This is a genomic window from Saccharothrix sp. 6-C (assembly GCF_016695385.1).
GTDB classification, from domain to species: Bacteria; Actinomycetota; Actinomycetes; order Mycobacteriales; family Pseudonocardiaceae; genus Actinosynnema; species Actinosynnema texasense.
Window position 1 is genome coordinate 1,312,604 of record NZ_CP064192.1, and the last position, 56,445, is coordinate 1,369,048.

The 56,445-nt window shown below is 72.8% G+C and carries 57 protein-coding genes and 1 pseudogene (2 of these 58 only partly in view); 27 read left to right on the top strand and 31 right to left on the bottom strand.

Features of this window, described 5'->3' with window-relative positions; genetic code table 11:
- The 7 genes from IOD16_RS06175 to IOD16_RS06205 form a co-directional block, all read right to left on the bottom strand.
- Positions 1-482, bottom strand: the 5' portion of a protein-coding gene (locus tag IOD16_RS06175) for a DUF692 domain-containing protein (protein ID WP_201439240.1). 316 nt of this gene lie to the left of the window's left edge; only the first 482 of its 798 coding nucleotides appear in the window; its start codon is at positions 480-482; its stop codon lies beyond the left edge, outside the window.
- Positions 483-518: 36 nt separating this feature from the next.
- Positions 519-1,346 carry a TIGR04222 domain-containing membrane protein gene (locus tag IOD16_RS06180; RefSeq protein ID WP_201439241.1) on the bottom strand — a complete coding sequence of 276 codons (828 nt, stop codon included), beginning with the start codon at positions 1,344-1,346 and terminating at the stop codon, positions 519-521.
- Positions 1,288-2,211, bottom strand: coding sequence for a TIGR04222 domain-containing membrane protein (locus IOD16_RS06185; RefSeq protein WP_201439242.1), 924 nt, complete (start codon positions 2,209-2,211; stop codon positions 1,288-1,290). Before IOD16_RS06185 ends, IOD16_RS06180 begins: the two co-directional genes overlap by 59 nt.
- 63 nt (positions 2,212-2,274) lie before the next feature.
- Complete coding sequence (locus IOD16_RS06190; RefSeq protein ID WP_201439243.1) at positions 2,275-3,195, bottom strand: TIGR04222 domain-containing membrane protein; 921 nt, start codon at positions 3,193-3,195, stop codon at positions 2,275-2,277.
- A gap of 233 nt (positions 3,196-3,428) precedes the next feature.
- Positions 3,429-3,866, bottom strand: a complete 438-nt coding sequence (gene msrB / locus IOD16_RS06195; protein ID WP_123743261.1) for a peptide-methionine (R)-S-oxide reductase MsrB — start codon at positions 3,864-3,866, stop codon at positions 3,429-3,431.
- 46 nt (positions 3,867-3,912) lie between these two features.
- The gene (locus IOD16_RS06200; RefSeq protein WP_201439244.1) at positions 3,913-4,227 is read right to left on the bottom strand and encodes a hypothetical protein; all 315 of its coding nucleotides are present in this window, start codon (positions 4,225-4,227) and stop codon (positions 3,913-3,915) included.
- A gap of 39 nt (positions 4,228-4,266) precedes the next feature.
- Positions 4,267-5,211: an asparaginase gene (locus IOD16_RS06205; RefSeq protein ID WP_201439245.1), complete on the bottom strand. Its 945-nt coding sequence runs from the start codon at positions 5,209-5,211 to the stop codon at positions 4,267-4,269.
- Positions 5,212-5,350: 139 nt separating this feature from the next.
- On the opposite strand from IOD16_RS06205, the gene IOD16_RS06210 reads away from it, so the two are divergent.
- Positions 5,351-5,998, top strand: a complete 648-nt coding sequence (locus tag IOD16_RS06210; RefSeq protein WP_201439246.1) for a GntR family transcriptional regulator — start codon at positions 5,351-5,353, stop codon at positions 5,996-5,998.
- Here the strand turns inward: IOD16_RS06210 and IOD16_RS06215 are convergent.
- The 3 genes from IOD16_RS06215 to IOD16_RS06225 all read right to left on the bottom strand — a co-directional run bounded on the left by IOD16_RS06215 (position 5,992) and on the right by IOD16_RS06225 (position 9,336).
- The gene (locus IOD16_RS06215; protein ID WP_201439247.1) at positions 5,992-6,867 is read right to left on the bottom strand and encodes an alpha/beta fold hydrolase; all 876 of its coding nucleotides are present in this window, start codon (positions 6,865-6,867) and stop codon (positions 5,992-5,994) included. The two genes, IOD16_RS06210 and IOD16_RS06215, sit on opposite strands and share 7 nt — an antisense overlap.
- Positions 6,868-6,994: 127 nt before the next feature.
- Positions 6,995-8,164 (bottom strand): acyl-CoA dehydrogenase family protein, encoded by a 1,170-nt coding sequence (locus IOD16_RS06220; protein WP_201439248.1) that lies wholly within the window; start codon positions 8,162-8,164, stop codon positions 6,995-6,997.
- A 20-nt stretch (positions 8,165-8,184) separates the two neighbouring features.
- Positions 8,185-9,336, bottom strand: a complete 1,152-nt coding sequence (locus IOD16_RS06225; RefSeq protein ID WP_201439249.1) for an acyl-CoA dehydrogenase family protein — start codon at positions 9,334-9,336, stop codon at positions 8,185-8,187.
- Positions 9,337-9,413: 77 nt separating this feature from the next.
- On the opposite strand from IOD16_RS06225, the gene IOD16_RS06230 reads away from it, so the two are divergent.
- Both IOD16_RS06230 and ligD read left to right on the top strand, forming a co-directional pair.
- Entirely contained in the window at positions 9,414-10,028 is a 615-nt protein-coding gene (locus tag IOD16_RS06230; protein ID WP_201439250.1) for a TetR family transcriptional regulator, read from the top strand.
- Positions 10,029-10,752: 724 nt separating this feature from the next.
- Entirely contained in the window at positions 10,753-11,748 is a 996-nt protein-coding gene (gene ligD / locus IOD16_RS06235) for a non-homologous end-joining DNA ligase (protein ID WP_201439251.1), read from the top strand.
- Between the two features lie 76 nt (positions 11,749-11,824).
- Here the strand turns inward: ligD and IOD16_RS06240 are convergent, their stop codons facing one another.
- Together IOD16_RS06240 and IOD16_RS06245 are read right to left on the bottom strand one after the other, a co-directional pair.
- Complete coding sequence (locus IOD16_RS06240; protein WP_201439252.1) at positions 11,825-12,571, bottom strand: hypothetical protein; 747 nt, start codon at positions 12,569-12,571, stop codon at positions 11,825-11,827.
- 182 nt (positions 12,572-12,753) lie between these two features.
- Positions 12,754-14,192: pseudogene (locus IOD16_RS06245) on the bottom strand (IS3 family transposase).
- Between the two features lie 251 nt (positions 14,193-14,443).
- Here IOD16_RS06245 and IOD16_RS06255 point away from each other — a divergent pair.
- The 7 genes from IOD16_RS06255 (at position 14,444) to IOD16_RS40880 (ending at position 20,585) form a co-directional block, all read left to right on the top strand.
- Positions 14,444-14,638, top strand: a complete 195-nt coding sequence (locus IOD16_RS06255) for a hypothetical protein (protein WP_201439253.1) — start codon at positions 14,444-14,446, stop codon at positions 14,636-14,638.
- 40 nt (positions 14,639-14,678) lie between these two features.
- The gene (locus IOD16_RS06260) at positions 14,679-14,960 is read left to right on the top strand and encodes a hypothetical protein (protein ID WP_201439254.1); all 282 of its coding nucleotides are present in this window, start codon (positions 14,679-14,681) and stop codon (positions 14,958-14,960) included.
- Positions 14,961-15,057: 97 nt separating this feature from the next.
- Entirely contained in the window at positions 15,058-15,255 is a 198-nt protein-coding gene (locus tag IOD16_RS06265; RefSeq protein ID WP_123743217.1) for a hypothetical protein, read from the top strand.
- A gap of 128 nt (positions 15,256-15,383) precedes the next feature.
- Positions 15,384-18,173 (top strand): glycosyl hydrolase, encoded by a 2,790-nt coding sequence (locus IOD16_RS39955; RefSeq protein ID WP_236594778.1) that lies wholly within the window; start codon positions 15,384-15,386, stop codon positions 18,171-18,173.
- A 40-nt stretch (positions 18,174-18,213) separates the two neighbouring features.
- Positions 18,214-19,161, top strand: a complete 948-nt coding sequence (locus IOD16_RS06275) for a DUF1996 domain-containing protein (RefSeq protein ID WP_123743215.1) — start codon at positions 18,214-18,216, stop codon at positions 19,159-19,161.
- Positions 19,162-19,251: 90 nt separating this feature from the next.
- Positions 19,252-19,857 carry a DUF2238 domain-containing protein gene (locus IOD16_RS06280; RefSeq protein WP_201439255.1) on the top strand — a complete coding sequence of 202 codons (606 nt, stop codon included), beginning with the start codon at positions 19,252-19,254 and terminating at the stop codon, positions 19,855-19,857.
- Positions 19,858-19,904: 47 nt separating this feature from the next.
- Positions 19,905-20,585, top strand: a complete 681-nt coding sequence (locus IOD16_RS40880) for a DUF6319 family protein (protein WP_201439256.1) — start codon at positions 19,905-19,907, stop codon at positions 20,583-20,585.
- Between the two features lie 885 nt (positions 20,586-21,470).
- On the opposite strand, the gene IOD16_RS06290 is transcribed toward IOD16_RS40880, so the two are convergent.
- Positions 21,471-22,982, bottom strand: coding sequence for an alpha/beta fold hydrolase (locus tag IOD16_RS06290; protein WP_236595124.1), 1,512 nt, complete (start codon positions 22,980-22,982; stop codon positions 21,471-21,473).
- 165 nt (positions 22,983-23,147) lie between these two features.
- On the opposite strand from IOD16_RS06290, the gene IOD16_RS06295 reads away from it, so the two are divergent.
- Positions 23,148-24,035: an EamA family transporter gene (locus IOD16_RS06295; protein WP_236595125.1), complete on the top strand. Its 888-nt coding sequence runs from the start codon at positions 23,148-23,150 to the stop codon at positions 24,033-24,035.
- Positions 24,036-24,062: 27 nt separating this feature from the next.
- Here the strand turns inward: IOD16_RS06295 and IOD16_RS06300 are convergent, their stop codons facing one another.
- Genes IOD16_RS06300 through IOD16_RS06340 form a run of 9 tightly spaced genes read right to left on the bottom strand, consistent with a single transcriptional unit; the run spans position 24,063 to position 28,785 of the window.
- Complete coding sequence (locus tag IOD16_RS06300) at positions 24,063-24,533, bottom strand: hypothetical protein (protein ID WP_201439259.1); 471 nt, start codon at positions 24,531-24,533, stop codon at positions 24,063-24,065.
- A gap of 27 nt (positions 24,534-24,560) precedes the next feature.
- Positions 24,561-25,634, bottom strand: coding sequence for an ATP-dependent DNA ligase (locus IOD16_RS06305; RefSeq protein ID WP_201439260.1), 1,074 nt, complete (start codon positions 25,632-25,634; stop codon positions 24,561-24,563).
- On the bottom strand, positions 25,619-26,194 hold the full coding sequence (locus IOD16_RS06310; protein WP_236594779.1) for an alkaline shock response membrane anchor protein AmaP: 576 nt from the start codon (positions 26,192-26,194) through the stop codon (positions 25,619-25,621). The genes IOD16_RS06305 and IOD16_RS06310 overlap by 16 nt, the downstream gene beginning before the upstream one ends.
- On the bottom strand, positions 26,191-26,778 hold the full coding sequence (locus IOD16_RS06315; RefSeq protein ID WP_236594780.1) for a DUF6286 domain-containing protein: 588 nt from the start codon (positions 26,776-26,778) through the stop codon (positions 26,191-26,193). Before IOD16_RS06315 ends, IOD16_RS06310 begins: the two co-directional genes overlap by 4 nt.
- The gene (locus tag IOD16_RS06320) at positions 26,779-27,030 is read right to left on the bottom strand and encodes an Asp23/Gls24 family envelope stress response protein (RefSeq protein WP_328809427.1); all 252 of its coding nucleotides are present in this window, start codon (positions 27,028-27,030) and stop codon (positions 26,779-26,781) included.
- Positions 27,031-27,077: 47 nt separating this feature from the next.
- Positions 27,078-27,254, bottom strand: coding sequence for a hypothetical protein (locus tag IOD16_RS06325; RefSeq protein ID WP_123743207.1), 177 nt, complete (start codon positions 27,252-27,254; stop codon positions 27,078-27,080).
- On the bottom strand, positions 27,254-27,505 hold the full coding sequence (locus IOD16_RS06330) for a hypothetical protein (RefSeq protein WP_236594781.1): 252 nt from the start codon (positions 27,503-27,505) through the stop codon (positions 27,254-27,256). The genes IOD16_RS06325 and IOD16_RS06330 overlap by 1 nt, the downstream gene beginning before the upstream one ends.
- A 5-nt stretch (positions 27,506-27,510) precedes the next feature.
- On the bottom strand, positions 27,511-27,957 hold the full coding sequence (locus tag IOD16_RS06335; protein ID WP_201439263.1) for an Asp23/Gls24 family envelope stress response protein: 447 nt from the start codon (positions 27,955-27,957) through the stop codon (positions 27,511-27,513).
- A 54-nt stretch (positions 27,958-28,011) separates the two neighbouring features.
- The gene (locus IOD16_RS06340; protein WP_201441227.1) at positions 28,012-28,785 is read right to left on the bottom strand and encodes a pyrimidine reductase family protein; all 774 of its coding nucleotides are present in this window, start codon (positions 28,783-28,785) and stop codon (positions 28,012-28,014) included.
- Between the two features lie 39 nt (positions 28,786-28,824).
- Between IOD16_RS06340 and zapE the strand changes: the two genes are divergently transcribed.
- The 5 genes from zapE (at position 28,825) to IOD16_RS06365 (ending at position 32,603) form a co-directional block, all read left to right on the top strand.
- A complete protein-coding gene (zapE, locus tag IOD16_RS06345) occupies positions 28,825-29,835 on the top strand; it encodes a cell division protein ZapE (RefSeq protein ID WP_201439264.1) in 1,011 nt (336 codons plus the stop codon).
- Between the two features lie 67 nt (positions 29,836-29,902).
- The gene (locus IOD16_RS06350) at positions 29,903-30,145 is read left to right on the top strand and encodes a DUF3040 domain-containing protein (RefSeq protein WP_201439265.1); all 243 of its coding nucleotides are present in this window, start codon (positions 29,903-29,905) and stop codon (positions 30,143-30,145) included.
- Between the two features lie 189 nt (positions 30,146-30,334).
- A complete protein-coding gene (locus IOD16_RS06355) occupies positions 30,335-31,972 on the top strand; it encodes an ABC-F family ATP-binding cassette domain-containing protein (protein ID WP_201439266.1) in 1,638 nt (545 codons plus the stop codon).
- Positions 31,973-32,113: 141 nt separating this feature from the next.
- Positions 32,114-32,260, top strand: coding sequence for a hypothetical protein (locus tag IOD16_RS06360; RefSeq protein WP_201439267.1), 147 nt, complete (start codon positions 32,114-32,116; stop codon positions 32,258-32,260).
- Positions 32,261-32,390: 130 nt separating this feature from the next.
- Positions 32,391-32,603: a hypothetical protein gene (locus IOD16_RS06365; RefSeq protein ID WP_201439268.1), complete on the top strand. Its 213-nt coding sequence runs from the start codon at positions 32,391-32,393 to the stop codon at positions 32,601-32,603.
- Here the strand turns inward: IOD16_RS06365 and IOD16_RS06370 are convergent.
- The 4 genes from IOD16_RS06370 to rocD form a co-directional block, all read right to left on the bottom strand.
- Positions 32,600-33,454 carry an NAD(P)H-hydrate dehydratase gene (locus IOD16_RS06370; RefSeq protein WP_201439269.1) on the bottom strand — a complete coding sequence of 285 codons (855 nt, stop codon included), beginning with the start codon at positions 33,452-33,454 and terminating at the stop codon, positions 32,600-32,602. The two genes, IOD16_RS06365 and IOD16_RS06370, sit on opposite strands and share 4 nt — an antisense overlap.
- Positions 33,432-34,136 (bottom strand): histidine phosphatase family protein, encoded by a 705-nt coding sequence (locus IOD16_RS06375; protein WP_236594782.1) that lies wholly within the window; start codon positions 34,134-34,136, stop codon positions 33,432-33,434. Before IOD16_RS06375 ends, IOD16_RS06370 begins: the two co-directional genes overlap by 23 nt.
- 149 nt (positions 34,137-34,285) lie before the next feature.
- On the bottom strand, positions 34,286-35,677 hold the full coding sequence (locus tag IOD16_RS06380; RefSeq protein ID WP_201439271.1) for a DUF2252 domain-containing protein: 1,392 nt from the start codon (positions 35,675-35,677) through the stop codon (positions 34,286-34,288).
- Between the two features lie 73 nt (positions 35,678-35,750).
- A complete protein-coding gene (gene rocD, locus IOD16_RS06385) occupies positions 35,751-36,998 on the bottom strand; it encodes an ornithine--oxo-acid transaminase (RefSeq protein WP_123743198.1) in 1,248 nt (415 codons plus the stop codon).
- A gap of 142 nt (positions 36,999-37,140) precedes the next feature.
- Here rocD and IOD16_RS06390 point away from each other — a divergent pair, with 142 nt between their 5' ends.
- The 6 genes from IOD16_RS06390 (at position 37,141) to IOD16_RS06415 (ending at position 42,659) form a co-directional block, all read left to right on the top strand.
- Positions 37,141-38,010 (top strand): PPK2 family polyphosphate kinase, encoded by an 870-nt coding sequence (locus tag IOD16_RS06390; RefSeq protein WP_201439272.1) that lies wholly within the window; start codon positions 37,141-37,143, stop codon positions 38,008-38,010.
- 142 nt (positions 38,011-38,152) lie between these two features.
- Positions 38,153-39,235 (top strand): lactonase family protein, encoded by a 1,083-nt coding sequence (locus IOD16_RS06395; protein WP_236594783.1) that lies wholly within the window; start codon positions 38,153-38,155, stop codon positions 39,233-39,235.
- Positions 39,236-39,290: 55 nt separating this feature from the next.
- A complete protein-coding gene (locus IOD16_RS06400; protein ID WP_201439273.1) occupies positions 39,291-40,052 on the top strand; it encodes an SGNH/GDSL hydrolase family protein in 762 nt (253 codons plus the stop codon).
- A gap of 246 nt (positions 40,053-40,298) precedes the next feature.
- On the top strand, positions 40,299-41,093 hold the full coding sequence (locus IOD16_RS06405; protein WP_201439274.1) for a HipA family kinase: 795 nt from the start codon (positions 40,299-40,301) through the stop codon (positions 41,091-41,093).
- A complete protein-coding gene (locus IOD16_RS06410) occupies positions 41,077-41,466 on the top strand; it encodes a DUF3037 domain-containing protein (protein ID WP_201439275.1) in 390 nt (129 codons plus the stop codon). The genes IOD16_RS06405 and IOD16_RS06410 overlap by 17 nt, the downstream gene beginning before the upstream one ends.
- Before the next feature lie 71 nt (positions 41,467-41,537).
- Positions 41,538-42,659 (top strand): LCP family protein, encoded by a 1,122-nt coding sequence (locus tag IOD16_RS06415; protein ID WP_201439276.1) that lies wholly within the window; start codon positions 41,538-41,540, stop codon positions 42,657-42,659.
- A gap of 88 nt (positions 42,660-42,747) precedes the next feature.
- Here IOD16_RS06415 and IOD16_RS06420 read toward each other — a convergent pair whose 3' ends face one another.
- Positions 42,748-43,956, bottom strand: a complete 1,209-nt coding sequence (locus IOD16_RS06420; protein WP_236594784.1) for an MFS transporter — start codon at positions 43,954-43,956, stop codon at positions 42,748-42,750.
- A gap of 37 nt (positions 43,957-43,993) precedes the next feature.
- Between IOD16_RS06420 and IOD16_RS06425 the strand changes: the two genes are divergently transcribed.
- The 4 genes from IOD16_RS06425 (at position 43,994) to IOD16_RS06440 (ending at position 49,508) form a co-directional block, all read left to right on the top strand.
- Positions 43,994-44,722, top strand: a complete 729-nt coding sequence (locus tag IOD16_RS06425) for a TetR/AcrR family transcriptional regulator (RefSeq protein WP_201439277.1) — start codon at positions 43,994-43,996, stop codon at positions 44,720-44,722.
- A 766-nt stretch (positions 44,723-45,488) separates the two neighbouring features.
- Positions 45,489-46,256, top strand: a complete 768-nt coding sequence (locus IOD16_RS06430) for a 3-hydroxybutyrate dehydrogenase (protein WP_123743188.1) — start codon at positions 45,489-45,491, stop codon at positions 46,254-46,256.
- 38 nt (positions 46,257-46,294) lie between these two features.
- Positions 46,295-47,656, top strand: a complete 1,362-nt coding sequence (locus tag IOD16_RS06435; protein WP_201439278.1) for an MFS transporter — start codon at positions 46,295-46,297, stop codon at positions 47,654-47,656.
- 4 nt (positions 47,657-47,660) lie between these two features.
- Complete coding sequence (locus tag IOD16_RS06440; protein ID WP_201439279.1) at positions 47,661-49,508, top strand: helix-turn-helix domain-containing protein; 1,848 nt, start codon at positions 47,661-47,663, stop codon at positions 49,506-49,508.
- Between the two features lie 78 nt (positions 49,509-49,586).
- Here the strand turns inward: IOD16_RS06440 and IOD16_RS06445 are convergent, their stop codons facing one another.
- Entirely contained in the window at positions 49,587-50,894 is a 1,308-nt protein-coding gene (locus IOD16_RS06445) for a tannase/feruloyl esterase family alpha/beta hydrolase (protein WP_425471181.1), read from the bottom strand.
- Between the two features lie 395 nt (positions 50,895-51,289).
- Between IOD16_RS06445 and IOD16_RS06450 the strand changes: the two genes are divergently transcribed.
- A complete protein-coding gene (locus tag IOD16_RS06450; RefSeq protein ID WP_201439280.1) occupies positions 51,290-51,556 on the top strand; it encodes a hypothetical protein in 267 nt (88 codons plus the stop codon).
- 45 nt (positions 51,557-51,601) lie between these two features.
- Here IOD16_RS06450 and secA2 read toward each other — a convergent pair whose 3' ends face one another.
- The 3 genes from secA2 to IOD16_RS06465 all read right to left on the bottom strand — a co-directional run.
- The gene (gene secA2, locus IOD16_RS06455; protein ID WP_201439281.1) at positions 51,602-53,920 is read right to left on the bottom strand and encodes an accessory Sec system translocase SecA2; all 2,319 of its coding nucleotides are present in this window, start codon (positions 53,918-53,920) and stop codon (positions 51,602-51,604) included.
- Between the two features lie 193 nt (positions 53,921-54,113).
- Positions 54,114-55,400 (bottom strand): MFS transporter, encoded by a 1,287-nt coding sequence (locus IOD16_RS06460; protein WP_201439282.1) that lies wholly within the window; start codon positions 55,398-55,400, stop codon positions 54,114-54,116.
- Between the two features lie 13 nt (positions 55,401-55,413).
- On the bottom strand, positions 55,414-56,445 hold the 3' portion of the coding sequence (locus IOD16_RS06465) for an acetyl-CoA carboxylase family protein (protein ID WP_201439283.1). It continues 1,950 nt past the right edge of the window; 1,032 of the gene's 2,982 nt are visible here — the last part of the coding sequence; the start codon falls outside the window, past its right edge; the stop codon is at positions 55,414-55,416.

The window sequence follows — 56,445 nt, forward strand, 5'->3', positions numbered from 1 at the left end:
CGGTCGACCAGCTCGGCCAGGAACTGGCCCTCGGTCAGCTCGCCGTCCGGCCAGTCGAGGAGCGCGGCGACGTTCTCCAGGGCGAGGGGGACGGGCAGGTCCTGCTGGGCGGCCCTGACGTTGGCGACGAGCACGTCGAGCGCGTCGCGGGTGCGGGGCAGCGGCATGAGGTGACCGGAGTCGAGGCCGCCCGCGCGCACGAAGCACACGTGGTCGCTGACCAGCGGCGCGTCCAGCGCCTCGGCCAGGGCGCCCAGGTGCGCGACCCGTTGCGGGTCCACGGGTTCCGCGCCACCGAGCGAGAGCGAGACCGCGTGCGGCAGCACGGGGACGCCCCGTTCCCGCAGCAGGAGGACGGACTCGGGCAGGTGCCCGACGTGCAGGTTCTCCGCGACGACCTCCACGAAGTCGACGCCGGGCAGGCGTTCGACGGTGAGGTCGATCTCCGGCCGCCAGCCGATGCCGACACCCAGCTTCTCCACGGGCCACCTGCCTTTCGTCGTCGTCCCCGGCCGGCGTCAGTCGCCGCCGCCACCGCCACCGCAGCCGCCACCGCCGCACGACGAGCCGCCGCTGTCGGAACCGCTGCTGCTACCGCTACCACAGCTGCTGCTGGAGCAGCTGCCGCACCCTCCGCCGCACGACGCCCCACCGCCGCCGTCGGAAGCGCTCCCGCGCGACCGTCGCCGGAGCGTGGCCGCCGCGGCCGGCGACATGCCGAGCACCTCCCACACGTGGTGGCGCTCGACCTTGCCCAACAGCCCGTAGCACGCGACCAGCGCGACCCGGTTCGGCGACACGGCGACCGCCTTGAGCCGCTGCACCGCGCGCCGGCCGGCGGGGGTCAACGGCCGGCCGACCCGGCCCAGCACGAGCGTCAGCACCACCCCGCCGAACACCGCGCCGAGGGCCACCGGGAACGGCAGCTCCAGCACGATCGTCGCGACCACGGCCCCCACCGCCGCCGCGATCAGCAGCTGGCGCGTCCGCCGTGCCACCTGCCGCCGCACGGGCGGTGTGACCAGACCCCGGTCGACCAGGTGCGGCCGCAGCGACTGCGCCTCGGCGCTCTTGGCCGTCGCGGCGATCACGTCGCCCAGCGAGCCGGGCAGCGAGCGCAGCACGCGCGCCTGCACCGGGCTCCCGCCGTGACCGGGCCGGCCCACCGCGCTGACCAGGCCCGCGCGCGAGATCCGCACGGCGCCCGCCTCGACCAGGGACACCACCGCCACCTCGGCCGCCCGGCCCGGTCCGCCGACCAGGAAGCCCTGCTCCTCCCACCCCGGCTCAGGCGTCGAACCCGCCGAACCCGCCGAAGTCGGCGTCCACTGAGTCGCCACCGTCATCGCCCTCCAACCACTGCGCGGCCAACCACCCACCCGCGAACCACCCGCCTGCCACCAGCCACCCGTTGCGCCGCTGCCAGCGTTGCGGTTCGACCACCACGGCGCGCCTGCGCCGGGGGAGTGGTGCCTGAGACGTTTCCGCAGGTGCGATCGGTTCCGCCCGTTCACCGTCGAACACCGCCGTGTCCGCCCGCGCCGCCCCCTTGCGCGGCACGGGCGGCTCGGCGACGCGCGCGGACCGGACCAGGCCGTAGCGGGCGGTCACTTCGGCCGGGTCGACCGGGGCGAGGCCCGCCGTGGCCTCCTCGTACGCCCGCGCGCCCCTCCGCGTGAGGACGGGCGGCGGACCCAGCAGCAGCAGGACCCCGAGCACGCCGGCGACCGACAGCGCGGTGACCGTCACCCACCCGCCCGGACCCGCGAGGACGGCGACCACCACGAGCGCCGCCACCGGCACGACCGCCAGCACCGCCCGCGCCAACCGCCGCCGCGGCGAGACCAGCAGGCCTGCCGCGACCAGGCGTTGCCCGAGCTGCCGGGCGGGACCGCTGGTGGCCGCGCCGACCACGAGCTCGTCCAGGTCGCACGGCCGGGCGAGCCGGGCGAGCACGACCGCCTGCAACGCGGTGGCCGGCTGCTCCTCGCCGGGCACCGCCGCGGCCACCGGACCGGACACCCGCGCCCGGTTCTCGGCCACCAACCCGGCCAACGCCACCTCGACCGCCCGCACCGGGCCGCCACCGAGGTAACCGATCTCCTCGAACGACAGCGGCCGGTCGGGCACGGCGCCGGCGACCCGCTTCACCCGCAGGCCCACCACCACCGCGACGACGAGCGCCGGGCCGTACCACCACAGGAACGTCATGGCCGCCACCCTAGGAGCCGTCGGGCCGCACCCGGCCGTCGTCACGGAAGCGTAAGCACCCCGTCAGCCCCCGCCCCCGCCGCCGCCACCGCAGCCGCCCCCGCCGCCGCCGCAGCTGCTGCCACTGCCGCTGGAACAGCTGCTCCCGCCGCCGCTTCCGCACCCGCTGCCCGACGCGGTGTACGAGCCGGCCGCGTAAGCGCCGCCGGACGCCACCCGGGGGCGGGGACGCGGACGTGCCGCCACGCGCAACGTGATGTTCGGGTGGCCGTCGAAACCGTTGAGGGCGACCACCTCGGCGGCGTTCGCCGAGCCGGTCCGGCGCCACACCCCGGAGATCCCGCGCTCGCGGGCGTTCGCCACCTCGGCCCGGCCCTTCGCGGTGCGCGTCACCTGGGCCGCCTGCAGCAGCCCCCAGATGAGCACGCCCGTCAGCACGAGCTGCAACGTCAGGAACCACACGGGCGCGTTGATCACCTGTCCGTTGATCCAGCGCACGACACCGACGACGAACAACAGCGCCATCGGCGTGACACCCGCCCGCAACCACCGCTTCACCACGTCCGGCGCGACCAGGTAGCCCTGTTCGGCCAGCCGCCGGCCGACCTCGCGGGGCTCGTCCCTCTCCGCCAGCGACGTGATCAGCAGCGTCAACGTCCGGTAGCGGTAGCGCTTCGCGTCGGCGAGCACGGCCCGGTCGACCGGGTGGTCGGCGACGGGCTCGCCGACGACGCGCACGGACCCGCTGCGCGCGGGCACCAGGGCGCCCGAGTCGATGAGCGAGGCGACCGACGTCTCCACGACCCGCCGCGGTCCGCCGGTCAGGTAGGCGATGTCCAACAAGCCGGGCGCGCCCGCGGGGGTGTCTCCCCGCGTCCCCCGCAGGCGCACTCGGACGAAGATCGCGAAGGCCAGCGACGCGGCTAGCGCGATCCAGTACAGCTCAAGGAATTCCGGGCCTGAAAGCCCCCACGGTCGCTCCACGGTCCACCCCCTGTGGCCCTCGGTGGGTCCACGCCCACCAGCTAGGGGGAATCGTGTGCGCCAGGCCACACTTCGGCAAGGGGGCTTGAGCAAGCCTTAGGGTCGGCCGTCCGACGGTGGTCGGTCAGGAGGACGACGCGCCGTCCACGCCGCCGGAGCCTTCGCCGTCAGTGCCCTTGAAGATGCGCATGATTCCTCCTGGAGTGGATCAGTCATCATTCGGCGTAGCGCTTTCAGTCTGCTCGATCACCGGTGGTTTCGACCAGACGCAAACTCACCGAGTTGATGCAGTAGCGCTGATCCGTTGGCGTGGCGTAGCCCTCACCCTCGAACACGTGCCCGAGGTGGCTGTGGCAGGTCGCGCACAACACCTCCGTGCGGACCATGCCGTGCGCGCGGTCCTCGCGCAGGATCACCGAGTCACCGGCCAGCGGCGAGAAGAACGACGGCCAGCCGCAGTGCGAGTCGAACTTGGTGTCGCTGCGGAACAGCTCGGCGCCGCACGCGCGGCACTCGTAGAGGCCCTCGGTCTTGGTGTCCGTGTACTCGCCGACCCAGGCGGGCTCGGTGCCCGCGTCGCGCAGCACCGCGTACTCCTTGGGGGTCAGGATCTCCCGCCACTCCAGCTCGGAGTGGACCACCTTCGGGGTGGCGCCGACGACAGGTTCCATACCTCCACGTTAGACGAGTCCCCGACGGCCGAGCCGCCGGCGCGGGTCAGTAGAAGAACACCCAGACGAGGGTCCCCAGGTAGTACCAGACGCTGATCAGCACCCCCAGCAGGATGAGGCCCACCACGATGACCGCGGTGAGCCTGCGCAGGCCGCCCGCCCGGTTCGCCGAGTCCGCGAAGTTCGCGACGCCCGCGACCGTGCCCTCGATGGTGAAGCTGGGTGGCTGCTGCTGCATCCGACCGAGGTGCTCGGCGAACGCCCTGGTCTCGGGGTCGTCGGGGTCGAGGCCGATCAGCTCGTCGTCGATCGCGCCCTGCGGGCGCTCGTCGGGTGCGTCGGCGGCTCTGGCGCTGGCCATGGCACCCAGCGTAGCCGGCGCTTCAAGCCGCTGGGCGGCTCAGCTCGCCAGGGCGGGCGACGGTCGGACGGCGCCGACCGGGCGGCCGTGACCGAGCACCGGGAACGTCGCCAGCTCGTCCGGCGCGTCCACTCCCAGCTTGCGCAACGCGGCCACCAGGACCACCGCCCTGGCGCGGCTGGACCCGTCCGCGATCTTGCACGCCACGGCCTCGCCGGTCGGCAGGCCGATCGCGTAGACGCCCTCCGCGCCGTCCTTGGCCACCGCGCCCGGGATCGCCCGCATGAGCTTCGTGACGTCGCGGTTCGTGCCGCCGACCCACTCGGGGTGGGCGTTCATCGCCCGCGCGATCCGCTGCTCCGGACCGTCAGGCGCACCGGCCAGCGCGCCGAACGCCCTGGCCAGGCCGGTGAGGCTGATGCCGAGCAGCGGCGCGCCGCAGCCGTCGACGCCTTCCGCGCCGACCCGCTCGCCGGCCAGTTCCTCCAGGGTGTCGCGGATGGCCCGCTGGAGGGGGTGGCCGGGGTCGAGGTAGTCGTGGGTCGACCACCCGTTGACCACGCAGGTGGCCAGCATGGCGGCGTGCTTGCCCGAGCAGTTCATGTACTGCGGCGCCTTGGCTCGGCCCGCCGCCAGGTGCGACCTGAGGGCGTCCTCGCCGATCGGGACGTCCGGCGTGCACTGGAGGTCGGCCTCGGTCAGGCCGTGCGCGCGCAGGACGCGGTGGACGCCGTCGACGTGGAAGTCCTCGCCGGAGTGGCTCGCGCAGGCCAGGGCCAGCAGCTCGCTCTCCAGGTCGAGCCCGTGGCGGAGCATGGCCAGCGCCTGGACCGGCTTGTTGGACGAGCGCGGGTAGGTGGTGTCGTGCGGGCGGCCGAGGGACAGCGCTTCCCGACCCGCGCGGTCGAGGGCGATGACGGAACCGTGGTGCACGGACTCGATGAACTCACCACGCCAGACCTCGGCGACCAGTTCGTGCGTCATGCGTCCTCCCGACCCTTCGCGGCCGTGCGCGCCCGTGTGCGGCCGTGCCCCTGTGCGCGGCGATGCGTGTGGTGCGCCGACACGCTGCCAACTGTCGACAGTTAACATCGCGGGTGACATCTCGCGCTAGGAGACGTTCGTGACACCTCCCCTGCACTTGAGCTTGGCCGGTCAGGCCGTGGACGTGCTCCGCGAGCTGGTGCTGACCGGCGACATCCCGCCCGGCACGCGGGTGAACGAGGTCGAGCTGGCCCAGCGGCTGGGCATCTCCCGGGGGCCGCTGCGCGAGGCGATCCGGCACCTGGCGTCCGAAGGGCTGCTGGTGCTGGCGCCGCACCGGGGCGCTTCCGTGCCGGTCGCCGACAAAGCGGACGTGCAGGCGCTGTTCGAGCTGCGGACGGCGCTGGAGTGCGCGGCGGTTGAGCTGGCGGCGTCCCGGCGGACCGAGGCGGACGTGGTGCGGCTGCGCGCGGTGTGCGAGGAGTCGCGCCGGGCGTACTCGGCGGGCGAGCGCTTCCCGTACCGGCTGGACCTGGCGTTCCACCAGGCGTTGCTGCACGCGGCGCGCAGCCCCCGGATCGCCGAGCAGGTGCGGCTGGTGCAGCAGCGGGTGGTGCTGCTGCGCAGCGGCCTGCGCGACGACCCGCCGCACCAGCACGCGTCGTTGGACGACCACGACGCCCTGGTGGCCGCCATCGCCGCCGCCGACCCGTCCCGCGCGTCCGACGTCATGCGCAAGCACCTGGCCCGCGTCTGCGCCCAGATGCTCACCAGCCTCGCTCAGTAGCCGGCCAGGTGGTCGAGCAGGTGCAGCGTCGTCTGCTCCGCCGCCTCCTCCGGCACGAAGCGGCCCGCGCCCGGCAGCACCTCGAACCAGTACGGCCCGGTGGCCCAGCGCGCCGTGTCCTGCGCCGTGTCGGGTGAGAACACCGCGTCGTCCTCACCCCACAGGTACCGCGTCGGCGTCGACACCGGGCGGTCGCGGTCGGCGTCGGCGGCGGTGAGGTCGTTGGCGCGGTGCCAGTTCAGCGCCGCGGTCAGCGCGCCCGGCTCGGTCAGCTTCCGCACGTACTGCGCCACCCGCTCCGGCGGGATCACCGGCGGCCAGCCGGCCCGCAACCGCGCGGCGTCGTCCGCCAGCAGGGCGCGTTCGGCGACGCCGGGCTCGCGCAGGTGGTCCAGGCGCGCCCACCGGCGACGCTGGTCCGGGTCCGTGCGCAACGCCTCGGCGAGAGCGCCGGGGTGCGGCGCGGACACGACCGTCAACGTGCGCACCCGCAGCGGGAACCGCGCCGCCGCGACCCACGCCGCGAGCCCGCCCAGGTCGTGCCCGACCAGGTCGAACCTCGTCCAGCCCAGCGCGTCCGCGATCTCGACCACGTCCCGCGCCGCGTGCTCCAGCGCGTACGCGCCCGGGTGGCGCGGCCGGACGCCCGGCGAGTAGCCGCGCAGGTCCGGCGCCACCGCCAGGTACCCGTGGGCGCCCAACGCCCGCAGTTGGTGCCGCCACGCGATCCCGCACTCCAGCCCGCCGTGCAGGAGCAACACCTTGCGGCCGGCGGCGGGGCCGGACGCGATGGCGTCGAACGTGCCCGCGGGTGTCGTGACGCGCTGCCGCGTCAGGTCGGATTCGAAGGGCGCCGATCGTGATCGCATGCACTCATCGTGGTCGGGTGGTCGCGCTGAGTCCCTGGTGCGCGCTCCCGGAGCCCTGGTGGGGTCAGCCCTACCTCTGACGGGGTGCCTGGCGGAGCCGGTCGCGCGACCCCGCCAGGGACCCTGGTCAGCCGAGCGTGCCGGTCACCTTCGCGTGGCCCTTGAGCAGGTTGCGGGCGATCGTGCGGCGCTGGATCTCGTCGGTGCCCTCGTAGATGCGCAGCAGCCGCAGCTCCCGGTACCAGCGCTCGATCGGCAGCTCGCGCGTGTAGCCCATGCCGCCGTGGATCTGCAGGACCCGGTCCACGATCTCGTTCGCCTTGATGCCGCCGTACAGCTTCGCCATCGACTGCGCCTGCCGCGAGTCCGCGCCCTGGTCGACCAGCCACGCCGCGTGCAGCACGAGCCAGCGCAGCGCCTCGATCTCCACCGCCGAGTCCGCGAGCATCCACTGGATGGCCTGGTACTCGGCGATCGGCTGACCGAACGTGACCCGGGTCTTGGCCTGCTCGATGGCCATCTCCACCAGCCGCTCGCACGAGCCGAGCGCCCGCGCGGGCAGCAGGTAGCGGCCCTGGCCGATCCACTGCATGGCCAGGTGGAAGCCCTTGCCGACCTCGCCGAGCACGTTCTCCTCGGGCACGCGGACGTTGTCGAACACCAGCGCGGCCGGACCCCACTGGCCCATGGTCGGGATCGGCTCGGACTTCCAGCCCATGTCCCGGTCGACCAGGAAGCACGTGACGCCGCCGTCCGCGCCCTTCTCCTTGTCCGTCACCGCGAACACCATCACGAAGTCGGCTTCGTTGCCCTGCGTGATGAACGTCTTCTCACCGTTGATCACCCACTCGCCGCCCTCCTTGCGGGCGGACGTGCGGATGGCCTTGGCGTCGGAACCCGCGCCGGGCTCGGTGATCGCGAAGCACGACACGCGCTCCCCGGAGATCGTGGGCAGCAGGTAGCGCTGCTTCTGCTCCTCGTTGCCGTGGAACAGGATGTTGTCCGCGTACCCGCCGAACCGGAACGGCACGAACGTGCGGCCCAGCTCGGCCTCCAGCAGCGCCGTCATGAGCGCGCCCAGGCCCATGCCGCCGTACTCCTGCGGCGTGAGCACGCCGAAGAAGCCCGCCTCCTTCGCCTTGTCCTGGAGCTCCTTCAGCTCGTCACGCGTCAGACCGGGCCGGCCCAGGCGTTCGCGGCGCAGCACCTCCGGCTCCAGCGGCGCCACCTCCTTGCGCACGAAGGTCCGCACCCAGTCGCGGATCTCCTTCTGCTCCTCGTCGAGCGTGAAGTCCATGTCGTCCTCCCTCTAACCCTCTACGCGAACGCGTTGATGCCGGTCAGCGCCCGGCCGATGAGCAACTTCTGGATCTGGCTGGTGCCCTCGTAGAGGGTCGTGACGCGGGTGTCCCGCAGGTACTTGCCGACGGGGTACTCGTCGACGTAGCCGTACCCGCCGAAGACCTGGATGGCGTTGTTCGCCACCCGCACGGCCGCTTCGCTGGCGTACAGCTTCGCCATGGACGCCTCCGTGCCGAACGGCTCGCCCCGGTCGGCGAGGTCCGCGCACCGCCACGTGAGCAGGCGGGCGGCCTCGGTCTCCACGGCCATGTCGGCCAGGAGCTCCTGCACGAGCTGGAAACCGGCGATGGGCTTGCCGAACTGCTCGCGCTCCTTGGCGTACCGCACGCTGACCTCCAGCGCGCCCCGTGCGGCGCCCACGCACCCGGCGGCGACGGACATCCGGCCCCGGTCGAGGGCGGCCATGGCCAGCTTGAAGCCACCGCCCTCGTCGCCGAGCCGGTCGGCGTCACCCACCCTGACCTGGTCGAGGGTCAGCTCGGCGGTGGCCTGGCCGCGCATGCCGAGCTTGCCGCGGATCTCGGTGGCGGTGAAGCCGGGGGAGTCGGTCGGCACCAGGAACGCGGTGATCCCCTTGGGCCCGGGACCACCCGTCCGGGCGAAGATGAGGGCCACGTCGGCCCACGTCCCGTTGGTGATGAACACCTTGCGCCCGGTGATCACCCAGTCGTCGCCGTCGCGGACGGCCTTGGTGGCCAGCGACGCCGCGTCGGAGCCGGTGCCGGGCTCGGTCAGGCCGAAGCAGCCCAGCCGGCGGCCCGAGCACAGGCCCGGCAGCCAGCGCTGCTTCTGCGCCTCCGTGCCGTGCTTGGCGAGGGTCTTGCCGACCAGGCCGAGGGAGACGGAGATGATGCCGCGCACCGCCGAGTCGCCGCGGGCGACCTCCTCGAGCACCAGGCAGTACGCCAGGTGGTCGCCGCCCGAGCCGCCGTACGCTTCGTCGATGCCGAGACCGAGGAAGCCGACGTCGCCCAGGGCGGGCACCAGGTCGCGGTCGATGGCCTCGTCCCGGTCCCAGCGCGTGGCGTGCGGGACGATCCGCTCCTCGGTGAACCGGTGCGCCAGGTCCTTGAGCTGCCGGTGTTCGTCGGAGATGCGCAGATCCACCGGGGTGACCTCCTAACCGAACGGTGTTAGGTTATCTAACCTAGGCGCGGAACCCACCACAGGCAAGGGGAGCGGACATGCCGAGGAGCCCGATCCTGAGTGCCTCGCGCATCCGGACCGCCGCGCTGCACATCATCGACCGGGACGGGCTCGACGGCCTGTCGATGCGCAAACTAGCCGCTGAGCTGGGCGTTCAGGCCGCGTCGCTGTACGGGCACGTCAGCACGAAGGACGACCTGCTGCACGAGGTGGCCGCCGGCATCCTCGAAGGGGTCGACGTCTCCGGGTTCGAGGGCGGCGGCTGGCGGCACGGCCTGCGCAGCTGCGCCCGTTCCTACCGGGCGGCACTGGCCGCGCACCCCAACATCGTGCCGTTCCTGGCGTACGGGCCGGCCCACCGCGAGGCGTCGCTGCGCCGGCTGGACGTGGTGCACGGCGGGCTCGTCGCCGCGGGCTGGTCACGGCGCGAGGCGACGATGATCGCCGCGTCGTTGATGTACCTGGTGTTCGGCGCGGCGCTGAGCTCGTTCTCCAGCGGCTTCTCCGACGACCAGACCTTCTACCGCGACCGGTACCCGAACCTGGACAAGGCCCACCTCCTGCCCGCCGTGGCCCGCGAACTGGACCACGACAGCTTCGAACTGGCGCTGGAGGCGTTCGTCACCGGCTTGGCGGCGCGAGCACCCGGCTGATCGCGCGCGCCGGCCTGGCCGAGCCCTCGCACCTGCCCCGCCGACCCTGCGAGCACCCGGCCCGCTCCGCGTCATTGCGGTTGTATTCGCACCATCCCGATTCCCTCGGTGAGTGCCCGTTTGGTCCGTGCCATCCCGTTCGCACCCGCCCCCGCTCGGTTGGATCTGTGAGCGCCCGGTTGGGACCGCGCTTTGGCCCGCTTGTGCCCACGTGCCTGCCCTGTCGATCTCGCGAGCACCCGGCTCGCCCCGCGTCAGTGCGGTAGTGATCGCACCATCCCATTTCCATCGGCGAGCATCCGTTCGATCTGTGCCGTCCCCGTCGTGTCCGCTCCCGCCCGATTCCATCGGCGACCGCCCGGCTGGGTCCGAGTCTTGGCCTGCATGTGCCCGCGTGCCTGCCCTGTCGATCCCGCGAGCGCCCCGGCTCCTTCCGCGCCTTTGGGGTTGTGTTCGCACCATCCCGTTTCCCTGGGCGAGTGCCTGTTTGATCCGTGCCGTCCCGGTTGCGTCCGTCGCCGCCCGGTTAGAGCGACCGCCCGGCAGACCCCGCGACCGCCGGGCTGGGCCTGCGAGCACCTGGCTGATCTTGCGCGCCCTTCCCGGTTGATCCCGCGCCCGGCTCATCTGAGCCACCCGCCACCCGTGGGGCCTCCCGTCCCCGTGAGGCCGGTGCCGGTCGATCTTCGCGCGGGGTTCGTGGCGCGTTGTTAGGCTCGCCCGCGTGGCGACCCAGGCTGTGGAACTGAACGTGGGCGAGCGTGTGGTGCGGGTGTCCAACCCGGGCAAGGTCTACTTCCCCGAGCGTGGGATCACCAAGCTCCAGGTGGTCGAGTACTACCTGGCCGTCGCGGAACCGTTGCTGCGGGTGCTGCGCGACCGGCCGACGACGTTGAAGCGGTACGTCGACGGGGTGACCGGGGAGGCGTTCTACCAGAAGCGGTTGCCCAAGGGCGCGCCCGAGTGGGTCGAGACGGCGCGCATCAAGTTCCCCTCCGGGCGGCCCGCGGACGAGGTGTGCCCGACCGAGCCGGCCGTGCTGGCGTGGGCGGCGAACCTCGGCACGTTCGACTTCCACCCGTGGCCCGTGCGGCGGTCGGACACCGATCGGCCCGACGAGCTGCGCGTCGACCTCGACCCCCAGCCCGGCACCGACTTCCGGGACGCGGTGGCGGTCGCGATGGTGCTGCGGGAGGTGCTGGGCGAACTCGGCCTCACCGGCTACCCGAAGACGTCCGGCGGCCGCGGCGTCCACGTGGCCGTGCGCATCCGGCCCGAGTGGGACTTCGTGGACGTGCGGCACGCCGTGATCGCGTTGGCGCGCGAGGTGGAACGGCGCATGCCCGATCAGGCGACCACGTCCTGGTGGAAGGAAGAACGCGGCGAGAAGGTCTTCCTCGACTTCAACCAAGCCGCCCGCGACCGCACCATCGCCTCCGCCTGGTCGGTCCGCGGCACGCCCCGCGCCACCGTGTCCACCCCCGTCACGTGGGACCGCCTGTCCACTGTGGACCCCGACGACTTCGACGTGCTGACCGTGCCGAAGTACCTCGAGGAGCACGGCGACCCGCACGCGTCCCTGGACGACGAGGCGTTCGGCATCGAGCGCCTGCTGGAGTGGTACGCGGCCGACGACCGGGGCGACATGCCGTATCCCCCGGACTACCCGAAGATGCCCGGCGAACCGCCGCGCGTCCAGCCGTCGCGCAAGCGCAACTAGAACCGGTCGGCCTCACGTCCTGCGTGATCCAGCTCCACGCTCACCGGCCGGCGACCGCGCCCGCCGGGTCGTTGGCCTACGTCGTCACCGGAGTCGTCTCGAAGGCGTTCGGCAGGTGCAGCCAGGCGGTGGACTCGGCGTCCCACCCGGTGAGAGTGGCGGTGCCGTGCGGTGTCGCGACCGGGACGTGCTGGGCCGTGAGCAGGCCGGACACGGTCAGGTGGACGGCGTCGAGATCCTCGGCGGCACGGGTCCAGCACACCTGCGCGCGTCCGTCCGACGAGCGCGGGTAGCGGCCCACCAGTTGTCCGTAGTCGGCGGCCGAGTCGATGGGGAACACCCGGAGGTCCGCCGGGTCGAACGTGACGGTGAACAGCGGTCGGTCGGGGCCGAACTCCGCCGTCTCGCCCCAGTGCCACATGCTGGTGCCCTCGGGGAGGATGGACGAGGTCCACAACGCCCCGACCGGCTTGTCGGGGGCTGTGGTGCTCGCGGGCCCGTCTGCGACCTGGATCGCGCGCGGAGTCGGGTCCGTCGCGTACCGAGCCTGGGGCGACCGCAGTGAGGTGTCGCCGAGGGACCCGGTCGACAGCCGTCGCAGGACGGCGACGGCGATGTGGTCGAGTTCCGGCGTGGGCCGCGCGGTGAAGTCGCGGCCGGAGTGCCGGAGGGACGCCGCGAAGGCGATGTGCCGGTAGAGGTCGTCGTCGGTCAGGTCGCCGAGCCGGGCGCCGAGGCCGAGATCGCCGAAGAAGTCGCGCAGGAGCAGGCACAGTTCGATGAGCACGGGGCTTCCGGGCTGGTCGGTGGCGAGATCGGCCACGAGCGGACCTCGTCTTCGCGCAGGGTGACTGGCCTCCTGGACTGTAGCGCCGCCTGGCGGACCACCTCGCGTGCAGCCTTCTGCGGCAGCTCGGGCGATGACGGTCCGACAGCGGTCGGTTCGGTGTCAGAGGTTCATCCGGCCGGGTCGGTAGTTGTCAATTCAGATGAGACAGGTTGTGTTTACGGGGTCGGTTGCGGTTGCTCGACAGGCTGGTTGATCCAGGCTGTCTCGGGCAGTCGGGGTGGTCGGGGTCGGTGTGCGAAGCGTTGTGGGTGTCGGGTGTGGGCGCGGTCGAGAGTGGCCTGGCGTTGGTCGCGGATCTGTTCTGCGGTTCCGAAGTGGACGGACGCGGGGGTGTGCATGCCGATGCCGGAGTGACGGTGTTCGTGGTTGTAGGCGAGGAAGAACTCCTCGCAGAACGCGCGGGCGTCGGCCAGGGAGCCGAACCGTTCGGGGAAGTCGGGCACGTACTTCATCGTCTTGAACTGGGCTTCGGAATAGGGGTTGTCGTTCGAGACGCGGGGACGGGAATGCGAGCGGAGCACGCCGAGGTCGACCAGGAGCGCGGAGACCGGTTTGGAGACCATGGCGCCGCCGCGGTCGGCGTGGACCGTGTGTGGCGCGGTGCCGTTGCGGGCGACGGCGTCGGCGAGGAAGTCCCTGGCCACGACCGCGTCCTCCGCGGCGGCGACCAGCCACCCGGTGACGTACCGGGAGAAGATGTCCAGCACGACGTAACAGCGGTACCAGATGCCTTTCACCGGCCCTTTCAACGCGGTGATGTCCCACGACCACACCTGGCTCGGACCACGGGCGAGCAGTTCCGGGCGTGTCCGGGGCGGGTGGGTGGCGGTGCGGCGGCGTTCGCGGACCTGCCCGGCGGCGCGGGCGATCCGGTACATCGTGGAGATCGAGCACCGGTAACGGCCCTCGTCCAACTCGCGTGCCCACACCTGCGGGATCGCCAGGTCCCGGTAGACAGGGCTGGTCAACACCTCCAACACCTCGGTGCGTTCGGCTGCGTCCAGGGCGTGCGGCGGCGGACGACGTCGCGGCCGGGGGCCGGACGGCGGGCCCGTCATCCCGGCGTGGCGGTAGTGCGTGGCCCGGGACCTGCCGGTCAGCGCGCACGACGTGGTTACCGGGACGTCGGCGGCGCGCAGCTCGGCGAAGGCGGCCGCCGTCACGTCCTGGGCGGCCTGCCCTCGTCCGTGCTCACGGAGAGTTCCCGCAAGAGCGCGTGAGCTTTTCCCATGATGTCCAGCGCCATCCGGGTCCTGACCAGGTCGGAGGCCAACTTCTCGTTCTGCCGGCGCAGCTTCTCCAGCTCGACCTGCTCGGCCGACCTGCGCGCCGGTGTCGCCGAGGCCGTCGATTCCGCCGCCGCACCGCCCAACCGGCCCGCGTCTCGAGCCCGGGTCCACTCGATGACGTGCGAGGAGTACAGGCCCTCGCGGCGCAGGATCGCGCCCTTCTCCCCGTTCGGGGCATTCTCGTACTCCGCGACCAAAGCGAGCTTGTACTCGGTGGTGAACGTCCGCCGGGACGGACGCGCGGCCGGATCGGTGGGTGTCGCGCCGGAGGAACGCCGGGACTGCTTGTCGGATGGGGTGGACACGAGCACAAGAATCTCCGATCCCGCCCTTGATCACGAACCTCGATCACACGAGGTGTCTCGCACCAGTCTGACCAAGAGGGGGTGGTGTTGCGCTCGTGGGACTGTCCCGGAGGGCGAGAGGCCGGGTGGCGCGGGCCGGGCAAGCGCGCAGGTCACCGCGGCGGACCGCGGGGACGGTGTCGGGCCACCGGTCCCCGTGACCCGGACGGGGGTGTCGCGCGGCCCGGCGGGGCGGGGGCATGGTGAGCCGCGTGAACGCCCGACGCCTCGAAGTGCTGCTGCCCGCCGACGTGCCCGCCCGCGACTACGCGGCCGTCGCCCACGCCATCTGGGGGGTGCTGGACACGGCCGGTCTCGACGAGGACGGCTCGCTGCGGACCGACGAGGAAACAGCCGAGGACACAATCGAGGAGCAGCCGGGTGAAAAGCCGGAGGGCGACCGATGATCGCTCGCCCGCACCCCTCGGGACGACCTGACCTCCCGCCGTGAGCATCCCGCCCGCGGTGGCCGAAGAGCAGTCCGAGGCGCTTGCCGACGACGACGCGTCGCGGGACGTGTCACGGCAGGTGGGGGAGCCGTTGGCCACCCTCCACGCGATCACGCCGCCGCCGTTGGGCCCGCGGGACCGGGCGGAGTTCGCCGACCTCGGGCACCCGGAGCCGGCGCTGGCGTGCACCGAGGTGCCGAGCGCCCACCCGCTGGTCGACGACGGCCGCCTCACCGTCCTGGTCGCCGGCGGGCGAGGCCGGCGCTGGTCCGGCGCCTGACCTTCCGCCAACCGGCTGTTTCCGACAGCGGTTCAGCCGCGATCCGACTGGTCCTCTCGTACCATGGGGGCAACGTCGAAGAAGGGGAGGCAGTCCGATGACGCAGGCGTACGTGGTGCGGTTCGTCGGCGGCCCCCTCGACGGCCGGGTCGACTCGCACGCCAAGCCGCCCGAGTCCCCGAAGCAGACCGTCACCCACGTCCACCTGCACGGCGGCCCGAAGATCGTGCACCACTACGACCTCCAGTACGCCGTCGAGTACGGCTGCGAGTACCGCCTCCGCGTCGAGGACTAGCCACGCGAACCAGGGCTCTTGACAGAGTCAGAAGCGGCCAACCGTAGACACGCGCCTCACCTGCGGTTTACCGTTTGACTTGCGTGAGAGCGCTCTCACAGAGCTGTGAGTCCCTGCTGGAGGTCCCTGTGCGTTCAATCCGCCCCCACCTGGCGGCCCTCGCGGTCGCCGTGGCCGCGGCTGCCGCGATCCCCCTCGCCCTACCCGGAACGGCCAGTGCCGTCACGGTGGGCGCGGGCAGCTACGCCACCACCCGTCCGGCGGGCGCGGTCGGCCCGTCCGACGCCAACGGCTCGCCCCTGACGCCGAAGGTCACCGCCCGGATGGCCGGCCGACCGGTGCCGACCAACGACTGGTGGTCGTCGCTGGCCTTCCAGCGCTACCCCGGCAACCCCTACTCCGAGAACATGTACGCCCACCCGCTGACGTTCCACGCGGCGGCGCAGGGCCTCGGCGTCGGTTACCCGACCAGCCCGAACATCACCCCCGACGGCCGGTTCTACGAGTTCATGCACCAGGACGACCTGTTCGTCGGCGTCAGCGGACTCAACTCGCCCCGCACCCAGGTCGACGGCTGGACCGACTGGACCGTGAGTCCACTGTGGACCGACGGGACGCGCACCCTGCGCACGACCATCGGCCACGGCTCGCCGTACGTGTACGCGGAGGCCACCGGCGGCACGGCCCGGGTCGGGTTCAACGGCGCCACCACGATCTGGAGCAACACCGGCACCACCCTCGGCGTCACGATCAACGGCCGCGACTACGCGCTGTTCTCGCCGAGCAACTGGAACGTCGTCGGCACCGCCGAGGCCACCTCGTCGGCCGCCTTCTTCTCGGTGGCCGTGCTGCCGAGCCGCGACGCGCTGTCCCTGTTCCAGCGCTACGCCTTCTCGTTCGTCACCGACACCAAGGTCAACTGGACCTACAACTCGGCGAACGCCCAGCTCACCGCCACCTACACGGCCACGACCACGGCACGCCAGGGCACCCAGACCGGCACCCTGCAAGCCCTCTACCGGCACCAGTGGCTCAACTCCTCCGACACCCTCACCGCCTTCCGCTACACCTCGCCGCGCGGCGAGATGCGGGTGCGCGAGGGCTCGTCGTTCACGACCCGCAGCACGTTCAACGGCGTCCTGCCGGCGCTACCCCTGTCCTCGGCAGCCGACAAGAACCGCCTGCGCTCGGAGATCGACCAGGAGCTCAACGCCGCCGACCCGTGGAAGGGCGCGGGCGACACCTACTGGACCGGCAAGGCGTTGTGGCGCCTGGCGGCACTGGCCCGGGTGGCCAACCAGATCGGCTACACCGACGGCCGCGACCGGCTGCTCGGCCTGGTCCGCGACCGGCTCTCCGACTGGCTCACCGCCACGCCCGGCGAGGCAGGCAACCACTTCGCCTACGACGCCACGTGGGGCACGCTGATCGGCTACAAGGCGTCCTACGGCACCGACGCCGAGCTGAACGACCACCACTTCCACTACGGCTACTACGTGCTGGCCGCGGCGATCCTCGCGCAGCACGACCCGGGCTGGGCGTCGGACTCCCGCTACGGCGGCATGGTGAAGCTGCTGGTCAAGGACGCCAACAACTTCGACCGCGGCGAGACGCGCTTCCCGTTCCTGCGCAACTTCGACGCCTACGCGGGCCACGGCTGGGCCTCCGGCCACGCCGGCTTCGCCCACGGCAACAACGAGGAGTCCTCGTCGGAGGGCATGATGTTCGCCACCGCCGCCGTGCTGTTCGGCCAGGCCACCGGTGACACGGCGATGCGCGACGCGGGCATCTACCTGCACACCACGCAGGAGAGCACGATCGCCCAGTACTGGTTCGACAAGGACGACACGGTGTTCCCGGCGGCCTTCCAGCACGGCACGGTCGGCATGGTGTGGGGCGCGGGTGCCAGCTACAGCACCTGGTGGACGGCCAACCCGGAGGAGATCCACGGCATCAACATGCTGCCGATCACCGGCGGGTCGCTCTACCACGCCGACTACAAGGCAGACATCCTCCAGAACGTCAACGAGCTGCGCGCCAACAACGGCGGCACCGAGGTCGAGTGGAAGGACGTCATCACCCAGTTCCTGGCGCTCGCCGACCCGGCGCAGGCGCTGGCGAACTACGGCTCCGGCCTGCCACCGGAGGACGGCGACTCGCGGGCGCACGCCTACCACTGGATCACGTCGCTCGACACCTACGGCACGCCTGACACGTCCGTCACCGCGAACGTGCCGACGCACGCCGTGCTGAGCAAGAACGGCGCCCGCACGTACGTGGCCTACAACCCGGGCACGACGACGGCCACGGTGACGTTCTCCGACGGGCAGACCCTGTCCGTGCCGGCGTCGTCCACCGCGTGGCGCGGGCCGGCCGGCAGCGGCGTGGACTCCGGCTCGGGTGGCGTGAACCCGACGTCGACGACCACCACCACGTCGACGACGACCACCACGACCACGACGACCACCACCACGACGACCACGACCACGACCGCTCCGCCGACCAGCCGGGACGCCTTCGCCACCATCCAGGCCGAGTCCTACGACGAGCACAAGGGCGTGTTCAAGGAGACGACCACCGACACCGGCGGCGGCCAGAACATCGCCGGCCTCGCGAACGGCGAGTGGGCGCTCTTCCGGGGCGTCGACTTCGGCTCCCGCACCGGCCGGCAGTTCGTCGCCCGCGTCGCCAGCGGCGCGGCGGGCGGCGTGAGCGGCCTGGTCGAGGTCCGCGTCGGCAGCCCGACCGCCACACCGCTCGGCAGCTTCGCCATCGCCAACACCGGCGGCTGGCAGAGCTGGCGCACCGTGCCCGCCAACATCACCGGCCTGACCGGCAAGCACGACGTCTACCTCACCTTCACCAGCGGTCAGCCCGCCGACTTCGTCAACGTCAACTGGATCACGTTCGGCTCCTAGACCTGCCGCCGCATCCCGCTCCACTCTCGGAGGAGATCGGATGAACGCGAGATTGAGAGGTGTCATCGGCGCCGCGTCCGTCGCGCTGGCACTGGCCCTGATCGGGTCGGTGGTCGCTTACCAGCCGGCGGGCGCGGGGCCGGAAGAGATCCACGCCGTCAACCACGACAGCCACCCGGCCGCACCGGACGCGCACCAGGCCGCGGCCATCGAAGGACAAGCCGGCATCCAGGCCGCCTCGGAGTTCCGCGCCAACTGCCGCGCGAGCCACCGGTCCGGCAACGACCCGATCATCTACCCCAACCAGACCGGCGTGTCGCACGTGCACGAGTTCTTCGGCAACCGGTCCACCAACGCGTCGTCCACGTACACGTCGCTCAAAGCGGCGGGCACCACGTGCGACCCGGTGGTCGACCTGTCCGCCTACTGGGTGCCCACGCTCTACAAGAACGGGCAGCCGGTCGCGCCGGAGAGCGTCACCGTGTACTACCAGGGCATCCACGACATGCAACGCGCCGTCGCGTACCCGCCGGACATGAGGTACGTCGTCGGCAACGCCCGGGCGACCAGCCCCGACCAGAACCCGTCCGCGCGGTGGTCGTGCACCACGCAGTCGCCGTCGAGCCGGGACTTCATGAACTGCCCGGCCGGCACCAAGCTGGAGACGTACCTGGACTTCCCGACCTGCTGGAACGGCCGGGACCTCGACAGCGCCAACCACAAGGACCACATCGTGTTCTGGAACGGGTCGTGCCCGTCCACGCACAACGTGGTCCTGCCGAGGCTGGAGTTCCTGATCACCTACCCGGTCAACGGCGGCGGGCTGTCGCTGGGCGGGACGGTGAACGGGGTGAACGTGACCAACGCGCCGGGGTACACCTTCCACGGTGACTTCATGAACGCGTGGGACCAGCCGGAACTGGAACGACGGGTGCGCAACTGCGTGAACGCGGGTCGCATCTGCGGCACGAACGGCAACCCCATCTAGGGGCGCGCGGGCGGCGGGGTGGGACCCACCCCGCCGCCCGTCCACTGTGGACTGATGCGAGAGGCGGCCCGGTGGTGGCAGGATCGCCGGATGCAGCCAAGGGACCGCCTGCCGGTCACCCTCGCGGTACTCGTCGTGGTGGCGGTCGCCGTGTCGGCCATCCGGCCCAAGGACTACGTCACCTGGCTGCTGGAGGTCGCGCCGATCGTCATCGCGCTGCCCCTGCTGGCGTGGACCCGCCGCCGGTTCCCGCTGACCCCGCTCGCCTACTGGCTGATCTTCGGGCACGCGCTGGTGCTCGCGCTCGGCGGCCACTACACCTACGCCGAGGTGCCGTTGGGCGAGCTGCCGTGGACCGACCGCAACCACTACGACCGGTTCGCCCACTTCGTGCAGGGCTTCGTGCCCGCGGTGCTGGTCCGGGAGGTCCTGCTGCGCCGGACGCCGCTGCGGCCGGGGCGGTGGACGTTCTTCCTCGTGTCGGCGACGTGCCTGGCGGTGAGCGCGGGCTACGAGTTCGTGGAGTGGGCGGGCGCGGTGGTCGGCGGCGAGTCGGCGACGGACTTCCTCGGCACGCAAGGGGATGTGTGGGACACGCACTGGGACATGCTCCTCGCGCTCGTCGGTTCGGTGGTCGCGCAGTGGGCGCTGGGACGTGCGCACGACCGGCAGCTCGCGGGATTGTCGGTGGCGTAGGGCAAGCTGCACCCCGACAGATCTTGTGCAAGTCGTGGAGGTAGGCGATGGCGAAGGCGAAGCAGAACTCGTTGTCCGCGCAGGACATCGATCACCTGCGCGCGGAGTTGGCCGCGGGCCGGCCGCCCGCGGTCTGGTTCACCTCCGCCGCGGTCGGGGTGGAGGCCGGGCGGTCGGCGAAGGTGGTGGCGTTCACCGAACCCGCCGAGGGGGACTTCATCCAGGTGCGGCCGACGGGGGAGAAGGACGAGCTGTCGTTCTCGCCGGCCGAGTTGACCGTGGAGAAACCGGCTCCGCGCAAGCGCGCCCCCGCGCCCGCCGCAGTGGAGACCCCGGCTCCGGCTCCGGTCGAGCACATCTACACGCCCGCGCCGGCTCCCGCGCCCGCTCCGCCGAAGCCGAGGCCCGCCCCGGCGCCGGCCGCGCCCGCGGAGCGCCGGCCGGCGGCGCGCAAGCAGGCGAAGCCGGCGGAGGTGACGGTGACCCTCACGTCGACCGCCGACGGCGAGTGGACGGTCGACGTGCAGTGGGGCGCGAAGCGCACCTTGAAGGCCGCGCCGGTGGCCGCGTCGGCGGTGTCGCAGGTGTCGAAGCTGCTGCCGGCGGAGGTCGACGAGGCGGTCGAGAGCGTGCTGAGCGCGGCCCGTGAACGCCACCTCGCCCGGGTCGAGCAGCTGCGGGCGGAGCTGGAGGCGGCCCAGCGGGCGTTGGACGAGCTGAACGGCTGACGGTTCGGGAACCGCGCGGGAACAGGGTGCTGACCAGGCGAGAACACGTATTGCAACGTATTGATGATTGCCGTTCCGCGATCGGGTGAGGGTACTTCCCCTGGCCGGTGGTAGGGGCGGACGGTGGGGTCGAAATACCTTCGGTCGCACGAAGTCCCTCGACGCCGCGGAGGCACAAGATGGTTGTTGAGATCACGACAGCGGAGCAGGACCAACTCGGCAGCTGCGGCTGCTGCACCGGCTGCACGGGCCCCGGCTGCGGGTGTTGTTCCACCTGCTGACCCCGCACCACCACTAGACCGCACCACCACACCGCAACACCGATCACCCGACCCCGGCCGCCCCAGCGAGCCGGGGCTCGGGCCGACGACGCCGGCCGCCGGGCTTTCGCGCCGAATCCCGGCCGCCGCTCAACTCCCCGGTCCCCGCCGACCCAGGTCCCGCGAACCGCCCGGCTGCCGCCGAACGCCCAGCTCCCGCGAACCGCCCGGCTGCCGCGAACCGCCCAGCGCCCGCGAACACCCAGGTCCCGCGAACCGCCCAGCTCCCGCGAACACCCAGCTCCCGCGAACCGCCCGGCTACCGTCGGGCACCCGCTGACGCCGAACTTCCAGCCGTCGCCGTAGCGCTGCCGGGGTGCGCTGCCGGCTTCCGTGTCCGACGGGGCCCGGGGTGGTGGCGGTCGGGGGTGGTTTCGGCGGGTCCGCTGGTTTTCAACCGAGGTACGGGAACAATGTTTCCGTACATTTTCGGACCAGGTTCACCCGATTGTGTTCAGTTGTCGTGTGGGGCTCCGCGGAGTGGACAGGACACCCGGCGGGCAGGGTAGCGCGCCTGGTGCACGGGTGCCGGGTGACGCGAAGCCGCAGCTACGTGAGACCACAGTCACGGTGGGCACACGGTGCCGCTGGACGGCGCCTTCGCCTCCACCAGGAACTCCTCCGCCGCCTTCGTCGCGCACGCCGACTGGCCGAGCGCTCCGTGCCCGCCGCCCTGCCACCCGACGACGACGCCGGCCGGCAGTGCCTGCGCGGCCCGTTCCGCACCCTCACGAGGGGTGACGGGGTCGGTGGCCGTGGTCAGCACGAGCATCGGCGGGGCGCCCACCAGTCTCGGCACCTTCACCGCCTGCGGCACCGGGAACGGGCCGCAGGCCAGCAGCTTGCGGGCGAAGTAGGCGCCGAACAGGGGATGCTTGGCGCGCCAGTCCTCCGTCAACCCGGCCACTCGTTCGGGCGGCACGCGGTTCGTCGTGTCGTTACAAGCAGTGATGATCCCGGCGTCGATGCGCGGCGGGTCCTCGTCCTGCTCCAGCAGCAGCGGCTCGACGAAGGCGCTCAGCTTGGCGCCGTCGCCCCCCTCGGCGGCCACGATCGCCTCGGCCAGCGCGCCCCACCGCGACCGGTCCGCCAAGCCCGCCAGCACGGCCTCCGTGGCGGTGCCCGGCGTGAGGTCGAAGTCACCGCCGCGCAACGGCTTGTCCCGCAACGCGTCCAGCAACGCCTTGTACCGGTCGGTCGCACCCGCGCCCAACGGGCACCCGCGGACCACGCAGTCCTTCTGGAACGCCGAGAACGTCTCGTCCGCCGCCACCGCCCGCGTCTGCGCCACGGCCGTCGCGTCCAACGTCGGGTCCGGCGCGCCGTCGAACACCATCCGCCCGATCCGGTCCGGAAACCGCGACGCGTACAACGTCAACACCCGCGAGCCCTCGCCGAAGCCGATGGCGTTGAGGTGCGGCACGCCCATCGCCTCGCGCAACTGCTCGAGGTCCGCCGACGCGCGCCACGAGTCCACCCCGGGCAACCGGTTCTCCATGTCGAGCACGCACTCGCGGCTCGCCAACGTGTAGGCGTCGACCAAGTCCTCGTTCGACTCCGCGCCCGGGTCGGCTTCCACGATCCCGACCCGCGCCGCGTCCGGCACGCACTGCACGGGGTCCGACTCGCCGGTGCCCCGCCGGTCGACGCCGATGAGCGTGAACGTGCTCAGCACCGTCGCGGGCAGGCTCGCCGCCAGCCGCGCCGCCTTCAACGTCCCCGGCTCGCCGCCCGCCTCGCCGACCACCACCAGCGGACTGCCGCCCGTGCCCACGCGCAGCAGCGACATGCCCAGGTTGCCCCGCCCGGGTCGGCTCGGCACGTCCAGCCGCACGGTGAGCTGCGAGCACTCGTACTCCCACGCGCCCGCCGGCGCCGAAGCGCCCATCCGGGCGCGGGCCGAGTCCGTGCACGACGACCAGGACAGCCCGGGCGTCTCGTAGCTCTCCAGCGGCGGGACCTCGCGGGGACCGGACGGGACGGTGGCGGCCGACGGCTGCTCGCCGTCACCGCGCACGGCGATCACCGGCCGGGTCGACGGACCCGCGCTGCACGCGGCCAGCGCGCTCAGAGCCACCAAGATCGAAGCGGCGTGACGCCGACGCGGCACAGCGGTCCCCTCGCTCTCTCCCACGGCGTTGGTCTCCCGATGGGTTCGTGCAGAGCCTCACACAGTCCAGGTGAGACTTCGGTGAGCGGGCTGGGGGAGGATGTCGGCGTGGTCACCGTGCACGTCGAAGGCATCCCCGAACGCAGGCTCCACCGGTCGGGGCCGGTCGCGCTCGCCGCCAAGGCGTTCGGCGCGATACCGCCACCCGCCCTCGTGCTGTTGGGCGTGGTCAGCGTGCAGATCGGCGCCGCGGTGGCCAAGCAGCTGTTCACCCTGGCCGGCGCGGCGGGCACGGTCACGCTGAGGCTGGTGCTGGCCGCCGCCATCCTGCTGGTGGTGTGGCGGCCGTCGCTGCGGCTGGACCGCCGCACGTACGCGGTGATCCTCGGCTACGGGCTGGTGCTCGGCGCGATGAACCTCAGCTTCTACCAGGCGATCAAGCACATCCCGCTCGGCGCGGCGGTCACCATCGAGTTCCTCGGCCCGCTGGCGGTGGCCGTGATCGGCTCCCGGCGCTGGCTGGACGGCGTGTGGGCGCTGCTCGCGGCAGCCGGCGTGCTGCTGCTGACCAGGGTCGACGGCGGCTTGGCGCTGCCCGGCGTGCTGTTCGCGGCGGGCGCGGGCGTGTGCTGGGCCGGCTACATCCTGCTGACCGCGGCGCTGGGCAGCCGCACGTCCGACGGCAAGGGCCTGGCGCTGGCGATGGTGGTCGGCGCGGCGGTGGCGCTGCCGTTCGGCGTGGCCGAGGCGGGCACGATGCTGCTCGACCCCGTGGTGCTCGTCGCGGGCGGCGCGGTGGCGCTGCTGTCGTCGGTGATCCCGTACTCGCTGGAGCTGGAGGCGCTGCGCAAGATCCCGCCGCGCGTGTTCGGCATCCTGATGAGCCTGGAGCCGGCGGTCGCCGCGCTGGCCGGGTTGGTCCTGCTGCACGAGGCGCTGCACCCGGCGCAGTGGGTCGCGGTGTTCTGCGTGGTGCTGGCGTCGGTGGGCGCGACCCGGACCGCGGGACCCGACGTGTGACCGGACCCGGGGGTCGGGTGAGCGGGCTCAGGCCCGGAGCTTGGGCGCCGGCTCGGCCGGCGGTTCCTCGACGCTGAGCCGCCCGTCGACCAGCTCGCCGCCGCGCTCCTCGAAGATCGCCGCGTAGGTCGCCGCGTACCTGCGGTAGACGGCCAGCAACTCGCCCTCCACCGTGGCGGCGACGTCGGCGCGGAACTCGTCGCGCAGCCGCCGCATGGTGTTCACGGCGCTGCGCCGCCTCAGGCTGTGCAGGTAGGGCCGGAACGTCACGTTCAACCCGCCCACCACCGCCGCCATGAGCAGCAGCACCTTGCCCAGCGCCGTTTCCGACGAGGTGAACCCCACCGCCAGCACGGCGGGCACGAAGATCAGCACCACGGTGTAGAACAACCCGGTCGTGCGGTGCACGACCCGCCACATCGACAGCCGACGGCAGTCCAGCCGCATGCGATCGTCCAACTCCCGGATGAGCGCGTCCACATCAGAGACCTCGGCCACAACCCGCCACGGTACTCACCCGAGCGGTCACGCGGGGCGAACTTCGCCTCGCAGCACCGATTCCACGTCGTAGCGCGCGGGCTGGTCGAGCTGGTCGTAGCCGCACGACGCCGGGTCGCGGTCGGGCCGCCAGCGCCGGAACTGGCCGTTGTGCCGCAGCCGGGCGGGCGCGCCGCCCTCGGTCTGCGAGTACGCGATCTCCAGCACGCGTTCCGGCCGCAACGGCACCCAGTCGGCGTGCTTGCCGCGCCACCGGTTGATCTCGCCGGGCAGTCGGCGGCCGTCGGGCTCCACCAGCCACGGGTGCTCGCCGGTGGTGATGAGGCCCTTGAACTCCTCGGCCAGCGCCCGCCGCTCGGCCGCCTTGAACGAGCCCACGACGCCGACGTGGTGCAGGACGCCCGCCTCGTCGTGCAGGCCGAGCAGCAGCGAGCCGACCGCCGTGCCCGGCTCGGTGTCCTTGTGCCAGCGCAGCCCGGCCACCACGCACTCGGCGGTGCGGGCGTGCTTGACCTTGATCATGGAGCGCTTGCCGGGCGTGTACTCGCCGGCCGCGGGCTTGCCCATGACGCCGTCCAGCCCTGCGCCCTCGAACAGCTCGAACCACTGCGCCGCCAGGTCGCCGTCGGTGGTCGCGGGGGTGAGGTAGAGGCCGTCGCCGGGCGTGATCAGACCCTCCAGCGTGGACCGGCGCTCCGTGCAGGGCCGCTCCAGCAGCAACTCGTCGCCCAGGGCCAGCACGTCGAACGCCACGAAGCTCGCCGGCGTCTGCTCCGCCAGCAGCCGCACGCGGCTCTCCGCCGGGTGGATCCGCTCGGACAGCGCGTCGAAGTCCAGCTTGTCGTCCTTGGCCACGACGAGCTCGCCGTCGACCACGATCCGCTGCGGCAGGGTGCGCCGCAGCGCGGCCTCCGCCTCCGGGAAGTACCGGTTGAGCGGCTTGCCGCTGCGCGACTGGAGGAACACCTCGTCGCCGTCGCGGAACACCAGGCAGCGGTAGCCGTCCCACTTGGGCTCGAACACGAGGTCCGCGCCGGTCGGGATCTTGTCCACCGCGGTCGCCAGCATCGGCTGCACGGGAGGGGTCAACGGGAGAGCCACCCGGCCATCCTGCCGGGTGGACCGGCCCGATGCACGCGATGGCGCTCCCTCTTGGCCAGATCGAGCCGCACCGCGGTCGGCAGGACCTCCACGCCGAGCGCGGCGCGGGCCCGCGACACCACCCGGCCGTCCAGCTCCCGCCACACCCGGTGCACGTCCGCGCCGTGCCGCAGCGTGAGCCGCAGCCGCAACGCGGGCCTGCCCACCACGGACACCTTCGCGCCGGCCACGCCGTGCACCTGCTCGGCGTCCGCGCGCACCGCCGCCGCCAGCGCCTTGGCCGTGACGACCACGTCGTCCAGCAGCAGGTCCGGGTGCCGTTCGGGGCGGACCGCGCGCCACGCCCACAGCAGCCCGAGGACGACGGCCAGCAGGCCGAGCGCGATCAGCCCGAGCCGGACGGGCAGCAGGTGCCGCCGGGCCCAGTCGAGCACGACCGGGTCCAGCACCGGCCGGTCGACGGCGAAGCGGTGCAGCACGACGGCGGCGCCGCCGACCAGCAGGGCGAGCACGCCGAGCACGGCGGCCATCACGCGTTCGGTGCGGTTCGAGCGGTTCACGGTCGGTCCTCCGGCGTGGCGGCACGGTCCTGCGGTGAGGCGTCGCGGTCCTCGGGCGAGGAGCGGAGGTCCTTCGGCGGGATCGAGCGGTCCTTCGGCGAGATGACGACGACCGACACCTTCGGCCGCGCGGACATCGGCAGGTCGTCCACCGCGCCCCGGGCCACCTCCAGCAGCCGCGGCCGCAACGACGCCTCGCCGTGCAGCCGGCTCGTCGCCCGGACCCGCACCCTGCGCCGCGACGCGGTGACCGACACGTCCGCCACGCCGTCCTCCGCGCGCACCCGGTGCCCGACCACGCGGGCCAGCGACGTCGGCGTGGTCACCACCCGCACGCCGTCGGCCGGGTCGTCCAGCGGCACCTGCGACACCCCCGCCCGGGACGCCACGACCAGCAGGAACAGCCCGCCGACGGCCAGGCAGGCGCCGATCGGCAGGACCGGCCGGTCCACCCAGGACCAGTCCGGCCACGGCGGCCACCCGCGCCCGGACCAGTGCCGGGCGACCACGACGACCAGCAGCGCGCCCGCACCGGCCAACGCCACCCCGAGCAACGGCGACAGCACCCGCAGCAGGACTCGCACCTACACCACCCTCGGCCGGGTCTCGGCGCGCAGCGCGGACACCGTCACGGCCACCGACCGGACCCGGTAGCCGGTGATCCGCTCGACTTCCTCGGTGACGTGCCGCCGGACGTCGGCGGCGGCCGTGCGCACGGGAGCCGGGTAGCGCAACGCCAGCTTGACCCCGAGCTCCAGGTCGTCGCCCGCCTCGGCGACCCTGACCGCCGCGCTCGGCTCCGCGCCGGGCACGAGCCGGACGGCGTGCGCCGCCACCTTCCGCACCACGGTCGGGTGAATCTCGAGCGAGCCCCGCGCCTCGGTCACTTGTCGCGGCCCCGGCCGAGCAGGTCGCCGAGGTCGAGCTCGCCGTCGAGGACCCGGCCCACGACCAGGCCGATCACGCCGACCGCCAGGGTCACCAGGAAGGCGGTGAACCCGCTGGTCGCGGCCAGGCCCAGGACCAGGCCCGAGAGCAGGCCCGTCTGCGTCGCGCTCATCAGCTCTCCCACTCCAGATCGGCCACGACCACGTCCACCGGCGCGGCGCCCGCCACCCCGGCGACCCGCGACCGCAGCTCCGGCACCACCTCGCCGATCGGCCGGCCGGTCCGCAGCACCACCGCCACCTCCACCCGCGTGCCGACCCGGACGCCGAGCACGCGCCGCCCGGGCAGGTAGGAGGCGATCGCGCCGTCCAGCCGCGCCACCTCCGGGTGCGCCAGCAACGCCGCTTCGACGTCCTCCGCCACGTCCGTCACTCGACCCGCGAACCCGTCGGCCCGGTCTCCTCGTCCTCGTCGGGCAGGTGGATGTCGTTGACCGCGATGTTGACCTCGATGACCTCCAGGCCGGTGATCCGCTCCACCGAGCCGATCACGTTGCGCCGCACGGCCCGCGCCAGGTCGACGATGCTCGCGCCGTACTCGACCACGATGTCCAGGTCGACCGCGGCCTGCCGCTCGCCGACCTCGACCGCGACGCCCGCGGTGTCCGCGGTGCCCGCGCCCGGGATGCGCTCGCGCAGGGCGCCGAACGCCCGCGACACGCCGCCGCCCAGCGCGTGCACGCCGGAGATCTCCCGCGCCGCGATGCCCGCGACCTTCTGCACGACCGACGACGCGATCGTGGTCCTGCCCTGCTCGGTGTCCTCGGCCAGCCGGGGGGTGCCGACGTCCGGCTTGGCGGCGGTGCTCTGCGCCACGGCGGATCCTCTCCGAATCGGTGCGTGCACGTTCGGATGCGGACCGTATCCGGCTCAGCGCGAAGATGTGCCCCAGGTCACCGGATCGGGCGTCACCTTGCGGTACCGCAGGAGGAGGGCGCTGTCGTGGTGCAGCACCGACGCCAGCTCCATCGACCGGGGTGACGGCGGCAGCGGCCCGTTCGAGATCCGGCCGGCGTCGCCGCCCGCGAGCAGCGGGGAGAACGTCACGCACAACACGTCGACGAGGTCGGCGTCGATCAGCGCGCCGAACACCTTCGGCCCGCCCTCGCAGTCGACCCGGAGCAGCCCGCGTTCCCGCAGCGCCGCCAGCGCCAGGTCCAGGGCCACGGTCCGCTCGCCGGCGACGACCACGTCGGCGCCCGCCGCCGCGAGCGCGTCACGCCGCTCCCGCGGCGCGGCCCGGGTGGTGAGGATGATCGGCGGCACGGTGGCGGCGGTCAGCAGCGCGGACGTCGGCTCGATCGAGCACCGCCCGGTCACCACGGCGATCGGCGGCACCGGCGCGAGGCCGAGCCTGGCCCGCCGGGACGCGCGCACCTCTCCCGCCTTGATGCCCTGGTAGCCCTCGACGAGGGCCGTGCCCGCGCCGACGAGCACCACGTCGCACAGGTCGCGGCCGAGCATGAACACCGCGCGGTCGGCCTCGTTGCCCAGCCCGGCGGAGCGCCCGGCCACCGACACCGCACCGTCCACGCTGGACACGAAGTTCACCTGCACCCACGGCCGGTCGAGCCCGTCGGGGTAGTCGTAGAGCCGTTCCAGGTCCTCGTCGGTGATCTCGCCGTCACGTGGTGGCCACAACATCCGCACCGCCACATCCCAGCACGCCGTTACGATCCCGTCATGTCCGCCCCGCCGCGCCTGTCCGACCGAACCCCGCACGTCGCCGCGGACGAGCTGGTGGACGCGCTGGTCCCGCCGCCCCGCTTCGACGCGGTCCGGTTCGACACCTACCTGCCCAACCCGGACGAGCCGAGCCAGGCCGCGGCGGTGCGGGCGGGCCGCGAGTTCGCCGAACGCGTCTCCGAGGGCGGCAACCGGGGCGTGCTGGGCCGGCTGTTCAAGCGGTCGGCCGCCGACGACGCCAAGCCCGGGTTCTACCTCGACGGCGGGTTCGGCGTCGGCAAGACGCACCTGCTGGCGTCGGTGTGGCACGCCGTGCCCGGCCCCAAGGCCTACGGCACGTTCGTCGAGCTGACCAACCTCGTCGGCACGCTGGGTTTCGCCGAGACGGTGCGCCGGCTGTCGTCGCACAAGCTGCTCGCGATCGACGAGTTCGAGCTGGACGACCCGGGCGACACGATGCTGGTCACCCGCCTGCTCAAGGAGCTGACGGCGGCGGGCGTGTCGGTCGCGGCCACGTCGAACACGCTGCCGGACAAGCTGGGCGAGGGCCGGTTCGCCGCCGCCGACTTCCTGCGCGAGATCCAGTCGATGTCGGCGAAGTTCACCGTGGTCCGGGTCGACGGCCCCGACTACCGCCACCGCGGCCTGCCCGACGCGCCGCCGCCGATGGCCGACGAGGACCTCGTGGCCAAGGCCCGGAGCACGCCCGGCGGCACGCTGGACGACTTCGCCGACCTGTGCGCCGCGCTGGCCCGCATCCACCCGTCGAGCTACGGCAGGCTGGTGGACGGGGTGACCGCGGTGCACCTGCGCCACGTTCGGCCCGCGCCCGATCAGGCGGTGGCGCTGAGGCTCGTGGCGCTCGGCGACCGGCTCTACGACCGGGACATCCCGGTGGCGGTGTCCGGGGACGCCCTTTCGGAGCTCTTCACGGCCGAAATGCTGCGTGGCGGCTACCGCAAGAAGTACCTGCGGGCGGTATCGCGACTCGTCGCCCTCTCCCGGTGATCTTCCCTGCTAAACCCCCGTTCAGGGGTGGTTTTGCGGGTTGGGCGCAGGGTATCCACCGGCGGTGATGAGCGAAGCGGAACGCCGCACCCTCAGTGAGATCGAAACCAGACTCGCGGACGAGGAGCCGGGCCTGGCCTCGGCGCTCGTCGCCGGGAAACCCCGGCACCCGATGCTCAGCTACGCCCTCGTGGCCACGTTCGGCGGCCTGGGCGTGCTGCTGCTGGTCCTCGGGGCGATCGGCCCCGCCCTGGCGTCGCTGGGTTTCGGCGCGCTCCTGATGCTGATGCGCGGCTACAGCTGGCGGTGAGCCGGCACCGCCCGCGGTGACCCGAGGGGGTTCCGCACGAGCGGGCCGGCGCACTCCGACCGCAGCGAGCTCATCGCCCGACCGCGCCCAGCCACGCCGTGCACCTCGACCCCCCGGACTCCCCCTGAACGAGGGAGTCGCGTCACACTTCGCGGAAACGGCCTAATCCGCTGGCCTTGCGCGGCGGACATGGCCGACCATGCGCGGGTGGGATTCCTGGACGCCAACGGCCTCGCCTTCCGCCTGCCCGACGGCCGCGAGCTGTTCCGCGACGTGTCGTTCAAGGTCGGCACGAACAGCGTGGTCGCCCTGGTCGGCGCGAACGGCGTCGGCAAGACGACGCTGCTGCGGATCCTGTCCCACGAGCTGACACCCACCGCGGGCAGCGTCCGCGTGCAGGGCGGCCTCGGCGTGATGCCGCAGTTCGTCGGCTCGGTCCGCGACGAGAGCACCGTCCGCGACCTGCTCCTGGCCGCGTCGCCCGCGCCGCTGCGGGCCGCCGCTGAGGCGCTGGACGAGGTCGAGCTCCAGCTCATGGAGACCGACGACGAGCCCACCCAGATGCGCTACGCCGACGCGATCACCGCGTGGGGCGAGGTCGGCGGCTACGACGCCGAGGTGCTGTGGGACACGGTCACCGTCGCCGCGCTCGGCGTGCCCTTCGACCGGGCCCGGTTCCGCGAGGTGCGCACCCTGTCCGGCGGCGAGCAGAAGCGGCTGGTGCTCGAAGCGCTGCTGCGGGGCCCCGAACAGGTGCTGCTGCTCGACGAGCCGGACAACTACCTCGACGTGCCGGGCAAGCGGTGGCTGGAGGAGCGGCTGCGCGAGACCGGCAAGGCCGTGCTGCTGGTCAGCCACGACCGGGAGCTGCTCGACGTCGCCGCCACGCACGTCGTCACGGTGGAGGCCCACTCGGCGTGGACCCACCCCGGCTCGTTCGGCACCTGGCACGCCGCCCGCGCGGCCCGCATCGACCGCCTCGCCGAGCTGCACCGCCGCTGGAACGAGGAGCACGACCACCTCAAGGAGCTCGTCCGCACGCTCCAGATCCAGGCCAGGATCAGCGAGGTGATGGCGGCGAAGTACCGGGTCATGCGGGCCAAGCTGGAGAAGTTCGAGGAGGCGGGCCCGCCGCCGGAGCTGCCGACCGACGAGAAGGTGACGCCGCGCCTGCGCGGTGGCCGCACCGGCGTGCGGGCCGTCATCGTCGAGGACCTCGAGCTGACCGGGCTGATGAAGCCGTTCGACGCGGAGATCTTCTTCGAGGACCGGGTCGCGGTCCTCGGGTCCAACGGCTCGGGCAAGAGCCACTTCCTGCGGCTGCTCGGCGGCGGCGACGTCGCGCACACGGGCGTGTGCCGCCTCGGGGCACGGGTGGTGCCGGGCCTGTTCGCGCAGACCCACCAGCACCCGGAGTGGGTCGGCCGCACGCTGGTCGACGTCCTGTGGCACGGCGAGGGCGGCCGCAAGGGCCTTGACCGGGGCGCGGCGATGGCCGTGCTGAGCCGCTACGGCCTCGGCAAGCAGGGCGACCAGCGGTTCGAGACGCTGTCCGGCGGGCAGCAGGCGCGGTTCCAGGTGCTGCTGCTGGAGCTGTCCGGCGCCACGCTGCTGCTGCTGGACGAGCCGACCGACAACCTCGACCTCAACTCGGCCGAGGCGTTGCAGGACGCGCTGGAGGGCTTCACCGGCACCGTCGTCGCCGTCACCCACGACCGCTGGTTCGCCCGCGGATTCGACCGGTTCCTGCTGTTCCGGTCCGACGGCGAGGTGGTCGAGGTGGACGAGCCGGTGTGGGACGAGACGCGGGTCAAGCGCGCCCGGTAGGCGATCGGCGGCGGCGGTCGCGCGTGGTCACCGCCGCCCTGGCCGTCGTGCACCTGGCGGTGCGGACGTCCGGGTCCAGGTCGGCTGGGCCGGGCGGGTGAAGGCCACCGCGGACCGGGGTCGGTGCGGCACACTCGGCGCATGGACACCGGCCTGGTGGTGGCGCTCGTCGCCACCGTGATCGTCATCCTCAGCGGAATCGTCCTGGCCGTGCGGACCCACCACGCCCCGGGCCGCCCCGACGACGGTCAGGCGCCGAACTCGTCCGACGGCGGTGGCGGCGGTTGAGCCGAACCCCTCCGCGAGCGGCCAGGGGCGCTCCAGGGCCTGATCACGGTCGCTCCGGTGATCGCGGTGGCCTGGCGCCGGGCACGCCCGCCGGTTCGGCCTCGACCCCGCCGAGGTGACGTCGTGCCACGTGCCGGCCGTGGTGGTCCTGGTCGGGCTCCAGCTCGGCGCGGCGATCGTGCCGCGCACCCCCGCGGCCGTGTTCGCGGTGTCGCCGGCCCAGGGCGTGATCGGGTCGGCGCAGGAGGCGCCGGCGCTGCCGCTGGTTGCGGCGCACGTGGTCACCGGCGCACTGGTGGTCGCGGCCACCACCCACCTGGTCGTGCGGACGTTCCGCGTCTAGCGCGACCGCAGTTCCACCAGCACGCGCGGCACCTCGTCCAGCAGCTCGCGGGCCAGCATCCCGGTCAGCCCGGTGCGCGGCACCAGCCGCTGCCCGGCCATCGCGTGCACGTGCCCGGCCCAGCAGGTGGCGAGCGCCGGGTCGGACTCGCGGGCCAGCATCCCGCCGACCAGCCCGGCCAGCACGTCGCCGCTGCCCGAGGTGGACAGCCCGACGTGCCCGGTGCCGTCCTGCCAGACCCGGCCGTCCGGCGCCGCCACCACGCCCATCAGGTTCACCACCGCGTCGTACTTCCCGGCTATCGCCACCGCGGCCTCCACGTGGTCCTCGACCTCCGACCCCAGCAGGTACCCGCCCTCCACCACGTTCGGCGTGAGCACCACCCGACCGCGCACCGGGTCGCCCAGCGACGGGTGCAGGCCCAGCGCGCCCAGTGCGAACGCGTCGAGCACCACCGGCCCCCGCGTCGCGGGCAGCAACCGCTCCAGCAGGGCGGCCGTCTCGTCCGGGTCGACCAGGCCGGGCCCGACGACCACCGCCGAGGCGTCCGCCACCAGGTCGCCCAGCTCGTCCGCCGCCGCGCGCGACACCGCACCCGACTCCGTCTCCGGCAGGCCCACCACCAGCGCCTCGGGCACCGCCAAGCCGAGGCCGGAGGCGTGCCGGTCCGCCACGGCCAGCTGAAGCGTCACCGCGCCGGTGCGCAGCGCCGCGATCCCGCTGAGCAGCACCGCGCCCGGCACGCGCCGCGAGCCGCCCACGACCAGCACGGTGCCGCCGTCCTCGCGTCCTCGCGGCCACTCCCGCAACAGGGCCGACGTGATGGGCTCAGGCTGAACGCGTGGTGGCATCTGCGGTCTCCGTGGGCTCGGCGCCGTGCTCGATCAGGTGGTCGCTCTCGAACTCCCGCTCCAACAACCACGCGCCGTCCTCGCGCCGCCACGACGTCAGCGAGCCGTTGGGCACGGTCGAGTGGTGCGCGTAGGCCAGCATGTCGCGCTCGGGCAGGCCCTCCAGCAGGTAGCGCAGCAGGAACGGCGTGATCTCGTGGGCGAACAACAGCACCCGCTGCCCGTCGAGGTCGCGCAGCAGCGACCGCAGCCGCAGCAGGACGTCGGCCCACGACTCGCCGCCCGGCGGCCGGTAGTAGAACTTGCCGAGCCGGCGCTTGCGCACCAGCTCGTCCGGGTACCGGTTCGCCACGCCGTGCGTGGTCAGCAGGTCGAGCACGCCCAGTTCGCGGTCGCGCAACCGTTCGTCGACCAGCATCCGGGGGTGCCCCCGCAGCGCCAGCGCGGCGGTGTCGAGGGTCCGCCGGTACGGCGACGCCACGACCAGGTCCGGCCACTGCTCGTGCGGCATCGAGGCGAACCACCTCCCCAGCGCCCGGCCCTGCTGCTCACCGGCGGGGGACAGCCGCACGTCCGCGTCCCGCTCGGCGATGTCGATGACGTCGTCCCCGGCCGACTCGGCGGCTTCGCGCGCCACGTTGCCGTTGCTCTCGCCGTGCCTGATGACCCCTATCCACTCCACTCCAGCGAACTTAGTGGCACGGGACTGCGGGGGCATTCCAGGGAGGCGTCAGCCGAGGTGGGAACCTCCGGTGGACGACGTGGACGACGTGGACGCGTGCTGCGAACGCCTGGCACCCGCGGTCGTGCTGTTCCTGGTGGCCCGTCGGGTCACTCGCGATCAGCGGGCAACCGCCCGGACCTGACCGCCGCGACCAGTTCCTCGTGGTCGGCGCACGTCCGGTCGGCGTAGCCCAGCGCGTACCGGGCGATCGCCTCGTCCAGCTCCTCGCCGCCCGCGCAGTACCCGGCCAGCAGGCGCGGGTCGACCGACCGGCTGTGCGCGCGGGCCAGCAGCGCGCCCGCGAGCCGGCCGTAGTCGTCCAGGTCGTCCCGCTTCAGCGTGGTCGCGTCGATCTCGCCCTTGCGGTTGCGGAACTGCCGGACGATGTAGTCCCGGCCCTCGATCGTGGTCCAGCCGAGCAGGATGTCGGTCTCGGCCTGCACGAGCCGCGCGCCGTGCACGATCCGCTTGCCCTCGTGCTTGCCCGACTGGCCGGCGTTCCCGGCGGACGCGCCGAGGAACGGCGCCAGCGCCGACGGGCGCGCCTCCTTCGCCTGCAGCACCAGCGCCTCGTCGCCGTTGCCGTGCAGCAGGACCAGGTAGTTGCGCCAGCCGACGCTGCCGGTGCCGACCACGCGGAACGCCACGTCCGACACGCTGTAGCGCATGATCAGGTTGTACCGCGACTCGCGCAGCGTGTCCACATAGGACGGCAGGGCGGCCACGACGGTCGCCGCCGTCTCGTCGGAGATCCGGGACAGCACGGGCGGGTCCGCCACGAACCGGATGTGCTCGCCCTCGCGCCGGGTCCACTTCGCCGCCACCCGCGCGCTGGTGTTCTTGCGCGCCTTGGACGCGGCCTTCGTGAAGTCGTCCAGCAGGTCGTCGGCCTTCGACTTGGACAACGCCGACTCGTCGCCCAGCGCGTTCCACGACTCCATGAACGGGATCTCGGCCAGGTGCCGCGCCGCGCCCCGGTAGGCGCGCACCGCGTCGGACGCCGCGTCGCGGCAGCCCTTCTCCGACACGCCGCCCTCCCGGCCCGCCAGCACCAGCGACGTCGCCAGGCGCTTCAGGTCCCACTCCCACGGGCCGGGCAGCGTCTCGTCGAAGTCGTTGATGTCCATCACGATGCGGCCCTCGGGCGTGCCGTACAGGCCGAAGTTGGCCGCGTGCGCGTCACCGCACAGCTGCGCGTCCAGCCCGCTGCGCGGGCCCACGGCCAGGTCGCCCGCCATCAGCCCGGCGCTGCCCCGGAAGAACGCGAACGGCGAGACGAGCATCCGGCCGATCCGCAGCGGCACGAGGTGCGGCAGGCGACCCTCGTTCGACGCGTCCACGAAGTCGACCACGGACGGCCGGTCCGGCGCGAACGCCAGCTCCCGGTGCGCCTGGTGGCTCACCGCCGCCCGCAGCCCCCGTCCGCGAGCCAGGACCTCTTCCGGCTCGACCCACTGTCCCAGCGCGACGGCCGCGCGAGCCCGCTTGCGTTCACCCATGGGCCAAGGATGCGGGTCGAGACCGGCGATCACACCGACCTCGACACGTCTGTGACCTGCGATATCAGGCGGATCAGGCAAACCGGGCACGAGGGTCGCGCTGAGTGCTCAACACCTCGCCGACCGCGTCGATCCCGCGGTCCAGCTCCTCGCGCGTGATGACGAGCGGGGGAGCGACGCGCAGCGTGGTGTCCTGGGTCTCCTTGCACAGCACGCCCAGCCCGGCCAGCGCCTCCGACGCCGCCCGCCCGCGCGGTCCGCCGGGCGCGATCTCGACGCCGGCCCACAGCCCGCGCCCGCGCACCTCCGCCACGCCGTGCCCGACCAGCTCGCCCAGCCGCGCGTGCAGGTGGGCGCCCAGCTCGCGGGACCGCTGCTGGAACTCGCCGGTCGCGAGCAGCCGCACCACGGCCCGCCCGACCGCGCACGCCAGCGGGTTGCCGCCGAAGGTCGACCCGTGCTCGCCGGGCCGCAGCACGCCGAGCACCGCGCGGCTGCCGACCACCGCCGACACCGGCATGATGCCGCCGCCCAGCGCCTTGCCCAGCGTGTAGAGGTCGGCGCGCACGCCCTCGTGGTCCAGCGCCAGCAGCTCGCCGGTGCGGCCCAGCCCGGACTGGATCTCGTCGGCGATCATCAGCACGTCGTGCTCGTCGCACAGCGCCCGCACGCCCGCCAGGTAGCCCGCGGGCGGCACGACCACGCCCGCCTCGCCCTGGATCGGCTCCAGCAGCACCGCGGCGGTCCGCTCGGTGATCGCGTCGCGCAACGCGTCCAGCGAGCCGTACTCGACGACCTTGAAGCCCGGCGTGAACGGACCGAAGTCCTCGCGGGCGGTGTCGTCGGTGGAGAACGAGACGATCGTGGTGGTGCGACCGTGGAAGTTCGACCCGGCGACCACGATCTCGGCCGTGCCCGCGGGCACGCCCTTCACCCGGTACGCCCACTTCCGGGCGACCTTGATCGCCGACTCGACGGCCTCCGCGCCGGAGTTCATCGCCAGCACCATCTCGGTGCCGGTCAGCTCGGCCAGCTCGCGGCAGAACGGGCCGAACTGGTCGTGGTGGAACGCGCGGCTGGTCAGCGTGACCCGGCCGAGCTGCTCGACCGCGGCGGCGACGAGGTCGGGGTGGCGGTGGCCGAAGTTCAGCGACGAGTAGCCGGACAGGAAGTCCAGGTAGCGGCGCCCGTCCACGTCGGTGACCCACGCCCCCTCGCCGTGCGAGATCACGACCGGCAGCGGGTGGTAGTTGTGCGTGCTCCATTCCTCGTCGAGCGAGATGAAGCGCTGGGAGCTCAGAGCTGCGGCCATGGCGGTCATGTCACCAACACTAAGGGGCCTGCGCCAGCGAATTCATCCGTCAGGCGTTGCGCATCCGTCATGTTCGTTGCGCAATCGGACTTTTTCGCGGCGATTCATTGCGTGACCGGTAGGCCCATGATCGACGGGATACCCTCCGACGATGGCCGACAAGTCCGCGCAGGTCCAGTCGATATCCGACGCCTTCCGGGTGGATCCGGAGAGCTTCGACCTCGCCGGGGTCGACCCGGCCGCGACGCCGGTCGGGCCACGCTCGAAGTCCGAGGCCGCCGCGGACATGGCGGTGATCGGCCGCGAGCTGGACCGGCTCCAGGAGGCGCTGTACGCCGAGGGCACGGGCGGCGGCGACCGGCGGGTGCTGCTGGTGCTCCAGGGCATGGACACCTCCGGCAAGGGCGGCACCATCCGGCACGTCGCGGGCCTGGTCAACCCGCAGGGCCTGCGCATCGCGTCGTTCAAGAAGCCGACCCGGACCGAGCTGCGGCACGACTTCCTGTGGCGCGTCCGCCGCCAGGTGCCGCCGCCGGGCCACATCGGCGTGTTCGACCGCTCGCACTACGAGGACGTGCTGGTCGCGCGGGTGGACAACCTCGTGCCGTCGACCGAGTGGCGGCGGCGCTACCGGCAGATCAACGCGTTCGAGGCGGAGCTGGCCGACCAGGGCGTGACCACGGTCAAGTGCTTCCTGCACATCTCGCCGGAACGGCAGCGCGAACGGCTCATCGCCCGGCTGGAGGACCCGCTCAAGCGCTGGAAGTACAACCCGGGCGACCTGGAGGTGCGGTCCAAGTTCTCGCGCTACCAGCTGGCCTACTCCGACGCGCTCGTGAAGTGCTCGACGCCGGTCGCGCCCTGGCACGCCGTGCCGTCGGACCGCAAGTGGTACCGCAACTGGGTGGTGGCGCGGCTGCTGCTGGAGGCGCTGCGGGACCTCGCGCCCGCCTACCCGGAACCCTCGTACGATCCGGCCGTCGAGTTGGCACGGCTCCGGGACGCCGACCCGTTGCGCTAGACGCAATCTTCGTTGCACCTCTTGCTTGGGCGCAGTGGTCCAGGCCACTGTGGGACCGCCGCGGGCGGTCGAGCGGAGGTTCGGTGTGGTTGTGGACAGGCGGCGGTTCCTGGGTGCCGTTGGCGTGGGAGCGGGGTTGCTGATGACCGAGGGTGTCGCGCGAGCGGCCGAGTCCGACGGGGGCCACGGGAGGGCGGAGATCCGCGCCTACCTGGGCACCTACACGTCCTGGGCGGGCGGTGGCACGGGTCTCGGGCTCGGCGCGTACGACCCGGCGACGGGCAGGCTGCGCGTCACCGGCGTGGTGCCGGACGTACCGAACCCGTCGTTCGTGATCGACGCGGGCCGCCGGGTGTACGCGGCGAACGAGAAGTCCGACGGCGAGGTGACCGCGCTGGCGGTCGGCCCGGACGGGGTGCCGAAGGTGCTCGGCAGCCGCAGCACCGGCGGCGCGGACCCGTGCCACCTGGCGCTGCACCGCGGTTTCCTGCTGTCGGCCAACTACAGCTCGGGCAGCGTGGCCGTGCACCCGGTGCTGCCCGACGGCGGGTTGGGTGAGCGCACGGACCTGGTCGTGCACAAGGGTGCCGGACCGGACCCGGACCGGCAGGAGGGGCCGCACGCGCACCAGGTGCTGGCCGACCCGACCGGCGAGTTCGTGCTGGCGGTCGACCTGGGCACCGACTCGGTCCACAGCTACCGGCTCAGCGGCGAGGGCAAGCTGACCCCGGCCGCCACGGCGCGCGTGCACGCCGGCGCGGGGCCGCGGCACCTGGCGTTCCACCCGTCGGGCAAGCACGCCTACATCGCCAACGAGCTCGACTCCACGATCGTGGTGGCCGGTTACGACCGGGGCGTGCTCACGCCGGGCCAGAAGGTGAGCACGCTGCCCGCCGGCGCGCCGACCGCGCCGCGCAACTACCCGGCGGAGATCGTGGTGTCGTCGGACGGGCGCTTCGCCTACCTGTCCAACCGGGGTCACGACAGCGTGGCCGTGTTCGCGGTGGAACGCGGCGGCGCGGCGCTGCGGCTGGTCGAGGCCACGCCGGTGGGCGGGAAGTTCCCCCGGCACATCACGCTCGACGCGTCCGGCCGGTTCCTGCTGGCGGCCAACCAGAACTCGGACAACATCACCACGTTCGAGGTGGACCGGACCACCGGGAAGCTGCGGCTGACGAGCACCACCGCCGCCCCGATCCCGGTGTGCGTCGCCCTGAAGAGGTAACTCCCGACGGGTTAACTTCCGCCGGCGGGACTGTCCGCACTGGTAGCACCGGTGCATGAACATGCTCGCGTTCGCGCTGCTGATGGCCCTCACACCCGCGCCGGCCGCGCCGGAGCTCGTCGCGTTGGGTGATTCCTACGCGGCGGGCCTCGGCGCGGGCGCCGAGTCGTCCGACGACTGCCGGCGGAGCCCGAACGCGTACCCGGCGCTGTGGGCGCAGCGCCACCACGCGTCCCTGGTGCACGCCGCGTGCGCCGGCGCCACGACGGCCGAGGTGACCGGGCAGGTGGAGCGGATCACGCCGGGCGCCACGCTCGTCACCATCACGGTGGGCGGCAACGACGCCGGGTTCACCGACGTGATGACCACGTGCACGTTGGGCGACGACGACGAGTGCGTGTCGCGGGTCGACGAGGCCGAGCGGTTCGTCCGCGACGAGCTGCCCGGCCGGTTGGACGCCCTGTACGGCCTGGTGGCCGACCGGCGGGCCGCGTCGGCCGAGGTGGTGGTGCTGGGCTACCCCCGGTTGTTCTCGCACGAGACGTGGTGCTTGATGAGCGGGGTGAAGCGGGAGGCGGTGAACCGGGCGGCGGACGCGGTGGCCGAGGTGACCGGTGACCGGGCGGAGGCGGCCGGGTTCGAGTACGCGGACGTGCGGGACGCTTTCGACGGCCACGGCGTGTGCGCCGACGAGCCGTGGCTGAACGGCCTGGTCCTGGTCCCGGTCGACCGCTCCTACCACCCGAACCGGGCGGGCCAGGAGTCCGGCTACCTGCCCGCCCTGACCGAAGCCGCCACCCGCGCCTCCACCACCTGACCCCTCACTCACCCACCCCACCCCCTCGCCCACTCACCCCCTCGCCCTCGCCCTCGCCACCCCCTCGCCCACACCGCTCACCACACCCGTCCACCCGCGTGGTCACACCCTCGCCGCGAGGTCGCGTCGACCGTTCGCGTCCTCATTCCCGACGATCACGCTTTTCGATCGTCGGGAATCAGGGCGCGAACGGTCGACTTCCGGGCGACCTCGCCGCCGCCTGCGGAGCAGCGGCAAACTAACCCCGTGAACCACTCGAACGGGCTGCGCCAGGTCGCGGCCACCCGCTACGTCACGCCCTTCCGGGAGGGCGGCTCTTTGCCGGGGCTCGTCGAAGCCGACGACCTGGGCATGTACGTGCTCAAGTTCCGGGGCGCGGGTCAGGGCGTGAAGGCGCTCATCGCCGAGATCGTGGTCGGTGAGCTGGCCCGCCGCCTCGGTTTCCGGGTGCCGGAGATCGTCTTGGTGGAGCTGGACCCGGAGTTGGGTCGGGCCGAGCCGGACCAGGAGGTGCAGGAGCTGTTGAAGGCCAGCGGCGGGCTCAACCTGGGGTTGGACTACCTGCCGGGGTCGTTCGACTACAACCCGGTGGTGCGGGAGCCGTCCGCGGAGGCCGCCGCCCGCTTGTTGTGGCTGGACGCGCTCACGTCGAACGTCGACCGCAGCTGGCGCAACCCGAACACCTTGCTCTGGCACCGCGAGTTGTGGCTCATCGACCACGGCGCGTCCTTGTACTTCCACCACTCGTGGCGGCCGGAGCGGTTCCCGGCGGCGACCTACCGGTTCGACGCGGCGGACCACCTGATGCTGCCGTTCGCGGGGGACCTCGCGGGGGTGGACGCGGAGCTCACTGCCCGCGTCACGCCCGACCTGGTGCGGGAGGTGCTGGCGCTCGTGCCTGACGCGTGGCTCGCGCAGGACGAGGCGTTCGGCGCACCGGCCGCGGTGCGCGAGGCGTACGAGTCGTTCTTCACCGCCCGCCTGGCCGCGCCGCGGGCGTGGGTCGACGCACTGGAGGCCGCCCGTGCCGCACGTGTTTGAGTACGCGCTGCTGCGCGCGGTGCCCAGGCAGGAGCGAGGCGAGTTCGTCAACGTCGGCGTGCTCGTCTACTGCAAGGACCTGGAGTTCCTCGGCGCGCGCGTGCACGTCGACGAGCGCCGGGTGCTGGCGTTGGACCCGTTCCTGGACGTGGAGGTGTTGCGGGCCACGCTGGAGCACTTGGGCCTGTCGTGCGACGGCGTGCCGACGGCGGGTCCTGTGTCGCGCACCTCCGCAGGTCAGCGGTTCCGCTGGCTGACCGCGCCGCGCAGCACGATCGTCCAGACCTCGCCCGCGCACACCGGTCTGACGGACGACCCGGAGGCGGAGCTGGACCGCCTGCTGGCCGCGCTGGTGCTGCCGCCCGACCACTAGGGTGGCAACCTCTCGCCGCGCACCGCGTCTTTAGGTGCGAGCAGTGACCGACACACGGACGGGGTCGCTTGATGAACGCCGGATACCAGCAGGGCGGGTATCAGCAGGGCGGATACCGACAGGGCGGGCAACCGCGGCAGGGCGGGCAGCCGCGGCAGCGCGGGCCCCAGGGCGGGCCGCAGCAGGGCGGGTACGGGCAGCGCGCCGCGTACCAGCCGGCGGGACGCCCGGCGCCGCGCCGCCGCAAGCCGAGGATCGGGCGGATCATCGGCGTGGTCCTGGTGTTGTTGCTGGCCTTCGGCATCGGCATGTGGTTCTACGTCGACGGGTCGTTGCGCCGGATCGACGCGCTGACCGACTACGCGGACCGGCCGGCGGACACACCGGGCACCAACTGGCTGCTCGTCGGGTCGGACGCGCGCGACGACCTGACCGAGGAGCAGAAGGCCGAGCTGTCCACCGGTGACGCGGGCGGTCGGCGCACGGACACCATCATGTTGTTGCACATCCCGGAGGGCTCCGGGAAGTCCACTTTGGTGAGCGTCCCTCGCGACTCCTATGTGGACATCCCCGGCAACGGCAAGAACAAGATCAACGCGGCGTTCGCGTTCGGCGGGCCGTCGTTGCTGGTGCAGACCGTGGAGGGCGCCACGGGCATCCACGTCGACCACTACATGGAGATCGGCTTCGGCGGCTTCGCCGGGATCGTGGACGCGGTCGGCGGCGTGGACATGTGCATCGAGGAGCCGATGCAGGACCCGTTGGCGGGCTTGGACCTCCAGCCGGGCTGCCAGGAGCTCGACGGCACGCAGGCGCTGGGCTTCGTCCGCTCGCGGGCGTTCGCCACGGCCGACCTGCAACGGGTGGAGAACCAGCGCAAGTTCCTCGCCGCGCTGACCGACAAGGCGACGAGCTTCGGCACGCTGGCCAACCCGTTCCGGGCGTTCCCGCTGCTGTTCGCGGGCACGGACTCGATCTCGGTGAACGCCGACGACCACCTGCACCACCTCGCGGGCATGGCGTTCGCCATGGGCGGGGGAGTGGACACGGTGACCGTGCCGGTGGGCGGCACGCCGACCGTGCCGGGCGCGGGCTCGGTCGTGCAGTGGGACCGGGAGAACGCGCTGCGGCTGTTCGGCGCGCTGGAGAAGGACGAGCCGGTCCCCGCCGACCTGCTGCCGCAACCGAAGTAGTCGCGTCACGGACGGGCCGCCGGGCACACGCACCCGGCGGCCCGTCCGCGTCTGCGGCGCGTTGTCCGGATCGCGGTCGTCCGCGCGTTCAGCGGGGTTCGGCGACCGGGACGTCCGGCACACCGAGCAGGCGCACGGCCCTCGGCACCACGACCGCGCCCGCCAGGATCATCCCGGCGGCGACAACGCACGCCACCCACCAGTGCGCCCCGTCGTACAGCGCGCCCGCCGCCAGGCTGCCGATCAGCGCACCGACCAGGCACGCCGCCTCGTACACGCCCATGGCGCGACCCACCTGGCCGTCGGCCGCCTCGGCGATCACGGCCTGCTGCACCGGCATCACCGCCGCCCACGCCAGCCCGCTGAGCACCCAGAGCCCCGCGATCACGTACGGGTTCGGCGCCCACGCCAGGCCGACCGCGAACGCGCAACTGGCCAGCGACGCGCCCACCAGCACCGACCGCCGGCCGAACCGCAGCACGTACCGGTGCAGGGGCTCGGCGGCGGCGCTCATCGCGATCGCGCCCGGCAGGAACACGAATGCCACCTCCCGCAACCCCAGGTCGAACCCGCGTTGCAGGTGCAGGAGCAGCAACAACCCGACGGCCGCTTCCGCCGCCATGGTCATCACCACGGCGAACAGCATCGGCCGCAACCGCTTGCCCACCGCGCCCAACCCGGCCGCCGCCACGCCCTGGCCACCGCGTGCCCGCCGCCCCGGCGCGGCGAGCAGGAACACCGCCGCCGCCACGCACGCCGCGCCGCACGCCCAGAACAGCCCCGCGTAGCCGACCGTGCCGACGAACGCCATGCCGGCCACGAACGCCACCCACGAGCCGGTCTCCTGCGCGGCGAGCAGGCGGGGGAACACCGCGGTGTCCTCGGCCAGCCGCTCGCTGACGATCGCGCGGACGGCGACCCACAGCAGCGCGCCACCCGCGCCACCGACCGCCGCCGCGCCGTACGCGAGCGGCGCGCTCTGGGCCGTGGCGTACCCGGCGCACGACAGCGCGTAGAGCAGCGCGCCGATCGCGGCGGTGCGCCGCCGGTCCCAGCGGTCGGCCAGCACGCCCGCCAGTGGCCGCACGAGCACCGACAACGCCATCTCGACCGCCATCAGCGCGCCGACCTCGGTGGCGCTCAGCCCGATGGTCGCGCCCGCCCACAGCGGCAGCACGAAGTCGATCAGCTCGGTCGGCCCGTTGGCCAGCGTCGCCGCCGTCAACGTGCGCCGTTCCCGTGCCGTCCCCCGGTCCGCGGCCTCGTCTTCCACGTCGTCCCCCAAAACTTCGAACACCGTTCGTACAACTCCGAACGGTATACTGAGTTTCATCATGAACGCAAAGGACGACGCCCAGCGGCGAGTGCTGGAACTGCTGTGGAAGGACGCCCGCCGCCCCGCCCGCGGCCCGCGGCGGGGCTTGACGGCGGAGCGGATCGTGGCCGCCGGGATCCGGATCGCCGAGACCGAGGGCCTGGCCGCGCTGTCCATGCGCCGGGTGGCCGTCGAGCTGGGCGTCGGCACGGCCTCGCTCTACACCTACCTGCCGGGCAAGGCGGAGCTGGAAGCCCTGATGGCGGACTCGGTCGGCGGCGACGACCCGCTGCCGGACGACTGGCCGGGCGACTGGCGGGCCAAGCTGGAGGCGTGGGCGCGCAACGACCACGAGGGCTACAAGAAGCACCCGTGGGTGCTGCAACTGGTCGCGACGGTGGCCGCGCCCGGGCCGAACCTGCTGCGGTGGATGGACTCGGCGCTGCGCGTGCTGGAGGGCACCGGCCTGACCCAGGCGGAGAAGATGGCGGTGGTCGAGTCGGTGGACGCCTACGTGCGCGGCCAGGCCAGGCTGGGCCTCGACGCGCACGAGCCGAGCGCCGACGAGATGCGCGAACGCGACGCCGCGCTCCGCGAGCTGGTCGACTTCGAGCGGTACCCGGCGCTGCTCGCGGCCGTGCGGGCGGGTGTCGCGCCCTACACGGGGGACAAGTTCGAGTTCGGGCTGCGACTGCTGCTGGACGGGGTCGAAGCCCTCATCGCCTCGAAGAGGGCTCCGACGTCCTGAAGGTCCCCGTCAGTTCTCGTCCGGCGTCGGCGACGTGACCGGCTCCGCCGCCGGCACGGCGGCCAGGACCGCGGTCTCGGCGACGCTCGGCGCGGTCCGCGCGGCGCTCGGCACGGTGACGGCCGCGGTGGCGGCCGGGCTCGTGGACGGCGCGGCGGCCGCAGGGCGGTCCGGGCGGCGGTCCGGGCGGCGGGCGACTCGGCGGCCCGGGAGGCGGTCGGCGGCGCGGTTCGGGTGGCGGTCGGCAGGCCCGTCCGGGCGGTGGCCGGGAGGTCGGCCTGGTCCGCGGCCGGCGCGGTGGCCGGGTGGCGGTCGGCAGCGTGGTCCGGGCGCCGACCGGCAGGGAGGTCCGGGCGGTGGCGGGCGCGGCGGTCCGGGTGGCGGCCGGGGCCGCGGTCCGGTCCGCGGCCGGCGCGGGCGCCTGGACCGCGCTCTGTGCCGGGGCCGGGGCCTCGGCAGCGGCGTCGCCCGGGGTCTCGACCGAGGTCTGGACCGCCTCGGCGGCCTGGCTGACGAGGATGATCCCCTCGAACTCGCGCAGCAGGTCGTCATAGATCGGTGTGAGTGACACTAGGTAACCCCCAAGACGTCGTTCGTCCCCCGAACGGGCCAAAGTAGCCTACCCACGGCCCCACCTCCGCTTCACCCGGTATTCGACAACTGGATGCCTTTGTCGTTAACTGTCGGCTGAACACACCCCTCGCCCACAGGTTGTGGGGCTCGGTCACATGTGCCGTGCGCCGCAGGCCACCTAGCGTTTCGGGCCATGACGAGTGTCCCCGGTCACAGCGACGACCTGTCCGGTCGCACCGCCCTGGTCACCGGCGCCGGCAGCGGCATCGGGCGGGCCTGCGCGGTCGCCCTCGCCCGAGCCGGGGCGAAGGTGCACCTCGTCGACCGCGACGGCGACTCGGTCGTCGAGGCCGCCCGCGAGACCGGCGGCACCGAGCACGTGGTCGACCTCGCCGGCGACGACCCCGTCCGCGACCTGCCCGCCGAGGTCGACATCCTGGTGAACAACGCGGGCCTGCAGCACGTCGCGCCGGTCCACGAGTTCCCGCCCGACCGGTTCGCGCTGCTCCAGCGGGTCATGGTCACCGCGCCGTTCCTGCTCGCCCGGCACGTCCTGCCGCACATGTACCAGCGCGGCTGGGGCCGGGTGGTGAACATCTCCAGCGTGCACGGCACCCGGGCCAGCGCCTTCAAGTCCGCCTACGTCACCGCCAAGCACGGCCTGGAAGGGCTGAGCAAGGTCATCGCGCTGGAAGGCGCGCCGCACGGCGTGACCAGCAACTGCGTCAGCCCCGGCTACGTGCGCACGCCGCTGGTGGAGAACCAGGTCGCCGACCAGGCCCTGGCGCACGGCATCGAGCCCGAGCAGGTGCTCACCGACGTGATGCTCACCCGGCACGCCATCAAGCAGCTCATCGAACCGGCCGAGGTGGCCTCCGTCGCGCTGTGGCTGTGCGGCGCGCACTCCGGTCACGTCACCGGCTCGTCGTTCACGATCGACGGCGGTTGGACCGCCCAGTAGCCCCCCGTTCGCCCATCCCCGACGAAGTGGTGACCGACATGACGAACGCCGCCCCTCCGCAGCCGAAGAAGTCCTTCGCCAAGGTGGTCATAGCCAGCCTCATCGGCACGACCATCGAGTGGTACGACTTCTTCCTCTACGGCTCCGCCGCCGCACTGGTGTTCAACAAGCTGTTCTTCCCCACGGCGGACCCGCTCAACGGCACCCTGCTCGCGTTCACCACCTACGCGATCGGCTTCCTGGCCCGTCCGCTGGGCGGCCTGGTGTTCGGCCACTTCGGCGACAAGATCGGCCGCAAGAAGCTGCTCGTGCTGAGCCTGCTGCTGATGGGCGGCGCGACGTTCGCCATGGGCCTGCTGCCCACCTACGCCGCGATCGGCGTGGCCGCGCCGCTGCTGCTGACGTTGCTGCGGTTGATCCAGGGCTTCGCGCTGGGCGGCGAGTGGGGCGGCGCGGTGCTCATCGTGTCCGAGCACGGCAGCGCCGAACGACGTGGTTTCTGGGCGTCCTGGCCGCAGGCGGGCGTGCCGATGGGCAACCTGCTGGCCACCGCCGTGCTCGCGGTGCTGGCCGCCGTGCAGACCGACGAGGCGTTCCTGTCGTGGGGCTGGCGGGTGCCGTTCCTGCTGTCCGGCGTGCTCGTCCTGATCGGACTGTGGATCCGGCTCAGCGTGTCCGAGTCGCCGGTGTTCCTGGAAGCCCAGAGGAAGGCGGAACAGCAGAAGGTCGCGGCCGGCAAAGCTGCCGGGCTGAAGCAGAAGCCGCCGATCGTGGCCGTCGTGCGCGACCACTGGCGCGAGGTGCTGATCGCGATGGGCGCCCGCATGGCGGAGAACGTGTCCTACTACGTGATCACGGCGTTCATCCTGGTCTACATCACCTCGGAGCTGGGGATGCCGCGCTCGGCCGGGCTGAACGCGGTGCTGATCGCCTCGTTCGTGCACCTGGTCACCATCCCGCTGTGGGGTGCGCTGTCGGACCGGATCGGCCGCCGCACCACCTACCTGATCGGCACGGTCGGCATCGGCCTGTGGATGTTCGTGTTCTTCGCGCTGCTGGACACGAAGTCGTTCTTCCCGATGACGCTCGCGGTCACCATCGGCCTCTTCCTGCACGGCGCGATGTACGGCCCGCAGGCCGCGTTCTTCTCCGAGCTGTTCGGCACGAAGGTGCGCTACTCGGGCGCGTCCATCGGCTACCAGCTGGCGTCGATCGGCGCGGGCGCGGTGGCGCCGCTCATCGCGACCGCGCTGCTCGCCGCCTACGACAGCTCGTTCCCGATCGTGCTGTACGTGCTCGCCATGTGCGTGCTGACGGTGATCGCCGTGGTGGTGGCGAAGGAGACGAAGGGCAGCTCCCTGAACCGGACCGACGCCGAGATCCCCTCAGTGCGAGCATGAGGGCATGAGCGAGGCGGACGCGGTGGAGCACCTGTTGGAGCTGCTCGGCCTGCTCGCGACCGACGCGGGCAGCGAGCAGCTGGCGGCGGTGCTCCCCGCGGCCCGCGCGGCGGGGGTGCCGGACCACGAGCTGGACCGCATCGCCCGCGCCTCGGAGTGGGCGTTGCGGATCCGCCGCACCCTCACCGCGCACCGCCGCCGGGAAGCCGAGCTGGAAGCGCTGTTCGACACCGCGAACGACCTGGCGGGCGTGCGCGACCCGGACGCCGTGCTGCGGTCCATCGTGCGGCGCGCCCGGCTGCTGCTCGGCGCGGACATCGCCTACCTGAGCATGAACGAGCCGGGTCGCGGCACGTACATGAGGGTCACCGACGGCTCGATCTCCGCGTTGTTCCAACAGGTCCGGCTCGGCATGGGCGAAGGGCTCGGCGGGCTGGTGGCGCAGACCGCCCGGCCGTACGTGACCGCCGACTACTTCGCCGACGACCGGTTCAACCACACCGGCCCGATCGACGCGGCCGTGCGCGACGAGGGCCTGGTCGCGATTCTGGGCGTGCCGCTCAAGCTGGACCGCCGGGTGATCGGCGTGCTCTACGCGGCCAACCGCTCGCCGCGCCAGTTCCCGCCCGACGAGGTGGCGCTGCTGTCGTCGCTGGCCGACCACGCCGCCATCGCGCTGGACACCGCGCACCTGCTGGAGGAGACCCGGGCCGCGGGCGAGACGATCAGCGCGCACAACGAGGCCATGCGCCGCGCCGAGGACGCCCACGACCGGCTCACCGACCTGGTGCTGCGCGGCGCGGACGTGCCCGAGGTGGCCGCCGCCGTGGCCAAGGTGCTCGACGGCGGGATCGTGGTGCACGACAGCGACGGCGTCGAGCTGGCCCGCATCGGCACGACCAGCGCGCTCACGCCCCGTGCGGCGGTCAACGCGTCCCGCGCCAGCGGCCGGGCCATCCCGCAGGACGGCACGTGGGTGTGCGCGGTGCTGGCGGGCCGCGAGCTGCTGGGCGGCATCACGCTCACCGACCGCCCGGACCTCGGCGACGCCGACCGCAGGCTGTTCGAACGCGCGGGCGTCGTCACCGCCCTGCTGCTCCTGTTGCGCCGCACGGTCGCCGAGGCGGAGAACAAGGTGCGCGGCGAGCTGATCACCGACCTGCTCACGGCGGCGGTGGACTCGGTCGCGGTGCGCGCCCGTGCCCGCCGGGTCGGCGTGGAACTGGCGGCCGACCACGTGGTGCTGGTCGCGGACGGCCCGCGTGACCGGCTCCTCGCCGCCGCCGCGCACCACGCGTCGGCCTGTCGCGGCTTGGCCGGCGTGCACGGCGAGCACGTGGTGCTGGTGCTGCCCGGCGCGGACCCGGCGTGCGCGGCGCGGGACGCGGCGCGGGTGCTGGGCAAGGCGGTCGGCCTGCCGGTGACCGTGGGCTCCGGCGGTCCGGCGCACGGCCCGGAAGGCGTGGCCGCCGCGCACGCCGAGGCGGTGCGGTGCCTGAAGGCGTTGTTGCAGCTGGGCCGCAAGGGCACCGGCGGCACGCTCGCGGACCTCGGTTTCGTCGGCGTGCTGCTGGGCGACCGGGCGGACGTCGCCGGGTACGTCCGGTCCACCCTCGGCCCCCTGCTGGACTACGACTCCAGCCGGGGCACCGAGCTGGTCCGGACCGTCACGGCGTACTTCGCGTGCGGCGCCAACCTCAGCCGCGCCAAGGAAGAGCTGCACGTGCACGTGAACACGGTGGTGCAGCGGCTGGACCGGGTGGCGAGCCTGCTGGGCGACGACTGGCAGTCGCCGGAACGGGTGCTCGAAGTCCAGTTGGCGCTCAAGCTGATGAAGGTGCTCGGCCCCTGACCGACCGCGCTGTGCGCGGCACGCGGGTCCCGCCGCTCGGCCGCCCCCGGAGCGCGCCGAGCGGCGGGACACCTCCGGTCACGACAGCGCGCACTCCGCGGCGCTCACCGCCGCCGGCCTGGGGACGGTCGCCGACGCGGGCGGTCGCGTGCCCGACAGCCACCCCTCCAGCGCGACGAACGCCGACCGGTGGCACGGCGTCAACGGCCGCAGCCGATCCGGGAACGCGTCGAACAGCGAGTCCACGTGGGTGCCGCCCTCGATGCGGTAGTAGCGGAACAGCGCCCCGCGCCCCTCCCGGCGCACCATGTCCGCGTACACGTCGGAGTCGCGGGAGATGGGCAGCAGCACGTCCAACGTGCCGTGCAGGGTGAGCAGCGGCTTGCCGATCCGGCCCGTCAGCGCGATCCGCTCGACGGCCCGCCGCGCCCCGGGCCGTGCCGCGTAGTCGTAGTCCGCGTCGCACAGCGGCGTGCCGGGCGCGCAGAACGGCGTGCCGGCCTCCGCGTCACCGTCCCAGGCCGGGTCCAGCTCCTCGCGGTAGATGCGCTGCGTCAGGTCCCAGTAGTACTGGTGGTGGAACTGCCACAGGAACTCCGACTCGGCCGGGAAGCCGGCGGCGACCACCGCCGCCTTGTCGCCGGTGGCGTAGCCCTTCAGCGCGGGCGGCAGGAACGTCAGCAGGTTCGGCCCCCGCGCGGTCCACAGCGTGCCCTCCCAGTCCACCCCGCCGTCGTACAGCTCGGGGCGGTTCTCCAGCTGCCACCGCACCAGGTAGCCGCCGTTGGACAGGCCGGTGGCCAGGGTGCGCGACGGCGGCCGGCAGTACCGCTGCGCCACCACGGCCTTCGCCGCCCGGGTCAGCTGGGTGACCCGGTGGTTCCACTCGGCGATCGCGTCGCCCGGCCGCGAGCCGTCGCGGTAGAAGGTCGCGCCCGTGTTGCCCTTGTCGGTCGACGCGAACGCGTACCCGCGGGCCAGCACGAAGTCGCTGATGGCGCGGTCGTTGGCGTACTGCTCGCGCACGCCGGGCGAGCCCGCCACGACGAGCCCGCCGTTCCAGCGCGCCGGCAGCCGGATCACGAACTGCGAGTCGTGCGCCCAGCCGTGGTTGGTGTTGCCGGTGGAGGAGTCGGGGAAGTAGCCGTCCACCTGCGTGCCGGGCACGGGCGTCGGCGCGGGCAGGCCCGCCGGGGTCAACCCGGCCCAATCGGCGGGATCGGTGCGGCCACCGGCGGTGGACAGGTCGGCGAGGTGGGTCAGTTCCTGGTGCTCGGCACCGGGAACGCGCAGGGGACCGCATCCGTCGGCGGACGCGGGAACGGCCTGCGCCGTCGTCGCGAGGAGCGCTGCGATCAGCGGAACGGCGATGTTCACCCGAGGCACGGTAAAACGGCTCGCCGGGCCGCGGAATGGCTCCGGACGCCATGGCCGGCGGGGCGGATGTGGTGCGCGGAGCCATCGGCGGCACACCTGCGAGTGACCCTCGGACCGGGAGTTGTCTCGACATCGCGTGACCATGAGGGGTAATCGGGCAATTCACTGTCACGGGTGACGTCGATCGGCGCATGACCGGACCGTCACCGATCCCCACGACCGTCCGAACGGCCCTGTCCTGGACGTCCCCGCGTGCGCGGTGTGGCTGCTCGCCCGGCGGTGGAGGCTTGAGTACCACGTTCGGTGCGTTTCGGGGGTCCAGGCGGGGGTAGCTGAGTTGACCCAGCGAAGTTCGCACTGCCAGGTGATTTACGTTCACCCGGCGTGAGGTGTCTGCTTCCGGGGTGACTGAGCAACGGCGCTCTACGCGCACAGACCAGGAGTGGGACCTGATCCGGCGCATCCAGAACCTGGCCCACCGTGCCGAACGCACCGCGTTCGACCACTCCAACCTCGTCGGTCCGCCGCCGTCCCAGCAGCACCTGGACATCCTGGCGGAGATCCGCGCGCTGACCGAGCAGGCGGTGGCGCAGCGGATGCCGAGACCGGCCAAGCTGCCCCGCCAAGCGGCGCCGGTCGAGGACGGGAAGCTCTCCGCGCCGGTCCGCTGAGCGCCTGCGCGGGCCGGCCCCGACCCGGCCCGCGCACGGGCGCCGTCAGCGGCGGCGGACCAGCTTGACCAGGCCCTTGAACGTCTCCTCGAGGCCGGAGGAGAACGGGTTGTCGTTGACCAGGTAGGTCCAGGTGGTGTTCGGGCGCTGCACGCCCGCCTCGGCCAGGTGCGCGCCGTCGGCGTCGATCTGCACCTTGGCGAAGGTCTCCTCCGCCTCGTCCCACGCGTCCGGGATGATCTTGTGATAGGCCGGGATCGCCTCGCGGTGGAACTCGTCCAGCGGGTTCTGCCGCGCCAGCGCCCGCAGGTGGATGCCCTCGCGCAGGTCCGTCAGGAACGTCAGGTGGTCGCTCCACCGCTGGTCGAGGTGGTGCAGCGCGATCAGGCGGGCCGCGGTGACCTTGACGTCCTCCGCCAGCTCCTTGATCTCGTGCGCCTTGTCCGGCTTGCGCTCGGCCAGCTCCTTCCACGCCAGGTCGGTGCGCAGCAGCTTGTCCCGGTACTCCAGCAGCAGCTGGCGCTGGTGCTCGATCAGCTTGTTGTACCGCCAGGTGTTGCGGTGGATCTCCAGGTGCACGCCCTCGGCGACGCGCTGCCCGTGCTCCACGGTGTGCAGCGTGCCCGCGTCGGTGACGCGGCCGTCGTCGTCCACCTCGGCCGGCTCGTCGTGGTCGGGCACGTACTGCGTGACCAGGTCGTCCTGCAAGGAGGAGAAGAACACCGACCCGCCGGGGTCGCCCTGCCGGCCCGCGCGACCGCGCAGCTGGTCGTCCAACCGGCTGCTGGAGTGCCGGCCGGTGCCGATCACGTAGAGGCCGCCGAGCTCGGCGATGCGCTCCCGGTCGGTCGAGTCGTGCCCGCCGAGCCGGATGTCCGTGCCGCGGCCCGCCATCTGGGTCGACACGGTGACCCGCTGGAACGAGCCCGCGTCGGCGATGATCGAGGCTTCCTCGGCGTCGTTCTTGGCGTTGAGGACCACGCACTCCAGGCCCGCCTCGGCGAGCTTGCGGGACAGCCGCTCGGACTCGGCCACGTCCAGCGTGCCGACCAGGATCGGCCGGCCCGACTCGTGGACCTCCTTGATCTCGGCGACGACGGCCGCTTCCTTCTGCTCCAGCGTCGCGTACAGCCGGGGCGCCTCGTCCTTCCGGATCGTCTCCACGTTCGGCGGGATGACCAGCACTTCCAGCTGGTAGAAGTCGCGCAGCTGCTCCGCCACGGCCACCGCGGTGCCGGTCATGCCGCACACCGCGGGGTAGCGGCTGAGCAGCGCCTGGACGGTGATCGAGTCCAGCACCTCGCCCGCGTCCGTGGTGGCCACGTTCTCCTTGGCCTCGACCGCGGCCTGCAGGCCGTCGGGCCAGCGCTGGAGCTTCGCGATCCGGCCGCGGGTGTCGTTGATCAGGTGCACCTTGCCGTCGCGGACGATGTAGTCCACGTCGCGGTGCAGCAGGACCTGCGCGTGCAGGGCCACGTTCACCTTGCTCAGCGTGGTCGAGACGTGCTCGTCGGAGTACAGGTCGATGCCGCCGAGCGCCCGTTCGACCAGCTCGCTGCCCGCGCCGGTGAGGTAGACGTTGCGCTCTTCGTCGTCGATCTCGAAGTGCAGGTCGCGGCGCAGCCGCTTGACCAGGTCGGCCAGCGCCGGGTCGACCGCGGGGCCCGCCGTGGAGCCGGCCAGCACCAGCGGCACGCGCGCCTCGTCCACCAGGACCGAGTCCGCCTCGTCGACGAGGGCGACACGCGGCTTCGGCACGATGAGGTTGCCCTCGTCGGTGGCCAGCCGGTCGCGCAGCACGTCGAACCCGATCTCGGAGACCGAGGCGTACATGACCTCGGCCTGGTAGGCGGCGCGGCGCTCCTCCGGCTTGGAGCTCTGGTTGATCCAGCCGACCTTCACGCCCATGAGCTCGTAGAGCGGGCCCATCCACTCGGCGTCGCGCTGGGCGAGGTAGTCGTTGACCGAGACCACGTGCACCTGGTCGCCGCGCAGCGCGAAGCCGGCCGCGGCGATGGCGCCGGAGAGCGTCTTGCCCTCACCGGTGGCCATCTCGACCACGTGGCCCTCCAGGAGGCCCAGCGCGCCGAGGATCTGCACGTCGAACGGGCGCAGGCCGAGCGCGCGGTCGGCGGCCTCGCGGCCGAGCGCGCACACCTCCACCAGCTCGGGGCGGCCGAAGTCCGACTTGTCGCGCAGCTTCGCGGCCGCGGCCGTCAGTTCCTCGTCGCTGAGCTTCTTCACGCGCTCGGACTGCTCGTTGACCTCGTCGAGCAGCTTCCGGTAGGGCGTGAGGTCGGCGGAGCCGGGCTTCTGCGCGAACCGCCGCATCCGCTGCTTGAACCGTCCCAGGAGAGTGGTCACGGCACGGCAACGTACGGCAAGTCCACAACGTTCCGCACGTCACCCGGTTGACAGTTCACTCGCCGGACGAGTCGATCTCGTGCCGCGGCGGGGCCTCGGAGCCGTGCGAGCGCCCGAATTGTGACTGCTGTCCGGTAAGCGGGCAAGTGCGCACGGGACCGGAGGCCCGCGCGCACCTTCACCCGGCGGGTGGTCATGCCTTGTGCGTCTCCCGCAGCCCGAGCACGGACGCCAGCGTCACCACGCCCATGACCAGCAGGAACGCCGACACCGAGGCGGACGTGCCGGTGGCCACCAGCAGAGCCGTCATGATGAACGGCGTGCCGCCGCTGACCAGGATCGATGCCAGCTGGTAGGCCAACGAGGCGCCCGAGTAGCGCACCTGCGGCTCGAACAGCTCCGCCAGGTAGGCCGCGACCGGGCCGTAGACCAGGCTCGACCCGACACCGGACACGGCCAGCGCGACGAACATCAGGCCCAACGACGCGGTGTCGACCAGCCAGAAGTACGGGAACGCCCACACGATCATCGCCGCCGCGCCCACGATGATCAGCGGACGCCTGCCGTGCCGGTCCGACCAGCGCCCGGCCAGCAGGATGACCGGCACGCTGACCAGCGACGACAGCAGCGTCACGACCAGCACCGAGTTCCGCGCCAGCCCCAGTTCGCGGGTCGCGTAGTCGAGCACGCCCGCGATGCTGACGTAGAACACCGCGTTCGACGCGAACATCAGCCCGGCCCCGAGCAGCACCGGCCGCCGGTGGGTCCGCAGCACCTCGCCCAGCGGCGCGGGCGCGGGTCCGTCGCCGCGCCGTTCCTTGATGTCCCGGAACACCGGGCTGTCCTCCACCTTCAGCTGGATGAACAGCACCACGGGGAACAGCAGCGCGCTCGCCAGGAACGGCACCCGCCACCCCCAGGTCGCGAACGAAGCGGCCGGCACCGTCGCGCCCACGACGAGGAACGCCACGTTGCCCAGGATCACCCCGAGCGGCACGCCCGCCTGCCCGAACGTGCCGGCGAACCCGCGCCGCCGCGGCCCTGCCGTCTCGGTCAGCAGCAGCACGACGCCGCCCCACTGCCCGCCCACCGCGATGCCCTGGAGGAACCGGAGCAGCACGAGCAGCACCGGCGCCAGCACGCCCAGCGTGGCGCTCGTCGGCAGCAACCCGATCAGGAACGTCGCCGACGCCATCAGCGCCAGGCACGTCACCAGCGCGGGCTTGCGGCCGAACCGGTCGCCGACGTGGCCGAACACCAGCCCGCCGACCGGTCGGGCGACGAACCCCGCCCAGAACGTGCTGAACGACAGCAGCAGCCCGACCAGAGCGGACGCCTCGGGGAAGAACAACTTCGGGAACACCAGCGCCGCGGCGGTCGCGTAGATGAAGAAGTCGTACCACTCGAGCGACGAGCCGACGAGCCCGGCCGCCATGAGTTTGCGCAACGTGCGCCGCTCGGGAGGAGCGGTCGTGACCATGTGCTGTTCCCTTTCACCAGGTGTCCACGAACGGGCGTTTCTTGCCGGTCCGGACCGGGGCGGGGTCGGGACCGGTGAGCAGGGTGGTGATCCAGCGCCGGGTGTCGGCCGGGTCGATCACGTCGTCGATCTCGTACGCGGACGCCACGTTGAGCGCCTTGCCGTGCTCGTAGGCGGCCGAGACCATCGCCTCGAACATCTCCTTGCGCTGCGCGGGGTCGTCGATGGCGTCCAGCTCGCGCCGGTACCCGAGCCGCACCGCGCCTTCCAGCCCCATCGGGCCGAACTCGCCGCTGGGCCACGACACGGCGAACAGCGGCACCTTCAAGCTGCCCGCCGCCATCGCCTGCGCGCCCAGCCCGTACGCCTTGCGCAGCGCGATGAACCCGAACGGCACGTCGAGGTTCGCGCCGGCCACGAGCATCCGGGTCAGGTGCCGCACGGTCGCGGTGCGCTCGGCGTCCGGCCCGACCATGAACCCCGGCGTGTCGCACAGCGACACCACCGGCAGGTCGAACGCGTCGCACAAGTGCAGGAACCGGGCGGCCTTGTCGGCGGCGTCGGCGTCGATCGCGCCGCCGAGGTGGCCGGGGTCGTTCGCGATCAGCCCCAACGGCCTGCCCTCGACCCGGACGAGGGCGGTGACGATGCCCCGGCCGAACTCCGGCCGCAGCTCCAGCACCGAGCCGGTGTCGGCGAGGGTTTCCACCACGGCCCGCACGTCGTAGGCGCGGACCCGGTTCTCGGGCACGAGGTGGCGCAGCAGCCGCTGGTCGCCGCACTCCCAGGTGTCGGTGCGCGTCCCCTCGGCGTGGCCCTGGAAGTACGACAGGTACTTCTTGGCCACGGCGACGGCCTCGGCCTCGTCGGCCACGAGCACGTCGATGACGCCGTTGGGCACCTGCACGTCGACCGGCCCGACCTCTTCGGGCCGGAACACGCCGAGCCCGCCGCCCTCGATCATCGCCGGGCCGCCCATGCCGATGGTCGCGTCCCGGGTCGCGATGACCACGTCGCACGTGCCGAGCAGCACCGCGTTGCCGGC

Coding starts and splice junctions, on each gene's coding strand:
- IOD16_RS06180 (WP_201439241.1), bottom strand. CDS start 1,346: ATGACGGTGGCGACTCAGTGGACGCCGACTTCGGCGGGTTCGGCGGGT.
- IOD16_RS06185 (WP_201439242.1), bottom strand. CDS start 2,211: ATGACGTTCCTGTGGTGGTACGGCCCGGCGCTCGTCGTCGCGGTGGTG.
- msrB (WP_123743261.1), bottom strand. CDS start 3,866: ATGGAACCTGTCGTCGGCGCCACCCCGAAGGTGGTCCACTCCGAGCTG.
- IOD16_RS06200 (WP_201439244.1), bottom strand. CDS start 4,227: ATGGCCAGCGCCAGAGCCGCCGACGCACCCGACGAGCGCCCGCAGGGC.
- IOD16_RS06205 (WP_201439245.1), bottom strand. CDS start 5,211: ATGACGCACGAACTGGTCGCCGAGGTCTGGCGTGGTGAGTTCATCGAG.
- IOD16_RS06215 (WP_201439247.1), bottom strand. CDS start 6,867: ATGCGATCACGATCGGCGCCCTTCGAATCCGACCTGACGCGGCAGCGC.
- IOD16_RS06220 (WP_201439248.1), bottom strand. CDS start 8,164: ATGGACTTCACGCTCGACGAGGAGCAGAAGGAGATCCGCGACTGGGTG.
- IOD16_RS06230 (WP_201439250.1), top strand. CDS start 9,414: ATGCCGAGGAGCCCGATCCTGAGTGCCTCGCGCATCCGGACCGCCGCG.
- IOD16_RS06265 (WP_123743217.1), top strand. CDS start 15,058: ATGACGCAGGCGTACGTGGTGCGGTTCGTCGGCGGCCCCCTCGACGGC.
- IOD16_RS06275 (WP_123743215.1), top strand. CDS start 18,214: ATGAACGCGAGATTGAGAGGTGTCATCGGCGCCGCGTCCGTCGCGCTG.
- IOD16_RS06280 (WP_201439255.1), top strand. CDS start 19,252: ATGCAGCCAAGGGACCGCCTGCCGGTCACCCTCGCGGTACTCGTCGTG.
- IOD16_RS40880 (WP_201439256.1), top strand. CDS start 19,905: ATGGCGAAGGCGAAGCAGAACTCGTTGTCCGCGCAGGACATCGATCAC.
- IOD16_RS06325 (WP_123743207.1), bottom strand. CDS start 27,254: ATGAGCGCGACGCAGACGGGCCTGCTCTCGGGCCTGGTCCTGGGCCTG.
- IOD16_RS06340 (WP_201441227.1), bottom strand. CDS start 28,785: ATGTTGTGGCCACCACGTGACGGCGAGATCACCGACGAGGACCTGGAA.
- zapE (WP_201439264.1), top strand. CDS start 28,825: ATGTCCGCCCCGCCGCGCCTGTCCGACCGAACCCCGCACGTCGCCGCG.
- IOD16_RS06350 (WP_201439265.1), top strand. CDS start 29,903: ATGAGCGAAGCGGAACGCCGCACCCTCAGTGAGATCGAAACCAGACTC.
- IOD16_RS06355 (WP_201439266.1), top strand. CDS start 30,335: ATGGCCGACCATGCGCGGGTGGGATTCCTGGACGCCAACGGCCTCGCC.
- IOD16_RS06360 (WP_201439267.1), top strand. CDS start 32,114: ATGGACACCGGCCTGGTGGTGGCGCTCGTCGCCACCGTGATCGTCATC.
- IOD16_RS06370 (WP_201439269.1), bottom strand. CDS start 33,454: ATGCCACCACGCGTTCAGCCTGAGCCCATCACGTCGGCCCTGTTGCGG.
- IOD16_RS06380 (WP_201439271.1), bottom strand. CDS start 35,677: ATGGGTGAACGCAAGCGGGCTCGCGCGGCCGTCGCGCTGGGACAGTGG.
- rocD (WP_123743198.1), bottom strand. CDS start 36,998: ATGACCGCCATGGCCGCAGCTCTGAGCTCCCAGCGCTTCATCTCGCTC.
- IOD16_RS06390 (WP_201439272.1), top strand. CDS start 37,141: ATGGCCGACAAGTCCGCGCAGGTCCAGTCGATATCCGACGCCTTCCGG.
- IOD16_RS06395 (WP_236594783.1), top strand. CDS start 38,153: ATGACCGAGGGTGTCGCGCGAGCGGCCGAGTCCGACGGGGGCCACGGG.
- IOD16_RS06400 (WP_201439273.1), top strand. CDS start 39,291: ATGAACATGCTCGCGTTCGCGCTGCTGATGGCCCTCACACCCGCGCCG.
- IOD16_RS06415 (WP_201439276.1), top strand. CDS start 41,538: ATGAACGCCGGATACCAGCAGGGCGGGTATCAGCAGGGCGGATACCGA.
- IOD16_RS06425 (WP_201439277.1), top strand. CDS start 43,994: ATGAACGCAAAGGACGACGCCCAGCGGCGAGTGCTGGAACTGCTGTGG.
- IOD16_RS06430 (WP_123743188.1), top strand. CDS start 45,489: ATGACGAGTGTCCCCGGTCACAGCGACGACCTGTCCGGTCGCACCGCC.
- IOD16_RS06435 (WP_201439278.1), top strand. CDS start 46,295: ATGACGAACGCCGCCCCTCCGCAGCCGAAGAAGTCCTTCGCCAAGGTG.
- IOD16_RS06440 (WP_201439279.1), top strand. CDS start 47,661: ATGAGCGAGGCGGACGCGGTGGAGCACCTGTTGGAGCTGCTCGGCCTG.
- IOD16_RS06460 (WP_201439282.1), bottom strand. CDS start 55,400: ATGGTCACGACCGCTCCTCCCGAGCGGCGCACGTTGCGCAAACTCATG.